The organism is Malikia spinosa, assembly GCF_002980625.1.
GTDB classification, from domain to species: domain Bacteria; phylum Pseudomonadota; class Gammaproteobacteria; order Burkholderiales; family Burkholderiaceae_C; genus Malikia; species Malikia spinosa.
The window spans coordinates 1-57,671 of sequence record NZ_PVLR01000001.1; the positions used below are offsets into that span (position 1 = coordinate 1).

Below are 57,671 nucleotides of genomic sequence, written 5' to 3' on the forward strand. Positions count from 1 at the left end.
TCAGGAATGAGTTCTGCCATGATGATGTGGTTGGAAAGATCAGGTGGCGGACTTCGGGTCCCAGGCGGTGGCGGTGTCCTTGCCAGCGACCGAATAGAGCGCGCCGGGCGCGTTGCGAGTCTGCTGGAACTGTTCGAGCGACTCGCCGCGCATGGCGGCATAGATGTGCAGGTTGGACACGCCGACCACGGCACCGAGCTTTTCGAGCATGAAGAAGCTCACGCCGTAGTGGATCAGGCCGCGCCAGTCGCGCCGCCCCAGCAGATCACGCTCCTCGTCGCTCAGGCCCGCACCGGCCATTGCGCTGGCCTCGTCGGCGAGGAAGCGTTGCCGACTGGCCGGCACAATCAGGTCGTGCAGGAAGCGGTTGAGCCGGAACGCCTTGACGCTGCGACCGAAGTCGAACGGATAGGTGCCCTGCAGCCGCTCGGCGCCGGCCAGCTGCACCGCCATCGCCTGGCGGTGGCGCTCGACCTCGCCGGCGATCACCGGTCCGGCCTGGTTCTCGTACACCGCTGCCGCAATGCCGCACATCGAGGGCAGGTAATAGGCCTGGTGCAGCTTCCTGACCTGCGCCGACAGCGCGCCGCGCATGGTCAGCCACATCATGACCTCGGCGCCTTCGGCGCCGCCGAGCTCGACCAGCTCGGCATGCGTGAGCGCGGCCAGGCGCTCGGGGTCCTGCTCGAACAGCTCGAGGAACTGCATGTCCCAAGGCACGTTGTTGAAGCCGGCGCGCTCGCCATGGACCTGGTGCGACAGTCCGCCGGTCGCGACGACGACGACGCGCAGGTCCTCCGGGTAGCTCTCGACCGCGCGCCGCAGCGCCTGGCCCAGCTTGTAGAACCGGCGCGCGCTCGGCAGCGGGAACTGCAGCACCCCCATCTGCAGCGGCACGATGCGCATTGGCCAGCCCTCGCCATGCTCGGCCAGCACCGACAGCGGCGAGAAGCAGCCATGGTCGAGCGGCTTGCCCTGGAAGAAGGACAGGTCGAACTCTTCCATCATCAGCGACTGGCCGATATGCGCGGCCAGCCCCGGATGGCCCATGATGGCGGGCAGGTCGCGCTGGCCACCGCCCTCGTCAGCGACCTCATAGCGCTCGCCGATGCCGAGCGCGAACGCCGAGTAATGGTCGAAGAAGAACGAGGTCACATGGTCGTTGTAGGTCACGATCACGACATCCGGCTTGACATCGGCCAGCCATTGCTTGACCGGCGCGAAGGCCTCGAAGATCGGGGTCCAGACCGGGTCGTCCTGCTTGTCGCGGTCGAAGGCGAAGCCGATGGTGGGGGTGTGCGAGACGGCAACGCCGCCAATGATGCTGGCCATGCTGAGGGTGCTCCTGTGTGATGGGTCGGGATTACTTGGTGGAATGCTTGGTGATCAGGCTACGCGCCGCATTGAGCAACTGCTTGCCGTCATGTCCCTTGCCATCCATGTCCTTGACCCAGGTGTCGGTGACGGTCTGGCCGGCGGCCTGGAAGCGCTGCAGCTCGGCCTTCGGGATCACGTTGAAATGGTTGGCCGCTGCCGCCTTCTTGCCCTCGGCATCGGCGGCCAGGAAGGTCTTGCCGATCTGGCCCGACAAGGCCTGGCCGCTGTTCCTGTCGATCACCTTGCGCAGGTCCTCGGGCAGGCCCTCGTAGCGCGCCTTGTTCATCGCGAACATGAAGACCGAGGTGTAGATCGCGGGTTCGGCCGGATCGGTCTCGGAATGGAACTTGACCATTTCCTGCAGCTTGACCGAGGGTACGACCTCGTAGGGCATCAGCGCGCCGTCGATCACGCCCTTGGCTAGCGCCTCGCTGGTTGCCGGCACCGGCATCGCGACCGGGGTCGCGCCGAGCGCGGACAGCAGCTTGTTGCTCAGGCGGGTCGGCGCGCGCAGCTTGAGGCCCTTGACGTCGTCGAGGCTCTTGATCGGTTTCTTGATCACGTGGAACACGCCGTCGCCATGCACATGCAGTGCCAGCGGCTTCATGTCCTTGAACTCGCCCAGCGCGTACTGCTGGGTGTAGTCCCAGACCGCCTTGCTGGTGGCCTCGGGGTCCTGCATCATAAACGGCAGCTCGAACACCTCGAGCAGCGGGAACATGCCGGCGGTATAGCCCTGCAGCGTCCAGATCACGTCGACCACGCCGTTGCGCACCTGGCTGACCAGCTGGGCCGGCGTGCCGCCGAGCTGCATCGACGGGTAAATCTGGCATTTCATGCGCTGGTTCGACTCCTTCTGGATGCGCTCGCACCAGGGCTGGATGAACATGGTGTTGGCGTACGAGTTCGACGGCAGGAAATGGTGCACCTTGAGAGTGACTTCCTGAGCCTGGGCAGCGCTGCCCAGGCTCAGGGCGGCCAGGGTCGTTACGAGGGTTTTGGTGAGAGTGCGCATGGTGTTGTCTCCTTGTGATGGGGGTTGCAGGCGCTGATTCTCGAAACCTCGACCCGGCCTGAGAAGATGGCAGGAACGCAAGCGCGATAACATTTGCTTATCTCCATCGTCCTGATCCGGGTCCCACCTCATGAAGCTGTCCGCCCTGCAAGCCCTTGTCGCCGCCATCGAATCGGGCAGCTTGCGCAGTGCGGCCAGACGCCTGGGTCTGTCGCAGCCGGCGCTGACCAAGACGATCCGTGAACTCGAGCGCGAGCTGGCCGCACCGCTGCTCGAGCGCACGTCGAAAGGGGTGTTGCCCACCGCCCAGGGCAAGGTGCTGTACGACCGGGCCTTGAAGGCGAACAAGGAGCTCAGCACTGCCGTTGATGAAATCCGCCAGCTCGATGGCACCATGCTCGGGGAGCTCAGCGTCGGGGCCGTTCCGGTCGCCGTCATGCTGCTGCTGCCGGAGACCTTGCGCACCTTTTCCCGCCAGTTTCCCGACATCAAGTTGCGCCTGAGCGAGGAGCTGTTTTTCGCGCAAATGCAGAAGCTGCGCTCGGGCCAGGTGGATGTGGCGATCTGCGGCATCCCGGACGGCCTGGCCTCGGGCGAGTTCCAGATCGAAACCCTGATCGAGACCGAGATGGTGGTGGTAGTCCGCAAGGGCAGCCCGCGCCAGCAGGCGCGCCGGCTGCAGGAGTTGGCCGATGCGCCATGGGTCTACACCGGCTCGACCCATGACGCGGGTTACGCGAAACTCCTGTTCGAGCGCCATGGCATGGACGGGCCGCCTTCGCGCACCATCGTCAACTCGACCTTGGCGCTGCTGTCGCTGGTGACGGCGGGGGACTATGTGGCCCTGATGCCGCGCCAGATCGCCGTCCATCCGATGGCGGCCAGCTTCTTCGCCATCGTGCCGCTGGCCGAGGAGGGCTATCGCCTCCAGGTGGCGGCGCTGATCCGCCGTGAATCCGCAGTCGCGCCCGTGGTCCGGCATTTTCTGGCCCATCTGCACCGGGCCGCCCATCACGTCAACCACCGGCCGGACTGGGACGAGTCCAGCTCGCTGTCTTGCTAGGACGGGCGGCTTCGTGACGAGGTCGGGCGGGTCTGAAAACGAAAAACCCTGCAGACCGTGAGATCTGTAGGGTTTCATGTTTGGTGCCCAGGAGAGGACTCGAACCTCCACGGAGTTACCCGCTAGTACCTGAAACTAGTGCGTCTACCAATTCCGCCACCTGGGCTTTCAGGGTTTTGTTTCTTGAGATATGCCCAAAGTCTAGCAAATGAGTGCTAAAGTCTTTGGTGCCCAGGAGAGGACTCGAACCTCCACGGAGTTACCCGCTAGTACCTGAAACTAGTGCGTCTACCAATTCCGCCACCTGGGCATCTCAGGAAGCCGCTAGTATAGCGCGGAATATTGCGAGTACAAAAGCCGAGTGAAAGAAAAACCTATTTTATTGACTGAATTCGAAGGCCAGGTCAACGGCCACCGCGACGGCCACGGTTTCGTGGTGCGTGACGATGGACAACCCGATGTCTACCTGCCGCCCAACGAGATGCGTGCCGTCCTTCACCGCGACCGGGTCAAGGTCCAGGTGGTGCGGCAGGACCGCCGCGGCCGACCCGAGGGCCGCGTGACCGAGATCGTCGGGCGTTCCAGCGCCCCGATCATCGGGCGCCTGCTGCAGGAGTCCGGTGTCTGGCTGGTCGCGCCCGAGGACAAGCGCTACGGCCAGGATGTGCTGATCCCGAAGGGCGCCATGGGCCAGGCCCAGCCGGGCCAGGTGGTGGTGGTCGAGCTGACCGAGCCGCCCGCGCTCTACGGCCAGCCGGTCGGCCGCATCAAGGAGGTGCTCGGCGAGATCGACGACCCCGGCATGGAGATCGAGGTCGCGGTGCGCAAGTACGGCGTGCCGCACGAGTTCTCGGATGCCGCGCTGGCACAGGCGCGTGCCTTGCCCGACAAGGTGCGTGCGGCCGACAAGAAGCACCGGATCGACCTGACCGACGTGCCGCTGGTGACGATCGACGGCGAGGATGCGCGCGACTTCGATGACGCGGTCTACTGCGAACCGGCCAAGGTCGGACGCGGCAAGGGCTGGCGCCTGCTGGTCGCGATCGCCGATGTCAGCCACTATGTCGAGACCGGCGAGGCGATCGACATCGACGCCTACGAGCGCGCCACCAGCGTCTACTTCCCGCGCCGCGTGATCCCGATGCTGCCCGAGAAGCTCTCGAACGGCCTGTGCTCGCTGAACCCGGAGGTCGAGCGCCTATGCATGGTCTGCGACATGCTGATCAACGCCCAGGGCGACATCCACGCCTACCAGTTCTATCCGGCGGTGATGTTCAGCCACGGTCGCCTGACCTATACCGAGGTCGCAGCCATCCTGCAGAACACGCGCGGCCATGAGGCGCAGCAGCGCGAGGCGCTGGTACCGCATCTGCTCAACCTGCACGATGTCTACCGGGGCCTGCTGGAAGCACGCAAGCGCCGTGGCGCAGTCGATTTCGAGACCACCGAGACCCAGATCGTCTGCAACGAGGTCGGCCAGATCGAGAAGATCGTCCCGCGCACGCGCAACGACGCGCACCGCCTGATCGAGGAGGCCATGCTGGCGGCCAACGTCTGCTCGGCCGAGTTCATCCAGCACGGCAAGCACCCGGGCCTGTTCCGCGTCCACGAGGGGCCGACCCCGCTCAAGATCGACATCCTGCGCCAGTACCTCAAGGCGCTGGCCTTGCCCTACAGCGTCAGCGACGAGCCGACCCCGCTCGAGTTCCAGCAGATCGCCACGGCGACCGGTGACCGGCCCGATGCGCTGCAGATCCACCAGATGCTGCTGCGCTCGATGTCGCAGGCGATCTACTCGCCCAACAACGAGGGCCATTTCGGCCTGGCCTTCGAGGCCTATACCCATTTCACCAGTCCGATCCGGCGCTATCCCGACTTGCTGGTGCACCGCGTGATCAAGTGCATCCTGGGCGAGCGCAAGTATTCGCTGCCCAATCTGCCGACGCCGGGCGAGGCCCAGCTCAAGCTGGCCAAGCGGCTGGCCGACCGGGTCAAGCCGCCGGCTCCGGGTGACAAGCCGGTGCGGGCCAAGAAGCCGAATGCCGAGCTGCTGGCCTGGCAGGCCGCCGGCCTGCATTGCAGTGCCAACGAGCGCCGCGCCGACGAGGCCAGCCGCGATGTCGAGGCCTGGCTCAAGTGCAAGTACATGCGCGAGCATCTGGGCGAGGAGTTCAGCGGCAAGGTCAGTGCGGCCACCAGCTTCGGCCTGTTCGTCACGCTCGACAGCATGTATGTCGAGGGCCTGGTGCACATCACCGAGCTCGGCGGCGAGTACTACCGCTTCGACGAGGCACGCCAGGAACTGCGCGGCGAGCGTACCGGCATGCGCTATGCGCTTGGCACGCCGGTGCGGGTGCAGGTCAGTCGGGTCGATCTCGACGGCCGGCGCATCGACTTTCGCTTGGTGCGCGAAGGCGAGGAGCTGGTAGCGCGTGCGCTGCGCGACAAGAAGGGCGGCTCCGCAGCAGTTGCCGGCGAGGGTGGCTCGACCCGGGCCGCGCGCAAGCGCAAGCCCAAGGCGGGCGAAGCCGGTCCATCGGCTCAGCCGGGTCCGTCGGGCATCTGGTCGGGCGGCAAGCCCGCTGGCAAGCCTGCCGGTCGCGGTGCCGGTTCGTCGGCGGGCAAGTCGCGCAAGGGCAAGCGTTGAGATGCAGATACTCGTCTTTCTGCTCGACAACCTGTTCTTCGTGCTGGTCTTTGCTTCGCTGCTGCGGGCCTGGATGAACCAGTCCCGGCTGCGCATGACCGAGCAGCCCGGGCGTTTCGTGATGGCGCTCAGCGACTGGCTGGTCAAGCCGCTGCGCCGCGCCTTGCCGAATGGCTTGCGCCAGGCCCGCCTGGACTGGGCCAGCCTGGCGGCGGCCGCGCTGCTGGCGCTGTGTCATGCCTTGCTGCTGCACCTGCTGTCGCTGATCCTGCTGCCCAGCTTCGATTGGCTGTCCTGGGTCTGGACGGTGCCCGCGCAGGCCTTGCTGTTCCTGCTGCGCACGGTGCTGCAGGGCTTGCTGGCCATGACACTGGTCTACGCGCTGATGAGCTGGATCCAGCCTTTCTCGCCGATCGGTGGCGTGCTGGCGCGCCTGCTCGCGCCCTTGCTGCAGCCGCTGCGCCGGCGCCTGCCCCTGGTCGGCGGGGTCGACCTGTCGGCGCTGGTGCTGATCCTGCTGCTGCAGGTGCTGCTGCTGGCGCTGGGCTGACCTGGCTTGGCCTGGGCTGACCTGACCTGACCTGGCCTGGCCCTTGGACGCAGGCCGCTATCCATGGTGGCCTTGGCGTCCTTGAATTTTTGGCCGGTGCCTGCGCCAAGGCTCAGCCCGGCCAGGGCGTGAGGCCGGCGAGCAGGTCGCCGGCGCGCAGGCCGCGTCCGCTTGGCCAGCGGTCGGCCAGTGCGCCATGTTGGTGTACCGCCCGGCAGGCCGCCTGTAGTGCCATTTCCAGTCCGTCGCTCAAGCTGCCGTTCAGCCCGCTGTCCGGGCTGGGCTGCGGCATGGCAGCCGGCATTTGGCCCTGCCTGCCGGGCCTGGCGGTCTGCGCCCAGTAGGCGCCGACCATGCCGGCCAGCACATCGCCGGTGCCGGCGGTCGCGAGCAGGGCGTTGCCCGTAGTGTTGATCAGCGGGATCTGCCCCGGCGCGGCGATCACGCTGCCCGAACCCTTGAGCACGACCACGGATTGGAATTGCTGCGCCAGCTCGCGTGCGGCTTGCAGCCGGTCGGCCTGGACCTGCGCGCTGTCGCAGCCCAGCAGCCTGGCCGCCTCGAGCGGATGCGGTGTCAGGATGCTGTGCTGGCCGCGTGCCAGCCGGCGGCTCAGCTGTGCGCGCCAGTCGGCCTGCTGCGCCAGCGCATTGAGCGCGTCGGCATCGAGCACCAGGCGCGGTGAATGTTCGAGCAGGGCTGACAGCACCGCGCGCACCGACTGGCCGCCACCACAGCCGCAGACGGTGATGGCCTGGCGCGCCAGCTCGCCCTCGGCGCTGGCTTGCGCCGGGCGAAACATCAGCTCGGGCCAGAGCAGGTCGAGCGCGGGCGTGGCCGGTCCGGCGCCGAGCAGGCCCAGATAGACCCGGCCCGCGCCGGCTTGCAGGCCGGCGCGCGCCGCCAGCAGTGCCGCGCCGCTCATGCCGTTGCCATCGACCGAGACATCCTGGCCGCCGAGCACCAGCAAGTCGCCGTGGCTGCCCTTGTGTGCGCCATGGCGCTGCTGACGCGTCGGGCCCGGCTCGGTGTCAGGCGCGTTGAGCCAGGCATCGGGCGGCAGCTGATCGGCGGCGACGCCGAGCCGGTCGAGCCAGACCTGGCCGGCCGCGTCCCGGCCGTCGGCGGTGAACAGTCCGGGCTTGAGCGTCAGCAGCGACAGGGTGTGGCGCGGCCCGGCAGGGCGGGCCGCGAAGGGATTGAGCCAGGCGCCGCTGTCGCACGCCAGACCGCTGGGCAGGTCCACGCACAGCACGGTCGCGCGGGTCTGCTGCAGGGTTTGCATCCAGTCGGCCATCGGGCCCGGACCGAGGCCGCGGCCGCCCAGGCCCAGCAGCGCATCGATGCCGAGGTCGAAGTCCTCGGGTGGCCGGTCGGAAAACTCCAGGCCGGCCGCTCGCGCCTGTTGCAGTGCGTAGCGGGCGTCGTCAGGCAGGCGGCTTTCGTTGCCCTGCCAGCTGACCGTCAGGCGGGTCTGTGGCAGTTGCGTGCGCAGCAGGGCAGCTGCCAGCAGGCCGTCGCCGCCGTTGTTGCTGGGTCCGCAGGCGAGCCAGACATGGCGTGCATGCGGCTGCAGCGCCCGCGCCAGGGCGGCAATCGAGCCCGCGGCCCGCTGCATCAGCTGGTGTGGCGGCAGGTGCGCGAGCGCGGCCTGTTCGATCGCGCGGCTGGCGGCGCTGCCGTGCAGCGGGAGCTTGGGTCGGCACGACCCGGGGTCTAGGCGCAGCAGCATGAGGTTTTGAAGGTGTTACAATCGCTGGGTTTTGCAAATTGTGGCGCATGTGGCGTCACATAAAGCAGAGCTCAACCGCAAACAGGTCCGACCAGGTGTCGTTGGCGTCACGCCGCGATGATGGACCTGATTTAAGCCCCAACCTCAGGAAATTTAACCATGTCTATCTCCATGCGCGAAATGCTGGAAGCCGGTGTCCATTTCGGTCACCAAACCCGCTTCTGGAACCCCAAGATGGCTCCGTTCATCTTCGGTCACCGCAACAAGATCCACATCATCAACCTGGAAAAGACCCTCCCGCTGTTCGAGGAGGCTGCCAAGTTCGTGCGCCAGCTGACCGCCAATGGCGGCACCGTGCTGATGGTCGGTACCAAGCGCACCTCGCGCGACATCGTGTCCCTCGAAGCTGACCGCGCCGGCGTGCCTTACGTCGAGCAGCGCTGGCTCGGCGGCATGCTGACCAACTTCAAGACCGTCAAGACCTCGATCAAGCGCCTGAAGGACATGCAAGCTCAGAAAGAAGCCGGTCTGGAAAGCATGTCCAAGAAGGAACAGCTGACCTTCACCCGCGAGATCGAGAAGCTCGAGAAGGACATCGGCGGCATCCAGGACATGCCCGCTCTGCCGGACGCCATCTTCATCGTCGACGTCGGCTACCACAAGATCGCCGTGTCCGAAGCCAAGAAGCTGGGCATCCCGATGATCGGCATCGTCGACACCAACCACTCGCCCGAAGGCATCGACTACGTGATCCCGGGTAACGACGACTCGGCCAAGGCTGTCGCCCTGTACGCTCGCGGCATCGCCGACGCGATCCTGGAAGGCCGTGCCAACGCCGGCGCCGACCTGGTCAAGACCGCTCAAGCCGATGCTGGCGACGAGTTCGTCGAAGTGCAAAACGCTGCCTGAAGCTGAGCACCCAAGTCGAAAAAGGGGCTCGAGAGCCCCTTTTTTGCAAGCAAATTTTCATCTGACAGTGCAACACTGGGTCCCACACTGGACTCGAACGGAGAAATAAGATGGCTGCAATCACCGCTAGCATGGTCGCCGAACTGCGCGCCAAGACCGACGCCCCGATGATGGAGTGCAAGAAGGCCCTGACCGAAGCCGAAGGCAATATGGACAAGGCCGAAGAGATCCTGCGCGTCAAGCTGGGCAACAAGGCCGGCAAGGCCGCCAGCCGCGTCACCGCCGAAGGCGTGATCTCCAGCTTCATCGACGGCACCACTGGCGCCCTGGTCGAGATCAACTGCGAAACCGACTTCGTCTCCAAGAACGACCTGTTCCTGGCCTTCTGCAACCAGGTCGCCGAGCTGGTCGTCAAGCACAACCCGGCTGACGTCGCCGCCATCGGTGAACTGCCGCTGACCCTGGAAAGCTTCGGCCCGACCGTGGAAGAAGTCCGCAAGGGCCTGATCGGCAAGATCGGCGAGAACATGGCGATCCGTCGCTTCAAGCGCTACGCCGACGGTGGCCAGCTGGCCGCCTACCTGCACGGCGTTCGCATCGGCGTGATGGTCGAGTTCGACGGCGAGCTGACCGCTGCCAAGGACACCGCGATGCACATCGCCGCCATGAAGCCGGTCTCGCTGTCGAGCGCCGACGTGCCGGCCGAGCTGGTCGCCAAGGAGCGCTCGGTCGCCGAAGCCAAGGCTGCCGAATCCGGCAAGCCGGCCGAGATCGCCGCCAAGATGATCGAAGGTTCGATCCAGAAGTACCTGAAGGAAGTCTCGCTGCTGGACCAGGTCTTCGTCAAGGCCGCCGACGGCAAGCAGACCGTGGCTGCCTACCTGAAGTCCGCCAACACCAGCGTCAAGGGCTTCACGATGTTCGTCGTCGGCGAAGGCATCGAGAAGAAGGTCGACGACTTCGCCGCTGAAGTCGCCGCACAGGTCGCAGCCGCCACCCAGGGCGCCTGATACTGATCTGACCCGGTTTTCGGGGCGCTGTCGGCGAGATGCCGGCGCGACCCGAGCCGGGAAAATGCACGGCCGGCCCTTCGCGGGGTCGGCCGTTGTCGCAATGAAGCCCTAAAATCCACCGGATATCAACGAGACCCATGCTTATGCCTGCTTACAAGCGTATCCTGCTGAAACTTTCCGGCGAAGCCCTGATGGGCGATGACGCCTTTGGCATCAACCGCGCGACCATCGTGCGCATCGTCGAGGAGGTCGCTGAGGTCACCCGGCTTGGCGTGGAGGTGGCGGTTGTGATTGGCGGCGGCAACATCTTCCGCGGCGTGGCGGGCGGCTCGGTCGGCATGGACCGCGCCACGGCTGACTACATGGGCATGCTGGCGACGGTCATGAACTCGCTCGCGCTCGGCGACGCGTTCGAGAAGGCCGGCGTCAAGGCGCGCGTGATGTCCGCGATCGCGATCGACCAGGTGGTCGAGCCCTATGTCCGTCCCAAGGCCTTGCAGTACCTCGAAGAGGGCAAGGTGGTGGTGTTCGCTGCCGGTACCGGCAACCCCTTCTTCACCACCGATACCGCCGCGGCCCTGCGCGGTGCCGAGATCGGTGCCGAGATCGTGCTCAAGGCAACCAAGGTCGACGGCATCTACACCGCCGATCCCAAGAAGGACCCGGCCGCCACGCTGTACACGAGCATCAGCTTCGACGAGGCGATCACGCGCCAGCTCGAGGTCATGGATGCGACTGCCTTCGCGCTCTGCCGCGACCAGAAGCTGCCGATCAAGGTCTTCAGCATCTTCAAGCCGGGCGCGCTGCACCGCGTCGTCATGGGTGCCGACGAAGGCACGCTGGTCCACGTCTGATCTAGCAACACAGTAGCAAGAGGTTCAAGATGGCATTGTCTGAAATCAAGAAAAACGCCGAACACAAGATGAACGCTTCGCTCGAAGCGCTCAAGAACAATCTGGCCAAGGTCCGCACCGGCCGCGCCAACCCGCAGCTGCTTGACACCATCCAGGTCGAGTACTGGGGCTCGATGGTGCCGATGTCGCAGGTCGCCAACCTGACCCTGCTCGACGCGCGCACCATTGGCGTCGCGCCGTGGGAAAAGGGCATGGGCGCCAAGATCGAGAAGGCGATCCGCGAGTCCGACCTGGGCCTGAATCCGGCCTCGCAGGGCGACCTGATCCGGGTGCCGATTCCGGCCATGACCGAGGAGCGCCGCAAGGAGATGACCAAGGTCGTGCGTGGCGAGGGCGAGCATGCCAAGGTCGCCGTGCGCAACTTGCGCCGCGACGCCAACGAGGCGGTCAAGAAGCTGGTCAAGGACAAGCTGGCCTCCGAGGACGACGAGCGCCGCAGCACCGAAGAGATCCAGAAGCTGACCGACCGCATGATCGCCGAAGTCGACAAGGTCATCGCGTCCAAGGAACAGGACCTGATGGCCTTCTGAGGCCGTTTCAGGCATATCGACCCAGACTCTCCTGCATGTTCAAGCCAAAAGCCGTCAAGTCTCCCGCCGCCATGCCCCGGCATGTCGCCATCGTCATGGACGGCAACGGCCGTTGGGCCAAGAAGCGCTTCCTGCCCAGGTTGGCCGGGCATCGGCAAGGCTACGAGTCGCTGCGTCGCATGGTCGACCTGTGCCTGCAGCGCGGCATCGAGGTGCTGACGGTGTTTGCCTTCTCGTCCGAGAACTGGAAGCGTCCGGTCGAGGAGGTCTCGGGCCTGATGGATCTGCTGGTCAAGGGCCTGATGCGCGAGGTGCCCAAGCTCGGCGAGCAGGGCGTGCGCATGGAGTTTCCGGGCGAGCGCCAGGGCCTGTCCGAGCTGGTCCGCTCCAGCCTGGAGCAGGCGCGCGCGCAGACTGCGTGCAACGACCGGTTGGTGCTCAACATCTGCTTCAACTATGGCGGACGCTGGGACATCGTGCAGGCCGCGCAGCAGCTGGCCTTGCGCGGCGAAGCCATCACCGAGGCTTCGCTCGCGGCGGCGCTGTCGATGGCCCAGGTGCCGGACCCCGATCTGGTGATCCGCACCGGCGGCGAGCAGCGCATCAGCAACTTCATGCTCTGGCAGTCGGCCTATTCCGAATTCTATTTTTCCGACAAGCTCTGGCCGGATTTCGATGCGGCCGAGTTCGACCGCGCGCTGGCCTGCTACGCCGGCCGCGAGCGCCGCTTCGGTCTGATCTCGGAGCAGCTTGCTGCTTCATCCGACGCGGCCTGATCCCATGCTCAAGCAAAGAATCATCACCGCCTTGCTGATGCTGGCGGTCCTGCTGCCGGCTCTTTTTCATTCCGATCCCCGGCCTTTCTGCCTGCTCACGCTGCTGCTGATCGTCGCGGGCGGCTGGGAATGGGGTCGGCTCAACGGTCTGGCCTTTGGCGCCGCGCTGGCCTGTGGTCTTGGACTTGGAGCCTTGCTCGGGCTGGCCTGGTGGCAGTTCGATCTGGCGCAAGCGCAGCCGCTGCTGTGGCAGGTCACGGGCATTTTCTGGCTGGTCGCCGCACCGCTGCTGCTGCGCGCCGGTGTCGCCGGCTGGCCCCGCATTGCGCCGGCATTGCGCCTGTGCATCGGACTGACCCTGATCGGGCTGGCCTGGTGGGCGATGGCGCAGGCGCGGGTCCAGGGCGTCGCGCTGCTGCTGTCGATCATGGCGCTGGTCTGGACCGCTGACATCGCGGCCTATTTCGGCGGCAAGGCCTTTGGCCGGCGCAAGCTCGCGCCGAGCATCAGCCCCGGCAAGAGCTGGGCTGGCGTCTACAGCGGCGCCATTGGCGTGCTGCTGCTGGCCGCTTGCTGGACCTGGGCCGAGCAGCGCTATGGCACGCCAGGCGCCAGCCTCTACGGCCGGCTCTGGGCCATGGGGCCGCTGGCCATGCTCGGCGCCCTGTTGCTGCTGACCGCGATGAGCGTCTGCGGCGACCTGATCGAGTCGCTGGTCAAGCGCAGCGCGGGCGTCAAGGACTCGAGCCAGCTGCTGCCGGGCCATGGCGGCGTGCTCGACCGGGTCGACGCGCTGCTGCCGGTGCTGCCGCTGGGCATGATGCTGGCCACCCTCTAATACCTCCGGAAACCGTCCATGCACCTTACTTCCACGCCGATGCGCCAGCGCCTGACGGTGCTCGGTTCCACCGGCTCCATCGGCAAGAACACCTTGGACGTGGCCGCGCGCCATCCGGAGCGTTTCGAGGTCTATGCGCTCAGCGCCTCGACCCAGGTCGAGCTGCTGCTGGCGCAATGCGCCCAGTTCAAGCCGCGCTATGCCGTCATGGCCTCGCCCGCGCATGCGGCGCTGCTGCGCCAGCGCCTCGCGGCCGAGGGCCTGGCCACCGAGGTGCTGTCGGGCCCGGCAGCCCTGTCCGAGATCAGCTCGCTGCCCGAGGTCGATGCCGTGATGGCGGCGATTGTCGGCGCGGCCGGTCTCGAACCCTGCCTGGCCGCTGCGCGCGCCGGCAAGAAGCTGCTGCTGGCCAACAAGGAAGCGCTGGTCGTTGGCGGCGAATTCTTCATGCAGGCGGTGCGCGAGGGCGGCGCCACGCTGCTGCCGATCGACAGCGAGCATTCGGCGATCTTCCAGTCACTGCCCGAGGATGCCTCGACCTGGGACTTGCGGGTCGAGAAGATCATCCTGACCGCCTCGGGCGGACCGTTTCGCAGCCGCGACCCGCTGACGTTGGCCAAGGTCACGCCCGACGAGGCCTGCGCCCACCCGAACTGGGTCATGGGCCGCAAGATCTCGGTCGATTCGGCGACCATGATGAACAAGGCGCTCGAGGTGATCGAGGCGCGCTACCTGTTCGGCCTGCCGCCCGAGCGCATCGAGGTCGTGATCCACCCGCAGAGCGTGCTGCACTCGATGGTGCAGTACCGCGACCGTTCGGTCGTGGCCCAGCTGGGCACGCCGGACATGCGGGTGCCGATCGCCTACGGCCTGAGCTGGCCGCAGCGCATCGAATCGGGCGCCGAGGCGCTGGATTTCGCGCGCATGAGCGCGCTGACCTTCGAGCCGGCCGATCCGGCCCGCTTTCCCGGCCTGTTCCTGGCCTGGGAGGCCTTGCGCGCCGTGCCGGGCACGACGGCGGTGCTCAATGCCGCCAACGAGATCGCGGTGGCGGCCTTCCTGGAGGGCCGGCTGCGCTTCGACCAGATCCATCAGGTCAACCGCGCCACGCTCGAGCATTACCAGCCCGCAGCGCCGCATGGCCTCGATGACCTGCTCGCGATCGACGCCCGGGCCCGTGCCTTGGCGGCCGAGCGCGTGGCGCATTGCCACTGAGCCCCGGTCATGCTGACCCTGCTCGCCTTTGTTGCTGCCCTGGCGCTGCTGATCGCCGTCCACGAATGGGGTCACTACCGGATGGCACTGGCTTGCGGTGTCAAGGTGCTGCGCTTTTCGATCGGTTTCGGCCCGGTCCTGCTGCGCTGGCAGGGGCGTAGCGGCACCGAGTTCACGCTCTGCCTGCTGCCGCTGGGCGGCTATGTGCGCATGCTCGACGAGCGCGAGGCCGAGGTGTCGCCTCAGGAGCGCCATCTGGCCTTCAATACCCAGCCGCTGCGCGCGCGCGCGGCCATCGTCGCGGCCGGTCCGCTGGCCAACCTGGTGCTTGCCGTCTTGCTGTATGCGGCGGTGTCCTGGATCGGCCAGCCGCAGGCCCGTGCCGTGCTGTCCGAGCCGGCGGTCGGCACGCTGGCGGCGCAGGCCGGCCTGCGCAGCGGCCAGTGGGTGCAGCGCCTGAGCGCCGACGGCGAGCCGGAGCAGGAGGTCGAGTCCTTCGATCAGTTGCGCTGGGTCTTGACCGAGGCCGCGCTGTCGGGCCAGGACCTGACGCTGTGGGCCGGCTCGGCGCCGGAGTCGGCTGCGGACGAATACCGCCTGCCGCTGTCGATGCTGGGGCCGGTCGAGTCAGCCGATGTCGAGCTGTTCGCCCGCATCGGCATCGTCGCGCCCTGGTCGGCACCGGTGCTGGGCGAGCTGCTCGAGCAGGGGGTGGCTGCGCGTGCCGGCTTGCAGGCCGGCGACCGGGTGCTCAGCGTGGACGGCCTGGTCGTGCGCGATGCGCAGCAGTTGCGCCAGCTCATCAGGACCGGCCTGGACCGCCAGGGCAATGGCCTGGCGCAGACCTGGGTGCTCGAGCGCCGGGGCAACCGGCTGGAATTGACCGTGCGGCCCGAGCCGCAGGGCGAGGGCCCGCAACGGGTCGGGCGCATCGGCGCCTTCGTCGGCACGCCGCCCGAGACGGTGACCCTGCAGGAGGATTTCCTCGGCGGCCTGCTGCAGGGCCTGCGTCGCACCGGCGAGGTCGCCAGCCTGACCCTGGGCATGATGGGTCGCATGGTGGTGGGCCTGGCCTCGCTCGACAACTTGAGCGGTCCGATCTCGATTGCCGAATATGCCGGCAAGTCGGCCAGCCTGGGCGGCGTGGCCTACCTGTCCTTCCTGGCCCTGATCAGCGTCAGCTTGGGCGTGCTCAACCTGCTGCCGCTGCCGGTCCTTGACGGCGGTCACCTGTTGTATTATCTGATCGAGGGCGTGACCGGCCGCCCCATCCCCGAACAATGGCTGGAACGGCTGCAGCGCGCCGGAATGGCCCTGTTGCTGGCGCTCATGAGCGTGGCCGTTTTCAATGACATCGCCCGACTGTTGGGCTGAAATCCTGTTTCCATGAAGAACTCCCTTTTCCGCATGCGCTCGGTTGCCATGGGCGCGATCGTTTCCTCCTTGGTCGCCGCCTTGCCGGCCTGGGCCGTTGCGCCGTTCCAGCTGCGCGACATCCGCCTCGAGGGCCTGCAGCGGGTCGAGCCCGGCACCGTGTTTGCCTCGCTGCCGTTTCGCGTCGGCGACCAGTACAGCGACGACAAGGGCACGGCCGCGATCCGCGCCCTGTTCGGCCTGGGCCTGTTCTCGGACGTGCGGCTGCAGGTCAATGGTGACGAGCTGGTCGTGATCGTCGAGGAGCGTCCGACCGTGGCCGAGGTCGGCTTCACCGGCGTCAAGGAGTTCGACGCCGAGGTGCTCAAGAAGGCGCTGCGCGACATCGGCCTGGCCGATGGTCGCCCGTTCGACCGTGCGCTGGCCGACCGCGCCGAGCAGGAGCTCAAGCGCCAGTACCTGACCCGCAGCCTCTACGGCGCGCAGGTCACGGCGACCGCCACGCCGATCGAGCGCAACCGCGTCAACGTCAACTTCAACGTGGTCGAGGGCGACATCGCCAAGATCAAGGAAATCCGCATCGTCGGCAACCAGGCCTTCAGCGACAGTACGCTGCGCGGCCTGTTCGACCTCGATACCGGCGGCTGGCTGAGCTGGTACACCAAGAGCGACCGCTACTCGCGCACCAAGCTCAACGCCGACCTCGAGACACTGCGCAGCTACTACCTGTCGCGCGGCTACCTCGAGTTCCGCATCGATTCGACCCAGGTCGCGATCGCGCCCGACAAGGACGCGATGTCGATCACGGTCAACGTGACCGAGGGTCAGCGCTACGTGGTCTCGAGCATCCAGCTCGAGGGCGACTACCTCGGCAAGGAAGCTGAGTTCAAGTCCCTGGTCGCGATCAAGGCCGGCCAGCCCTACAACGCCGAGGACGTGGCGCAGACCACCAAGGCCTTCACCGAGTATTTCGGCGGCTTTGGCTACGCCTTTGCCCGCGTCGAGGCCAAGCCGCAGATCGATCGCGTCAGCAACCGTGTCGCGCTGGTGCTCAGCGCCCAGCCGTCGCGCCGCGCCTATGTGCGCCGCATCAGCGTCGAGGGCAACAACCGCACCCGCGACGAGGTGATCCGGCGCGAGTTCCGCCAGCTCGAGTCGGCCTGGTACGACAGCGACCGCATCAAGCTCTCGCGCGACCGCGTCGACCGCCTGGGCTTCTTCACCCAGGTCGCGGTCGATACGGTCGAGGTGCCGGACGCGCCGGATCAGGTCGACTTGGTGGTCAGCGTGATGGAAAAGCCGACCGGCAACCTGACGCTGGGCGCCGGTTTCTCGCAGGCCGAGAAGCTCTCCTTGATCGCGGGCATCCAGCAGGAAAACCTGTTCGGTTCGGGCAACTACCTGGGCCTGAACGTCAACACCAGCAAGTACAACCGCCAGCTGTCGCTGACCACGACCGACCCGTACTTCACGCCCGAGGGCATCTCGCGCACTGTTGACCTGTACTACCGCACCAGCCAGCCGCTCGACACGCAGGAAGGCAACTACAAGCTGACCACGCCGGGTGTGGCGGTGCGCTTTGGCGTGCCGTTCTCCGAGACCGACACGGTCTACTTCGGCGCCGGCATCGAGCAGACCAAGATCGATCCGGGCAACGGCATGCCGCTGGCCTACAACGACTACATCGCCAACTTCGGCGACTCGCCGACCTCGGTGCCGCTGACGGTGGGCTGGGGCCGTGACACGCGCGACAGCGCGCTGGTGCCGAGCACCGGCCGTCTGCAGCGCGTCAACGGCGAGCTCGGCATCGCGGGCGACACCCGCTACGCCAAGGCCAACTACCAGTTCCAGCAGTACATCCCGCTGAACAAGAAGTTCACGCTGGCCTTCAATGCCGAGGCCGGCTGGGGCGAGGGCCTGTCGGGCAAGCCGTTCCCGCTGTTCAAGAACTTCTATGGTGGCGGCCTGGGTTCGGTGCGCGGCTTCGAGCAGGGCACGCTGGGCGGCAAGTCGTCGATCGTCGGTGGCACCACCATGGCCAATATCGGCGGCACCCGCAAGATGGTGCTCAACACCGAGGTGATCGCGCCGTTCCCGGGGGCCGGCAACGACCGCACGCTGCGCCTGTACGGCTTCTTCGACATCGGCAACATCTACGCCGAGGGCGAGAAAGTCGATTTCGCCAACCTGCGCGCCTCGACCGGCGTCGGCATCAGCTGGATTTCGCCCATCGGCCCGCTTAGAATCGCCTATGCCCGTCCGGTGCGCAAGCAGGACGACGACAAGACCCAGAGCATCCAATTCCAGATCGGGACTTCTTTCTGATGACATCGTTCAAGCGCGTTTTTTCGCGTCACGCCATTGCGGCGCTGGCGCTCGGCTGTACCACTCTGGCCTCGGCGGCCGAGCTGCGCATAGGCTTCGTCAACACCGATCGCATCTTCAAGGAAGCGGCGACGGCCAAGGCCGCGCAGTCCAAGCTCGAGCAGGAATTCTCGCGCCGCGAGCGTGAGGTCGAAGGCCTGGGCACCCAGCTCAAGAGCGCCTCCGAGAAGCTCGAGAAGGACGCTCCGACCCTGTCCGACAGCCAGCGTGGCGCGCGCCAGCGTCAGCTGGTCGAGCTCGACCGCGAGTTCCAGCGCAAGCGGCGCGAATTCCAGGAAGACCTGGCGCAGCGCAAGAACGAGGAGCTGCAGCTCGTGCTCGAGCGCGCCAACCGCGTCATCAAGCAGGTTGCCGAAAGCGAGAAGTACGACCTGATCATGCAGGAAGCGGTCTACGTCAATCCCAAGCTCGACATCACTGACAAGGTGCTGAGCGGGCTCAACAACGCCAAGTGATGGCCAGGCCGTGAGCGCCACGCTGGCCGAAATCTGCGCCGCCCTGGGCGGCGTTTTACATGGTGAGCCGGGCTTGTCGATCGACCGCCTGGCCTCGCTAGAGACCGCCGAGGCGGACTCGCTGTCCTTCGTCGCGCAGGCGCGCTATGCGTCGCAGATCGCAAGCACGCGTGCCGGCGCGCTGATCGTGCCGCCCGCGCTGCTGGAGCCGGCGCGCGCGCGCGGCGCTTGCATCGAGACGCCGGACGCCTACCTCTATTTCGCGCGCCTGACGCAATGGTGGAAGGCCAGGCGTGAGGCGGCCGAACAGGCCGATGCCGGCCCTGCGATTCACCCGAGCGCGCTGATTGATCCCACGGCGCGGTTGGGCGAAGGCGTGACGGTCGGGGCTTTTGCCGTGATCGAGGCCGGCGTGGTGGTGGAGCAGGGCGCGCGCATCGGCGCGCATTGCGTGCTCGAGCGCCGCGCCCAGGTCGGCGCGCGCACCCGTCTGAGCCCGCGCGTGACGCTGGGCCATGACTGCCGCATCGGTGCCGATGGCATCGTGCATGGTGGGGTCGTGATCGGCGCTGACGGTTTCGGCTTCGCGTTGCACCAGGGCGAGTGGATCAAGATCGAGCAGCTCGGTGCGGTGCGCATCGGCGACCGGGTCGAGATCGGCGCCAACAGCTGCATCGACCGCGGCGCGCTCGAGGACACCGTGCTCGAGGACGGCGTCAAGCTCGACAACCTGATCCAGATCGGGCACAACGTGCAGGTGGGCCGCAACACGGCCATGGCGGGTTGCGCTGGCGTTGCCGGCAGCGCCAGGATCGGTGCCAACTGCACGGTCGGCGGCGGCGCCGTCGTGCTCGGTCATCTGACGCTGGCGGACGGCGTGCATATCTCGGCCGCCTCGGTCGTGATGCGCTCGATCCATCAGCCCGGCCAGTACAGCGGCGTGTTCCCGATCGACGACAACCGCTCCTGGGAAAAGAACGCGGCCACGCTCAGGCAACTCCACAGCCTGCGCGACCGCATCAAAGCATTGGAAAAGACATCATGATGGACATCCACCAGATCCTCAAGCAACTCCCGCATCGCTATCCCTTCCTGCTCGTTGACCGCGTGCTCGAGATAGAAAAGGGCAAGTCCATCAAGGCGCTCAAGAACGTCAGCGTCAACGAGCCGCAGTTCACCGGCCATTTCCCGCACCGTCCGGTGTTTCCGGGCGTGCTGCAGCTCGAAGCCCTGGCCCAGGCCGCCGCGCTGCTGGCCTTCGACACCCTGGGCACCTCGCCCGACGACAACACGGTCTACTACTTCGCCGGCATCGATGGCGCGCGCTTCAAGCGTCCGGTCGAGCCGGGCGACCAGCTGATCCTCGAGGTCTCGCTCGAGCGCATGAAGGCCGGCATGTTCAAGTTCAAGGCCGTCAGCCGCGTCGATGGCGTGATCGCCTGCGAGGCCGATCTGATGTGCGCCATGCGCAAGATCGCCTGAACCGGGTGCACGCGTGAGCAACATCCACCCCAGCGCTGTGGTCGACCCGGCAGCCGAGCTCGACAGCTCGGTCACGGTCGGCCCCTACACGGTGATCGGTCCGCATGTCCGGATAGACGCCGGCACATCAATAGGTCCGCATTGCGTGATCGAGGGTCACACGACCATTGGTCGCGACAACCGGATTTTCCAGTTCACCTCGCTGGGCGCGATCAACCAGGACAAGAAGTACGCGGGCGAGCCCTGCGAACTGCTCATCGGTGACCGCAACACCATCCGCGAGTTCAGCACCTACCATATCGGCACGGTGCAAGGCGGTGGCGTGACCCGTCTGGGTAACGACAACTGGATGATGGCCTACACCCACCTGGCGCATGACTGCCTGGTGGGCAACCACACCATCTTCGCCAACAACGCGCAGATCGCGGGCCATGTGGTGGTCGGTGACTGGGTGATCCTGGGCGCCTACACCTGCGTGCACCAGTTCGTGCGCATCGGCGCCCACGGCATGACCGGCATGGGCACGGTGCTGCTGGCCGACCAGCCGCCGTTCGTGATGAGCGAAGGGCATCCGGCCGCCGCGCGCTCGATGAATTTCGAGGGCCTGCGCCGACGCGGCTTCAGCGCCGCACGCATTGCCGCCGTCAAGGCCATGCACAAGGCGCTGTATCGCGACAACCTGACGCTGGAGCAGGCCAAGGAGCGCATGACCGAGTTGCCGCAGCGCTTCGAGGGCTGCGAGGCCGATGTGCAGCTGATGCAGGTCTTCCTCGGTGGTCTGTCGGCGCAGCGCGGAATCGTGCGCTGATGGCGGCGGATCTGAGTGCTGCCACCGTCGCCCTGGTGGCCGGTGAAGCGTCCGGTGACCTGCTCGCAGCCCAGCTGCTGCGCGGGCTGCAGGCGCGCTGGCCGGGCCTGCAGGCGGTCGGCATCGGCGGGCCGCAGCTGGAAGCAGCCGGTTTCACCGCCTGGTGGCCGAGCGAGAAGCTGGCCGTGCGCGGCTATGTCGAGGTGCTGCGCCACTACCGCGAAATCGTCGGCATCCGCCGCCAGCTAAAAAACAGGCTGCTGGCCGACCAGCCGCGCTTGTTCATCGGCGTCGATGCGCCCGACTTCAACCTCGACCTGGAAGGCGATCTGCGCGCCGCGGGCGTCAAGACGGTGCATTTCGTCGCGCCCGCGGTCTGGGCCTGGCGGCCTGAGCGGGTCGAGCAGATCCGCCGCTGCGTCGACCATGTGCTGTGCATCTTCCCGTTCGAGCCCGAGCTGCTGGCGCGCCACGGCATTGCCGCCACCTATGTCGGCCATCCGCTGGCGCCGCTGATTGCGCTCGAGCCGGATCAGGCCAAGGCGCGCCTCGAGCTGGGCCTGGCGCCGGATGCGCGCGTGGTCGCGCTGCTGCCGGGCAGCCGCAGTGCCGAGATCGAGCATCTGCTGCCGCGTTTCCTGCAGGCCGCGCGCCTGATGCTGCGCGAGCAGCCCGGGCTGCGCTTCGTGCTGCCGGCGGTGCCGGCGCAGTTCGCGCGCATCGAACAGCTGGCCGCGCGCGCGGGCCTGGGCGCGGCGCTGCAGCTCACGCGCGGCGGCTCGCATGCGGCGCTGGCCGCCTGTGACGTCACGCTGATCGCCAGCGGCACTGCGACGCTGGAGGCCGCGCTGTTCAAGCGTCCGATGGTGATCGCCTACCACATGAACTGGTTGTCCTGGAAGCTGCATCAGCGCAAGATGCTGCAGCCCTGGGTCGGCCTGCCCAATATCCTGGCCGGCGAGTTCCTGGTGCCCGAACTGCTGCAGCAGGCCGCCACGCCGGCCGCGCTGGCACGCGAGACACTGGCCTGGCTCGCCGATGACCAGGCGACGCAGGCCAGGCGCGAGGCGCTGCGCCAGCGCTTTGTCAGCCTGCACCGCGAGCTCAGCCGCGACACGGTTCGACTGGCCAGCGATGCGATCGAGCAAGTCCTTGCCGCTTGAGCAGGTCGCCTTCGACTGGGAGACGCCCGCGCTGGTCGCCGGCGTGGACGAGGCCGGCCGTGGCCCGCTGGCCGGGCCGGTGGTCGCTGCGGCCGTGATCCTGGACGAGCGCCAGCCGATCGCCGGGCTGGCCGACTCCAAGAAGCTCAGCGCGGCGCGGCGCGAGGCGCTCTACGACGAGATCCGGGCCAAGGCGCTGTGCTGCTGCGTGGCGCAGGCCAGCGTCGAGGAGATCGACCGCCTCAACATCCTGCAGGCGACCCTGCTGGCAATGCAGCGTGCGGTCGCCGGCCTGCGCCTCAAGCCCGGCCTGGTGCTGGTCGACGGCAACCGGCTGCCGCTGCTCGAGATGCGGGCCGAGGCCATCGTCAAGGGCGACGCCAAGGTGGCAGCGATCTCGGCCGCCTCCATCCTGGCCAAGGTCACGCGCGACCGCGGCCTGGAGCTGCTCGACCAGCACTATCCGCAGTACGGCTTCGCCCGCCACAAGGGCTACGGCACCGCCGAGCACCTGCAGGCGCTGCGCCTGCATGGTCCCTGTCCCGAGCATCGCCGCAGCTTTGCCCCCGTGGCCCAGGCCGAGCGCAGTCCGCTCGGCATCAATCCCTTTCACGCCGTGGCGATTGCCACGCTGATCACATGAACCCCGAGATCATCAGCTCGCGCGACAACGCGTGGGTCAAGAAGTTGCGTGCGCTGGCACAGGATGGCGCGGCCTACCGCAAGCTGGGCCAGGTCTGGCTCGAGGGCGATCATCTGTGTCGCGCCTTGCTCGCGCGCGGCCTGCAGCCGCAGGCGGTGGTGCTGGCTCAGTCGGCGCAGGTCCAGGTGGCGCAATGGGGACTTGATCCGTCGGTGCGGCGCGTGGTGCTGGCTGACGGCCTGATGGCGCAGATCAGCTCGCTCGAGTCGCCGGCCGCGATGGGCTTCGTCCATGCGCTGCCCGCGGCCACGCCGCTCGAGCCGCAGCTGCCCAGTGTCGTGCTCGACCGGCTGCAGGACCCGGGCAATGTCGGCTCGATCCTGCGCAGCGCCGCGGCGATGGGCTTCAAGCAGGTGCTGGCGCTCAAGGGCACGGCGGCGCTGTGGTCGCCCAAGGTGCTGCGCGCCGGCATGGGGGCGCATTTTGCGCTGCAGCTGCGCGAGGGCCTGTCCGAGGCGGACCTTGAGGCGCTGCGGGTGCCGCTGCTGGCGACCAGCCCGCATCGGGGCGAATTCCTGCACCGCGCCGAGCTGCCCTGGCCCTGCGCCTGGCTGCTCGGCCATGAAGGGCAGGGCGTCAGTGATGCACTGCTGGCGCGCGCCGCCATGACGCTGCGCATCGTGCAGCCCGGCGGCGAGGAGTCGCTCAACGCGGCGGCAGCGGCGGCGGTCTGCCTGCACGCCAGCGCGGCCCGCATCGCCTGAGGGCGGCGGCTGGCAGCTGACAGCCAGCTGTCATGATGATCTGCTAAGACTTTTCCTGGCCTGGTTCAATCCATGGCCCCGGGGTATAATCGTCAGGTTTACCCTAACCTCGCGCACCTATCGGCAAGTCCTTGCCGGCCTCCCTGGAAAAGACGTCGTTGCACTCCCCGGGCATAGGTGCGTCCAAACTGGAGAATCCCGTGTTTACCGTCCCAGCAAAAGCCATCCTCGCGCTCGCAGACGGCACGGTCTTTATAGGCGCCTCCATCGGCGCCACCGGCCAGACCGTCGGTGAAGTGGTGTTCAACACCTCGATCACCGGCTATCAGGAAATCCTCACCGACCCCAGCTACCGCCAGCAGATCGTGACCCTCACGTATCCGCATATCGGCAACTACGGTGTCAACGAGGAAGACGTGGAGGCCAATGCCGTCCACGCCGCCGGCCTGATCATCAAAGACCTGCCCCTGCTCTCGTCCAATTTCCGCCAGACGCTGACCCTGGGCGACTACCTCAAGCGTGAAGGTACGGTGGCGATTGCCGACATCGATACCCGCAAGCTGACCCGCATCCTGCGCGAGAAGGGTGCCCAGAACGGCGCCATCATCGGTCTCGAAGCCGGTGTCGAGGTGACCGACGCGCTCAAGGCCCAGGCCGTGGCCGCGGCCCAGGCCGCCCCCAACATGAAGGGCCAGGACCTGGCCCAGGTCGTGACCACGCCGCAGCCCTATGTCTGGACCCAGACCGAGTGGAAGCTCGCGCGTGAAGACGGCACCCCGGGCTACGGCGAGCAGACCGCACCCCGTTTCCATGTGGTGGCCTATGACTTCGGCGTCAAGCTCAACATCCTGCGCATGCTGGCCTCGCGCGGCTGCAAGGTGACCGTGGTGCCGGCCAAGACGCCGGCAGCCGAAGTGCTCAAGCACAATCCGGACGGCATCTTCCTGTCCAACGGCCCGGGCGACCCGCAGCCCTGCGACTACGCGATTGCTGCCACGCAAGAGCTGATCGAGACCGGCATCCCGCTGTTCGGCATCTGCCTGGGACACCAGATCATGGCGCTGGCCTCGGGTGCCAAGACCTTCAAGATGGTCAACAGCCACCATGGCGCCAACCATCCGGTCAAGGACCTCGACACCGGTCGCGTCAGCATCACGAGCCAGAACCACGGTTTCGCCGTGGAAATGGATTCGCTGCCGGCCAACCTGCGCCCGACCCACATCAGCCTGTTTGACGGCACGCTGCAGGGCCTGGAGCGCACCGACCGCCCGGCCTTCTGCTTCCAGGGTCACCCGGAAGCCTCGCCCGGTCCGCACGACATCGCCTACCTGTTCGACCGCTTCACGGCACTGATGGAGCAACACAAAAATGCCTAAGCGCACAGACATCAAGAGCATCCTCATCATCGGCGCCGGTCCCATCGTGATCGGCCAGGCCTGCGAGTTCGACTATTCGGGCGTGCAGGCCTGCAAGGCGCTGCGCGAGGAGGGCTACAAGGTCATCCTGATCAACAGCAACCCGGCGACGATCATGACCGACCCGGCCACGGCCGACGTCACCTACATCGAGCCGATCACCTGGCAGACGGTCGAGAAGATCATCGCCAAGGAGCGTCCCGACGCGATCCTGCCGACCATGGGTGGCCAGACTGCGCTGAACTGCGCGCTCGACCTGTGGCATAACGGCGTGCTTGACAAGTACGAGGTCGAGCTGATCGGCGCCACGCCCGAGGCGATCGACAAGGCCGAGGACCGCCTGAAGTTCAAGGACGCGATGACCAAGATCGGCTTGGGCTCGGCGCGCTCCGGCATCGCTCACTCGATGGAAGAGGCCTGGGAAGTCCAGCGCAGTGTCGGCTTCCCGACCGTGATCCGCCCGAGCTTCACGCTCGGCGGCACCGGCGGCGGCATCGCCTACAACCCGGAAGAGTTCGAGATCATCTGCAAGCGCGGTCTGGAGGCTTCGCCGACCACCGAGCTGCTGATCGAGGAATCGCTGGTGGGCTGGAAAGAGTACGAGATGGAAGTGGTGCGCGACAAGGCGGACAACTGCATCATCGTCTGCTCGATCGAGAACCTGGACCCGATGGGCGTGCACACCGGCGACTCGATCACCGTGGCACCGGCGCAGACGCTGACCGACAAGGAATACCAGATCATGCGCAACGCCTCCTTGGCGGTGCTGCGCGAGATCGGTGTCGATACCGGTGGCTCCAACGTGCAGTTCTCGGTCAACCCGGCCGACGGCCGCATGATCGTGATCGAGATGAACCCGCGCGTCTCGCGTTCCTCGGCACTGGCATCGAAGGCCACCGGCTTCCCGATCGCCAAGGTCGCGGCCAAGCTGGCGGTCGGCTACACGCTCGACGAGCTCAAGAACGACATCACCGGCGGCGCGACCCCGGCCTCGTTCGAGCCCTCGATCGACTATGTCGTGACCAAGATCCCGCGCTTCGCGTTCGAGAAGTTCCCGACCGCCGACAACCGCCTGACGACCCAGATGAAGTCGGTCGGCGAAGTCATGGCCATGGGTCGCACCTTCCAGGAATCGTTCCAGAAGGCGCTGCGCGGGCTGGAAGTCGGCGTCGACGGCATGAACGAGAAGACCCAGGACCGCGAAGTCCTCGAGCGCGAGCTCGGCACGCCGGGTCCGGACCGGATCTGGTATGTGGGTGACGCCTTCGCGGCCGGCTGGTCGCTCGATGAGGTGTTCAACCTGACCAAGATCGACAAGTGGTTCCTGGTCCAGATCGAGGAGATCATCAAGATCGAGCTGCAGCTCGACCAGATCACCGCCGACAAGGGTGACGCCGCCCTGGCCTCGCTGAGCGCCGACACGCTGCGTACCCTGAAGAAGAAGGGTTTCAGCGACCGCCGCCTGGCCAAGCTGCTGAAAACCAGCGAGAAGGCCGTGCGCGACCAGCGTCGCAGCCTCAACGTGCGCCCGGTCTACAAGCGCGTCGACACCTGCGCCGCCGAGTTCGCGACCAACACCGCCTACATGTACTCGACCTACGAGGAAGAGTGCGAGGCGGCGCCGACCGACAAGAAGAAGATCATGGTGCTGGGTGGTGGTCCGAACCGGATCGGCCAGGGCATCGAGTTCGACTACTGCTGCGTCCACGCCGCCCTCGCCATGCGCGAAGACGGCTATGAGACCATCATGGTCAACTGCAACCCCGAGACCGTCTCGACCGACTACGACACCTCGGACCGCCTGTACTTCGAGCCGCTGACGCTGGAAGACGTGCTCGAGATCGTCGACAAGGAAAAGCCGGCCGGCGTGATCGTCCAGTACGGCGGCCAGACCCCGTTGAAGCTCGCGCTCGGCCTGGAAGCCGAAGGCGTGCCGATCATCGGCACCAGCCCCGACATGATCGATGCGGCCGAAGACCGCGAGCGCTTCCAGAAGCTGCTGCACGAGCTGGGCCTGCGCCAGCCGCCCAACGCCACCGCTCGCACCGAGCCCGAGGCGCTGGAAAAGGCCGCGGCACTGGGTTACCCGCTGGTGGTGCGCCCGAGCTATGTGCTGGGCGGCCGTGCGATGGAAATCGTGCACGAGCAGCGCGACCTCGAGCGCTACATGCGCGAGGCGGTCAAGGTCAGCAACGACAGCCCGGTGCTGCTCGACCGCTACCTGAACGACGCGATCGAGTGCGATGTCGACTGCCTGCGCGACCATGAGGGCCAGACCCTGATCGGCGGCGTGATGGAGCACATCGAGCAAGCCGGCGTGCACTCGGGCGACTCCGCCTGCTCGCTGCCGCCCTACAGCCTGTGCGCCGAGACCGTGGCCGAGATCAAGCGCCAGAGCGCCGCGATGGCGGCCTCGCTCAACGTGGTCGGCCTGATGAACGTGCAGTTCGCAGTCCAGAAGCAGAACGGCCTGGACGTGATCTACGTGCTGGAAGTCAACCCGCGTGCCTCGCGTACCGTGCCCTTCGTCTCGAAGGCGACCGGCATCCAGCTGGCCAAGGTGGCCGCGCGCTGCATGGCCGGCCAGACGCTGGCTGCTCAAGGCATCACCAAGGAAGTGACTCCGCCTTACTTCAGCGTCAAGGAAGCCGTGTTCCCGTTCGTGAAGTTCCCGGGCGTCGACACCATCCTCGGCCCCGAGATGAAGTCGACCGGCGAAGTCATGGGCGTGGGCAAGACCTTTGGCGAAGCCTTCGTCAAGAGCCAGCTCGGTGCCGGCACCAAGCTGCCGCGCGCCAGCGACGGCGTCAAGAAGGTCTTCCTGTCGGTCAAGCAGAACGACAAGGCACGCGCGGTCGGCATCGCCCGCGGCCTGGTCGAGCTCGGCTTCGAGGTCGTCGCGACCCGTGGCACCGCGGCCTCGATCAATGCCGAAGGCATCGCCTGCGGCGTGGTCAACAAGGTGGCCGAAGGCCGTCCCAACATCGTCGACATGATCAAGAACGGCGAGATCGCCATGGTCATCAACACGGTCGAGGAGCGCCGTAACGCGATCGTGGACTCGCGCTACATCCGCACCACCGCGCTGCTGAACCGTGTCACCACCTTCACGACCATTGCCGGCGCTGAAGCGGCGGTCGAGGGCATGAAGTACCTCGACAACCTGGCGGTCTACTCGGTGCAGGAACTGCACGCGCAACTGACGGCCTGATCCGGCGTCAGCCCCTCTGAGAAACCCCCCAGCCTGGAAACGGGCTGGGGGGTTTTTTCATGACTGCTCGCGGGATGTATCGGTTGCGGCAACAGGGAATTCGTATTGAAGAGGTAACTCCAGTTGCTAGGGTTTACCGCATGACGTCATCAATCTCCTCGTTGACAGAATTTGTCGCTCGCTAGAACCCGTTTCCTCCTGCCTGGTGAGAGTGATCCAAGGCACTCCGGCGCAGTCCGGAACCTGAGTCGAGCGGCTCATCCTTCCAACGCATACACCTCATGACCCATGACCCGATCGAATCCCTGCTCGACCAGATGACGCTCCAGGAGCAGGTCGCCCTGCTGTCGGGCGCCGATTTCTGGACCACGGTTCCCGTTCCGCGCCTGAACGTCCCCGCCGTCAAGGTCAGCGATGGCCCCAACGGCGCGCGTGGCGGCATCTTCAAGGACGGCCCCAGCACCGCCTGCTTCCCGGTCGGGATTGCGCTGGCCGCGACCTGGAATCCTGACTTGGTGCAGCAAGCCGGCGCTGCCCTGGGCCAGGAAGCCCTGCTCAAGGGCGCGCGCGTGCTGCTGGCGCCGACCGTCAACCTGCAGCGCACGGTGTTCAACGGCCGCAACTTCGAGTGCCATTCCGAGGACCCCTGGTTGTCGTCCGAGTTGGCCGTGGCCTATGTACGCGGGGTGCAGAGCCAGGGCGTGGCCGCCACCATCAAGCATTTTGTCGGCAACGAGAGCGAATACCAGCGCATGACCATGAGCTCGGACATCCCCGAGCGCGCCTTGCGCGAGCTCTATCTGCTGCCCTTCGAGCGCGCGGTCAAGGAAGCCGGGGTCTGGGCCGTGATGACCTCCTACAACCGCCTGGACGGCACTTTTGCCGCCGATCACCGCCGTCTGGTGACCCAGGTGCTGCGCGAGGAGTGGGGCTTCGACGGCCTGGTCATGACCGACTGGTTTGCCGGCCACGACACGGTCCAGAGCGTGCAGGCCGGCACCGACCTGGAAATGCCCGGTCCTGCGCGCGAACGCGGCGACAAGCTGGTCCAGGCGGTCAACGAGGGTCGGTTGTCGGCCCAGGCGGTGCGCGATTGCGCCCGCCGCGTGCTGCGGCTGATGCAGCGCGTCGGCAGCTTTCAGGATCCGGTCATACCGGCCGAGCGTGCCGATGACCTGCCCGCGCACCGGGCCCTGATCCGCGAGCTCGGCGCACAAGGCTGCGTGCTGCTGAAGAACGAATGCCGCACCTTGCCGCTGGAGAAAACGCCCGGCGCCCGCGTCGCCCTGATCGGGCAAGCGGCGCGGGTGCCGCAGATCATGGGCGGAGGCAGTGCCACCGTGAACGCCCATTACCGGATCGCGCCGATCGACGCGTTGCGCGCACAGTGGCCGCAAGCCAGCTTCACCCATTCGGTCGGGGCCGACATCCACCGCTGGGTGCCGGTGCTGCACGCGCCCGTGACCTTCGAGTATTTCGATTCGCCCGATCTCGCCGGCCCGGTGGTGCAGGTCCAGCAGGTCGACAGCACCGAGCAGATGTGGACCGAGCATAGGCCCGAGGGAGTGACCGGTCAGCATTTCTCGGCCCGTGCCAGGCTGGACTATGTGGCGCAGCAGTCCGGCTGCTACCAGTTCTCGCTGATCAGCGCCGGACGCAGTCGCGCCTTCATCAACGGCCAGCTCGCGGTCGATGCCTGGAGTGGCTGGAGCCGCGGCGAAACCTATTTCACCTTTGGCTGCGACGAGGTCGTGCACGCGCGCGACCTGCAGGCCGGGCAGCGCTGCCAGATCACGATCGAATACAGCAGCGCCACCCCCGAGCCGATTCCGCTGCGCGCCCTGCGCTTTGGCGCGCATCGGGTCCTGGGCGAGCCGGATATCGCCGCGGCGGTGCAGGCCGCAAGCGATGCCGATCTGGCCGTGGTGTTTGCCGGCTTGAATGCCGAATGGGACAACGAAGGGCTGGACCGCAACAGCTTGGAGTTGCCGCAGCGTCAGAACGATCTGATTGCCCGCGTTGCCGCCGCCAATCCGCGCACCGTGGTGGTGTTGCAGACCGGCTCGCCGGTGACACTGCCTTGGCTGGACGCCGTGCCCGCCGTGCTGCAGGCCTGGTATCCCGGCCAGGAATGCGGCAACTCGATCGCCGACGTCCTGCTTGGCGCTGCCGAGCCCGGTGGCCGCCTGACCCAGACCTGGCCGCTGCGCGAGTCAGACAGCGTGGCATTCGGCCAGCCCCTCAATTACCCGGGACAGGACGGCCATGTGCGTTACGACGAGGGGCTGTTCATCGGCTACCGCCATTACCAGCAGCGCGGCCTGCAGACCCTGTTCCCGTTTGGCCATGGCCTGTCCTACACCGAGTTCGAGTACGGCCCGCTGCGCGGCCTGCCCAGCCGGTTCAAGGCCGGCGATTCGATCACCGTCGAAGTACCGGTGCGCAATACCGGTCGTCGCGCCGGCCAGGCCGTGGTGCAGCTGTATGTGCAGGACGAAGCCTGCAGCGTGGCGCGCCCGCCGCGCGAACTCAAGGGCTTTGCCAAGCTCCAGCTCGAAGCCGGCGAATCGTGCCTGGTGCGCCTGACGCTGACTATGCGCGCCTTTGCCTTCTTCGACGACCGCCGCGCCGCCTGGGTCGCCGAGGCCGGTCGCTTCCAGTTGCAAGCCGGGGTGTCGGTGGATCAGATCATGGCTGCGGCCACGGTCGAGCTTGAGGAGGACTGGATCGAGCCTGCTTGAGGCATAATTCTGTCCATTGCACCGCCGACCGGCAACGATCGGCGGTTTCTCTTTGTCTGGAGCAAAAACAATATGGCCACCTTTCCCGTCACCAAGCGCGGCGCCGAGAAGCTCAAGGCGGAGCTGCAGCGCCTCAAGAGCGTCGAGCGTCCTGCCGTCATCACCGCGATTGCCGAGGCGCGTGCCCAGGGCGACCTGAGCGAGAACGCCGACTACGATGCCGCCAAGGAGCGCCAGGGCTTCATCGAAGGCCGCATCGCCGAGATCGAGGGCAAGCTGTCAGCGGCCCAGGTCATCGATCCGTCCGAGGTCGATGCGGGTGGTCGCGTGGTGTTCGGCGCCACCGTCGAGCTCGAGGACGAGGCCAGCGGCGACGCCGTGACCTACCAGATCGTTGGCGAGGACGAGGCCGACATCAAGCTGGGCCTGATCAACATCTCGAGCCCGATCGCGCGCGCACTGATCGGCAAGGAAGAGGGCGACACGGCCCAGGTCCAGGCCCCGGGCGGCGTCAAGCGCTTCGAGATCGTCGCGGTCCGCTACGCCTGATTCCGGCCACCATGCGTCGGCAATGGCCCTTGCTGCTGGCCGCCCTCTGGTGGGGCGGCTTGACTGCCTTGAGTTTCGTCGCCGTGCCGCTGGCCTTTGCCCATTTCGGCAACCCGGCCCTGGCCGGACCCTATGCGGCCCGGCTGTTCCAGATCCAGTCCTGGGCCAGCCTGTGCGCAGCGCTTGGCCTGCTGCTGTGGGCGCGCGCGCAGACCGCACGCTCGGTCGTGCCGGCCGGCACTGCTGGAACAGGCCTGCTGGCGTCGCTGTTGCCCTGGCTGCTGCTGGCGGCGCTGGCGGCCCTGGTGCAGGAGTTCGGCGTCGCCCAGCGCATCGTGACTGCGCGCAGCAGCGGCGGCGACCTCAGGCTCTGGCATGGTGCAGGCACCGTCTTGGTGCTGCTGCAATGGGGGTGCGCCTTGCGCGTGCTGACCCGGCTGGCTGGCCGCCCTTGAGCCTGGCCTCCAGGCCTGGACTGTGGCCTGCAGACTGCTGCATCGCAACCGCGCGAAGTCAATAAAGTAAGGCCGCCAGCTCAGAAGAGCTGGCGGCCTTTTCAATCGCTAACGCTGATTAGGACTCAGCGGATCACGGCGATCGCGTCGCGCTTGCCACCCTTGTAGGTGTAGAGCGTCAGCGCGCCGTTCTTGATGTCGCCCTTTTCGTCGAAGCTGATCGGGCCCATGACGCCGCCGAAGGCCTTGGTCTTGGCCAGTTCAGGCAGGTACTTGGACGGCTGGGCCGAGCCGGCGCGCACCATCGCATCGACCATCACGTTGACAGCGTCGTAGACATAGGGCGCGTAGAGCTTGACGTCGTCGTTGAAGCGCTTCTGGAAGCGTACGCCGAAGTCGGCAGCGGCCTTTTTCTGGTCGCCCTCGACACCACCGGCTTCGGCGCAGACCACCTGGCCGTCGGCCATCGCGTCGCCCGCGAGCTTGGGCAGCTCGGCGGTGCAGATGCCGTCGCCGCCCATGAACTTGGCATTGATGCCGAGCGACTTCATCTGCTTGAGCATCGGGCCGCCGACCGAGTCCATGCCGCCGAAGAACACGACATCGGGCTTCTTGCCCTTGAGCGTGGTCAGGATCGCCATGAAGTCGGTGGCCTTGTCCGAGGTGAACTCGCGGCCGACGATGGTGGCACCAGCGGCCTTGACCGCCTTCTCGAACTCGTTGGCCACGCCCTGGCCGTAGGCGGTGCGGTCGTCGATCACGGCGACGCTCTTGCCCTTGAGCTGGTTGACCGCGTAGCGGCCCAGCGTGCCGCCCAGGTGGACGTCATCGGCCACGACGCGGAAAGCGGTCTTGTAGCCCTGGCGGGTGTATTTCGGGTTGGTCGAGGAGGGCGAGATCTGCGGGATGCCGGCGTCGCTGTAGATCTTGGAGGCCGGAATCGTGGTGCCCGAGTTCAGGTGGCCGATCACGCCATTGACCTTGGAGTCGACCAGCTTTTGCGCGGCGGCCGTGGCCTGCTTGGGATCGGCGGCATCGTCCTCGGCCACCAGCTCGAACTTGACGGCCTTGCCGCCGATCTTGACGCCCTTGGCGTTGAGCTCCTCGATCGCCAGACGGGCGCCGTTCTCGTTGTCCTTGCCCAGGTGGGCAATGGCGCCGCTGGTCGGGCCGACGTGGCCGATCTTGACCACTTCCTGGGCGCTGACCGAGCCGAAGGCGGCGGCCATGGCAGCGAGAACGGTGAGTTTCATCTTCATTTGCATCGCGACTCCTGTTGAAGCTAAAGGGGGTACTGAATGGGTCCAGATCAGGTCGATACCTTACATGCAATTTCCGGGCCCGCGCGCCTGCCAGGTTCGGGGTTTACCCTGAAACTGTGCCTGCAGCGTTCGCACCGCCCATGAAAAACGGCACCCGGATCGCTGGAACCGGGTGCCGTCAGTCCGCTGGCCTCGCCTGGGGGCCGGCTCGGAGCGGAAGAATCAGGCCGCGAGCGCGCGCTCGGCCGATTCGAGCGTGTTGACCATCAGCATCGTGATCGTCATCGGGCCGACACCGCCCGGCACCGGGGTGATGTAGCTGGCCACTTGCCGCACGCCGTCGAAATCGACGTCGCCGCAGAGCTTGCCGGCCTCGTCGCGGTTCATGCCGACGTCGAGCACGACGGCGCCGGGCTTGACCATGTCGGCCGTCAGCACATTGCGCTTGCCGACCGCGGCGACGATCACGTCGGCCTGCAGCGTCATGGCCTTGAGGTCGGGCGTCGCGCTGTGGCAGATCGTCACGGTGGCGTTCTGCTGCAGCAGCATCAGCGCCATCGGCTTGCCGACGATGTTGCTGCGTCCGATCACGACCGCGTGCTTGCCCTTGAGGGAGTAGCCGATGCTCTCGAGCATCTTCATGCAGCCGTAGGGCGTGCAGGGCCAGAAGCCGGCCATGCCGGTCATCAGCGCGCCGGCGCTGGCGATGTGAAAGCCGTCGACATCCTTGGCCGGGCTGATGGCCTCGATCACCTTCTGCGCGTCCATGTGCGCCGGCAGCGGCAGCTGGACCAGGATGCCGTGGATGCTGGGGTCGTTGTTGAGCGCTTCGACGCGGGCCAGCAGCTCGGACTCAGTCATGCTGGCCTCGTATTTTTCGAGCACCGAATGCATGCCGGTGTCCTCGCAGGCCTTGACCTTGTTGCGCACATAGACCTGGCTGGCCGGGTTCTCACCGACCAGGATCACGGCCAGGCCGGGGGTCAGGCCCTGGGCCTTGAGCGCGCTGACGCGCTCGGCGACCTGGGTGCGCAGCTGGCGCGAAAGGGCATTGCCGTCTATCAGTTGTGCAGTCATTCTTGGGCGGACTTTCAGTTCTTGGCAGGGGCCTGGCCGAGCGCGATCTTGAGCAGATCGGCCACGGTCGCGGCGTTGAGCTTTTCCATGATGTTGGCGCGGTGCGCCTCGACCGTCTTGATGCTGATGCCGAGGTCGTCGGCGATCTGCTTGTTGAGCCGGCCGGCCACGATGCGCTCGAGCACCTGGGCCTCGCGCGAAGTCAGCTTGGCGATCAGCGCCTCGCGGTTGGCCACTACCTGTTGCGCCGCGAACGATTCACGCGCCCGGTCCAGCATGCGCTCGACCAGCGGCAGCAGATGCTCCTCGTTGAAGGGCTTCTGGATGAAGTCCAGCGCGCCTTTCTTCATGGTCTCGACCGCCATCGGCACGTCGCCGTGGCCGGTGATGAAGACGATCGGCAGCGGCGACAGGCGCTCGATCAGGCGGTCCTGCAGTTCCATGCCGCTCATGCCGTCCATCCGGATGTCGGCGATCAGGCAGGCAACCTCGCGCGGATCGAAGCGGCTCAGGAAGGATTCCGCCGACTCGAAGCAGCGGACGCGGTAGTCCTTGCCTTCTAGCAGCCATTGCAGCGAATCGCGTACTGCCTCATCATCGTCCACGACATAGACCGTGCCCTTTTTAGGGATCAAACTCATCTTATTCTTTCGCTATCAGGCCGGCGGGGGGAGCCGGCGTTGTCGTTTCAGCATCGCTTCGAGGGGGCTCGGTGACCGGGATCCAGAAGCTGAACTCGCAGCCCACGATACCATCGGGATTGTAGAGGTTTCGCGCCTGCAGCCGGCCGTGATGGGCCTCCACGATCGAGCGGCACAGCTTGAGGCCGATTCCCATGCCCTCGGCCTTGGTGCTGTAGAAGGCCTCGTAGATGCGCTCGAGCATTTCGGGCGGCACGCCCTGGCCGGTATCCTGCACGCAGAATTCGACCACGGCTTGCTGCTCGACCTGGCGCTGGCTCACGCGCAGCTCGACATGGCGCATGACCGGAGGCCGCTGCGCCTGCTGGATCGATTCCCCGCCGTTCTTTATCAGGTTGATCAGCACCTGCTCGATCAGGATCGGGTCGACCATCAGCGCCGGCATTCTGGCGGCCAGATAGCAGTTGAGCCGGATCTGGTGCCGCCGCAATTCGATCTCGGCCAGCTCGGTCGCGTTGCCCACCATCTGCGCCACATCGGACAGCGTCACATTGGGTTCGCTGCGCTTGACGAAGGCACGGATGCGCTGAATGATCTGGCCGGCCCGCTGCGCCTGCTTGATGGTCTTCTCGAGCGCGCCGAGCAGTTCTTCCTCGTTGATCTGCTGGCGCTTGAGGCGCGAGATGATGCCGCTGCAGTAGTTGTTGATCGCGGTCAGCGGCTGGTTGAGTTCATGCGCGACGCTCGACGCCATCTCGCCCATCGTGATCAGGCGGCTGGCGGTCTGGGCGCGCTCGGCCTGCTGCGCGCCGAGCTCCTCGGCATGACGGCGCGCGGTGATGTCGCTGGCGATCACCATCTGCGCCATCCGTCCGTCGACCCAGGTCAGGTAGCGCGTGCGCACTTCCAGCCATTTCTCGAGCTCGGGCAGCCAGATTTCGGCGCTGCCGCCGTTGTTGCCGTTGCCGCCGAAGGCCGGCGCCTCATCGCCGGGTTCAGGCTCGGCCTCGGCCACTGCGGCTTCCTGCTGCGCCTGGGCCGAGCGGGGCGCGATGCAGGCCAGGTCCAGCAGCTGGCGGTGCCCGTCGCCGCGCTGCCCGAGCCAGTTGCGGTACATCTTGTTGGCAAACAGCAGCTCGACGCTGCCGAGCGGGGCGACCGAGATCGCCGTGTCCAGGCTGTCGAGCACGGTGGCAAAGCGTTCGTAGGAGGCGCTGAGCTCCTCGCGCACCCGCTTGGGTTCGGTGATGTCGGTGATCGAGGTCATCCAGCCGGTCTGGTGGCCGTCGGGCGCGATCAGCGGCGAGATATACATGCGCGCGTTGAACAGACTGCCATCTTTGCGGCGCAAGCGCATCTCGAAGCCGCTGGGCGAATAGCGCCCGTGCAGCTCCTCGTAGAGGATCTTCCAGAGTGTCTCGTGGTCTTCTTCCGGCCAGTAGCGGTAGGGCGGCCCGGTGTTGACCAGGTCCTCCTCGGTCCAGCCCGTCATGCGGCAGAACGCCGGGTTGACATAGGTGATGCGGCCCTCGAGGTCGAGCGCACGCATGCCGGTCAGCATCGAGTTCTCCATCGCGCGCCGGAAATTGGTCTCGGTCAGCAGCGCCTGCTGCGCCTGTATCCGCCGCCGCGAATGGCGCCAGTTGGCCAGCAGCATCCAGACTGTCAGCAGGCTCAAGGCGCCCAGGGTCCAGAACAGCGCGCGACCGGGGCCGTCCTGCGAGGTGCGATAGGCCTGGGCCTGCAGCGTCAGCCGGCCGTCCTGGGGTGACAGCGTGACGCGGTAGGCGGGGGGCTCCATCGCCCAGGGCAGGCGGTGCAGCATGGCGCGCTTGCTGTCTTGCTTGACGCCCGCGAGCCGTTCGCCCTGTTCATCGACCAGCGCTACCGCATAACGCGCCAGCGTCGCTTTCGGTACCGCCTGGCGTAGCAATTCCTCGTAGGAGAACTCGGCCAGCACCATGCCCTGGAACAGGTCGCGCCTGGCCAGCGGTAGGGCCAGCAGCAGCGCCGGGCCTTCCTGGCGGCCGAAGTTGGCGTGCAGGAAGACCGGGGTCAGTTGCCGGCGCGCCTGCTCGAAAGCGGCCAGGCGGGCCGGGTGGCTCAGGCGGTTGCGTGCCTCGTGGTCGGGGGTCTCGGGCGCGTCCGGCGCCAGCCGGGACGCAATCACCTCGCCTTGCGCACCGATCCAGCTCAGCGTGGACAGCTCGGGGTATTGGCTGATCAGGATCTCGCCCTGGAATTCGAATTCGAAGGCACCGCTCTTGCGCTGCGACAGATCCTGGGCCACGGCCAGCAATTGCTGCTTGCGGTCCTGCAGTCGCTGGCGCAGCTGCAGTTGCGCGTATTCGACATCGCGCATCACCGCTTCGCGCTCGCGCTCGTACTCCTCGAGCTGGAAATAGATCATCGCGGCCGCGATCGCCGCCAGGAAGACGATCACCGAGACGGCGGGTCCGAACGTGGCGATGCGGTCCTGGCGCAGCGGCGGCAGGCTGCGCCACCAGCGCCGCCAGCTGGCCAGCAGACTGGGAGCTGAAGTGGTGGGGTTGTTGGCAATTGACATCTGGCCCGAGTCTAAGCGAGGCTGTCAGAAGGGATCGAGCGGCCGCCTGAATTTTTCACAATACAAAATCGACATGCATGACTTGAAAATACAAGGAAAGAATGTGAAAATCTGAAACAACCAAAATTCAAACCCCTTTCCCAACCAAGGAGACACCATGTCAGACAGCCAGCAGTTGCCCCAAGGCGGCGCACGCCAGGATATCGATAGTCAGGAAACCCGCGAATGGATGGACGCGCTCAAGGCGGTCATCGGCCAGGAAGGCGCCGATCGCGCCCATTTCCTGATCGAGCAGCTGCTTGAAGAAGCCCGCGCCAGCGGCATCGACCTGCCGTTCTCGGCCAACACGGCCTATGTCAACACCATTCCGCCCGAGCAGGAAGCGCGTTGCCCCGGCAACATCGAGATCGAGGAGCGCCTGCGCTCCTTCATGCGCTGGAACGCGATGGCGATGGTGGTCAAGGCCAACCGCCACAATCCGGAAGACGGCGGCGACCTGGGCGGCCATATCGGCTCCTTCGCCTCGCTGGCCAGCATGTTCGGCGCCGGCTTCAACCATTTCTGGCATGCCGAGAGCGAGAACCACGGCGGCGACTGCCTCTACATCCAGGGCCATGTCTCGCCTGGCGTCTACGCGCGTGCCTACCTCGAAGGCCGCCTGACCGAAGAGCAGCTGCTGAACTTCCGCCAGGAAGTCGACGGCAAGGGTCTGTCGAGCTACCCGCACCCCAAGCTGATGCCCGAGTTCTGGCAGTTCCCGACCGTCTCGATGGGTCTGGGCCCGCTGATGGCGATCTACCAGGCCCGCTTCCTGAAGTACCTGCACGCGCGCGGCATCGCCAACACCGAAAACCGCAAGGTCTGGGTCTTCTGCGGCGACGGCGAGATGGACGAGCCGGAATCGCTCGGCGCGATCGGCCTGGCCGCCCGCGAAGGCCTGGACAACCTGATCTTCGTCATCAACTGCAACCTGCAGCGCCTCGACGGCCCGGTGCGCGGCAACGGCAAGATCATCCAGGAACTCGAGAGCGAGTTCCGCGGCTCCGGCTGGAACGTCATCAAGCTGCTGTGGGGCAGCGAATGGGATTCGCTGCTGGCACGCGACAAGGACGGCGCGCTGCGCAAGTTGATGATGGACACCCTCGACGGTGACTACCAGAGCTTCAAGGCCTTCGACGGCGCCTATGTGCGCAAGAACTTCTTCGGCCGCGATCCGCGCACGCTCGAGATGGTCTCGCACCTGAGCGACGACGACATCTGGGCCCTGCGCCGTGGCGGCCATGATCCGCAGAAGGTGTTCGCTGCCTTCGACCGCGCCGTCAAGCACCAGGGTCAGCCGACCGTGCTGCTGGTCAAGACCGTCAAGGGCTACGGCATGGGCAAGGCCGGCGAGGCCAAGAACACGGTCCACCAGACCAAGAAGCTGACCGACGACGACATCCGCTACATGCGCGATCGTTTCAACATCCCGATTCCGGACAGCGAGCTGGCGCAGATCCCGTTCTACAAGCCGGCCGATGACACCCCGGAAATGCAGTACCTGCACGAGCGCCGCAAGGCACTCGGCGGCTACCTGCCGCACCGCCGCACCAAGGCCGACGAGAGCTTCACCGTGCCGGCGCTGGAGAACTTCAAGGCTGTGCTCGAGCCGACCGCCGAAGGCCGCGAGATCTCGACCACCCAGGCCTATGTCCGCTTCCTGACCCAGCTGCTGCGCGACCAGGCCATCGGCCCGCGCGTGGTGCCGATCCTGGTTGACGAGGCGCGCACCTTCGGCATGGAAGGCCTGTTCCGCCAGATCGGCATCTACAACCCGCTGGGCCAGCAGTACACCCCGGTCGACCGCGACCAGGTCATGTACTACAAGGAAGACAAGGCCGGCCAGATCCTGCAGGAAGGCATCAACGAAGCCGGCGGCATGAGCAGCTGGATCGCGGCCGCCACCTCGTACAGCACGTCGAACCGGATCATGATCCCGTTCTACGTCTACTACTCGATGTTCGGCTTCCAGCGCATCGGTGACCTGGCCTGGGCGGCCGGCGACATGCAGGCGCGCGGCTTCCTGCTCGGCGGCACCTCGGGTCGCACCACGCTCAACGGCGAAGGCCTGCAGCACGAGGACGGTCACAGCCATATCCTGGCCGGCACGATCCCGAACTGCGTCTCCTACGACCCGACCTTCGCGCACGAAGTCGGCGTGATCCTGCATCACGGCATGAAGCGCATGGTCGAGCGCCAGGAGAACGTGTTCTTCTACCTGACCCTGCTCAACGAGAACTACGCGATGCCGGGCCTGACCGCCGGCACCGAAGAGCAGATCATCAAGGGCATGTACCTGTGCAAGCCGGGCGCTGAAGGCGAGCAGCGCGTGCAGCTGCTGGGCTCGGGCACCATCCTGCGCGAGTCGATCGCGGCGCAGGAACTGCTGGCCGCCGACTGGGGCGTGCAGGCTGACGTCTGGAGCTGCCCGTCGTTCAACGAACTGGCCCGCGACGGCCAGAACGCCGAGCGCTTCAACCTGCTGCACCCGCTCGAGACCCCGCAGGTCCCGTTCGTGGCGCAACAGCTGGCCGCTCATGCCGGTCCGGTGATCGCCTCGACCGACTACATGAAGAACTACGCCGAGCAGATCCGCCCCTTCATGCCGCAGGGTCGCAGCTTCAAGGTGCTGGGCACCGACGGTTTCGGCCGCAGCGACTTCCGCAGCAAGCTGCGCGAGCATTTCGAGATCAACCGTCACTTCATCGTGATCGCGGCGCTCAAGTCGCTGGCTGACGAAGGCAAGCTGCCGCTGGCCAAGGTCGCCGAGGCGATTGCCAAGTACGGCATCGACGCCGACAAGGCCAACCCGCTCTACGCTTAAATCCGTGACCTGACGGGACGGGGCGGCTGCCCTGTCCCCAACTGATATCAGAGAGACACAACATGGCAATCATTGAAATCAAGGTCCCGGACATCGGCGACTTCGACGAAGTGGCGGTGATCGAGCTGCTGGTCAAGCCCGGCGACAGCGTCCAGGCCGAACAGAGCCTGATCACGGTCGAGAGCGACAAGGCCTCGATGGAAATCCCGTCCTCGGCCGCTGGCGTGGTCAAGGAACTCAAGGTCGCGCTGGGCGACAAGGTCAAGCAGGGCTCGGTCGTGCTGCTGCTCGAAGTGGCCGGCGAAGCCGCCGTGGCCGCTCCGGCTGCCGCTGCTGCACCGGCTGCAGCCCCGGCTCCCGCCGCAGCCGCTCCAGTCGCCGCTGCGCCTGTCGCGGCCGTGGCTGCCGGTCCGGTCGAGGTGCGCGTGCCCGACATCGGCGACTTCAAGGATGTCGCCGTGATCGAGATCCTGGTCAAGCCTGGCGACAGCGTCAAGCTCGAGCAGAGCCTGGTCACGGTCGAGTCCGACAAGGCCTCGATGGAGATCCCGTCCAGCCACGCCGGCGTGCTCAAGGAGCTCAAGGTCAAGGTCGGCGACACCGTCAACATCGGTGACTTGCTGGCGATCCTCGAAGGCGCCGCTGGCGCTGCTGCCCCCGCTGCTGCTGCTGTTGCTCCGGTCGCCGCTTCGGTGGCCGCACCGGTTGCCGCCGCTGCTCCTGCGGTGACTCCGATCGCTGCTGCTGCAGCCGTGGCCGCCGCCCCGGCGCACAACCCCACCGCCACCCCGGCGCTGGGCCTGCCGCACGCCTCGCCCTCGGTGCGCAAGTTCGCGCGCGAACTCGGCGTGCCGCTGGAAGAGGTCAAGGGCAGCGGTGCCAAGGGCCGCATCACCGAGCACGACATCCAGGCCTTCACCAAGGCCGTGATGGCTGGCAGCGCCCAGACCAAGGCCATCGCTGCCGCGGCGCCCAAGGCGGCTGCGGGTGGTGGTGGTTCCGAGCTGGGCCTGATCCCCTGGCCCAAGGTCGACTTCGCCAAGTTCGGTCCGATCGAGCGCAAGGAGATGGGCCGCATCAAGAAGATCAGCGGCGCCAACCTGCTGCGCAACGCCGTCATGATTCCGGCCGTCACCAACTTCGATGACGCCGACATCACCGACCTCGAAGCCTTCCGCGTTTCCACTAACAAGGAAAACGAGAAGTCGGGCCTCAAGGTCACGATGCTGGCCTTCCTGATCAAGGCCTGCGTCGCTGCGCTGAAGAAGTTCCCCGAGTTCAACTCGAGCCTGGACGGCGACGCGCTGATCTACAAGCAGTATTTCCACATCGGTTTTGCTGCCGACACCCCGAACGGTCTGGTGGTTCCGGTCATCAAGGACGCCGACAAGAAGGGCGTGCTGCAGATCAGCCAGGAAATGGGCGAACTGGCCAAGAAGGCGCGCGACGGCAAGCTGGGTCCGGCCGACATGAGCGGTGCCTGCTTCACGATCTCGAGCCTGGGCGGCATCGGGGGTCGTTACTTCACGCCGATCATCAACGCGCCTGAAGTCGCGATCCTGGGCGTCTGCAAGAGCGAGATCACGCCGAAGTGGGACGGCAAGGCCTTCCAGCCGCGCCTGATGCTGCCGCTCTCCTTGACCTGGGACCACCGCGTGATCGACGGCGCTGCTGCCGCTCGCTTCAACGCCTTCCTGGGCCAGATCCTGGCGGACTTCCGCCGCGTGCTGCTCTGATGCGACACAGGGCAGGGCGGCGGATGACCGCGCCCTGCCCGCTACCGATTAGGAACAAGAAATGGCACTGATTGATATCCAAGTCCCGGACATCGGCGACTTCGACGAAGTGGCGGTGATCGAGCTGCTGGTCAAGCCCGGCGACCGCATCAAGGCCGAGCAAAGCCTGATCACCGTCGAGTCCGACAAGGCCTCGATGGAGATTCCCGCGTCGCACGCCGGCGTGGTCAAGGAACTCAAGGTCGCGCTGGGCGACAAGGTCAAGCAGGGCACCGTCGTGCTGGTGCTCGAAGCCGAAGGCGCTGCTGCAGCGCCGGCTGCGGCACCGGCCGCTCCTGCTGCCGCAGCTGCTACGGTTGCAGCCCCCGCCGCTGCGGTCGCAGCCCCGGCTGCTGCCAGCTTTGGCGGCAGCGCCGACCTCGAGTGCGACCTGCTGGTGCTGGGCGCCGGCCCGGGCGGCTACTCGGCCGCCTTCCGCGCCGCCGACCTGGGCCTGAAGGTCGTGATCGTCGAGCGCTACGCGACGCTCGGCGGCGTCTGCCTCAACGTCGGCTGCATCCCGTCCAAGGCACTGCTGCATGTGGCGGCCGTGATGGACGAGGTCTCGCACCTGGGCGCGCTTGGCGTCGATTTCGGCGCCCCGACCGTCAACGTCGACATGCTGCGTGGTCACAAGGAAAAGGTCATCGCCAAGCTGACCGGCGGCCTCGCAGCCATGGCCAAGATGCGCAAGGTCACGATCGTGCGCGGCTACGGTGCCTTCGTCGGCGCCAACCATGTCGAGGTCGAAGAGACCAGCGGCACCGCGCAGGACAAGACCGGCTCCAAGAAGGTCGTTGCCTTCAAGCGCTGCATCATCGCCGCTGGCAGCCAGGCCGTGCGCCTGCCCTTCATGCCGCAGGACCCGCGCGTGGTCGACTCGACCGGTGCGCTGGCGCTGCAGGGCGTGCCGAAGAAGATGCTGATCGTCGGCGGCGGCATCATCGGCCTCGAGATGGGCACCGTCTACTCGACGCTGGGCGCGCGCCTGGACGTGGTCGAGATGATGGACGGCCTGATGCAGGGCGCCGACCGCGACCTGGTCAAGATCTGGCAGAAGATGAATGCCAAGCGCTTCGACAACATCATGTTGAAGACCAAGACGGTCGGTGCCGAAGCCACCCCAGAAGGCATCAAGGTGCAGTTCGAGGGTCTGGACGGCACCAAGAGCGAAGGCACTTACGACCTGGTGCTGCAGGCGGTGGGCCGCACGCCCAACGGCAAGACGATCGCGGCCGACAAGGCTGGCGTCGCCGTCACCGACCGCGGCTTCATCAACGTCGACATCCAGATGCGCACCAACGTGCCGCATATCTTCGCGATCGGCGACATCGTCGGCCAGCCGATGCTGGCGCACAAGGCGGTGCACGAGGCCCATGTGGCGGCTGAAGTGATCGCCGGTGAACTGCAGGGCAACAAGGAACTGGCATCCGCCGCCTTCAACGCCCGCGTGATCCCGTCGGTGGCCTACACCGATCCCGAAGTGGCATGGGTCGGTCTGACCGAAGACCAGGCCAAGGCGCAGGGCATCAAGGTCAAGAAGGGCCTGTTCCCCTGGACCGCCTCGGGCCGCGCGATTGCCAACGGTCGCGACGAAGGCGTGACCAAGCTGCTGTTCGACGACAGCCCGGAAGCGCATGGCCACGGCAAGATCCTGGGCGGCGGCATGGTCGGTACCCACGCCGGCGACATGATCGGCGAGATCGCGCTCGCCATCGAGATGGGCGCGGATGCGGTCGACATCGGCAAGACCATCCACCCGCACCCGACGCTGGGCGAAAGCATCGGCATGGCGGCGGAAGTCGCGCACGGCTCCTGCACCGACTTGCCGCCTAGCAAGAAATGATGCGCTGAAGCGCGAGAGCGCTGCGCCGCTTCAGCCATACAGCCGCAGCCCGGGCTACCGCGCTGCGGCTTTCTTCATTGGTGGATGAGCGTGCCCAGACCTCGTTGGCTCATGAAGGATTTGCACTTGCTTCTGTTTTTAGAGTATAAGCAGGGAAGATCCAGCCAGCTATAATGCAAGGCTAGTCAAAATTCCCATCCCAGAAGCAAGCCATGAACCAGTACAGCCTGTTTGACGAACGCAAGGCCGCGCAGGCTGCGGCGTACCTGCTGTTTCGGGCTGGCGGCCAGTTGCCCATCCTCAAGTTGATGAAGCTCCTTTACCTGGCCGAACGCGAGTCGTTCAAGCGCTACGGTGATTCCATCACTGGAGATCGCCTGGTCTCGATGCCGCATGGTCCGGTTCTTTCTAGAACATACGACCTCAGCGGAGGTTGCGAGTCTTCGAGAGAAGGCGGCTGGGACACCTGGGTGGGTGACCGTTCTGGTTACGATGTGGCGCTCAAGGATGCCAGCATGATCCGCTCGCCCGAGCAAGATCTGCTCGTCTTGAGCGACAGCGATCTCGAGTGCCTAGCAGAGACTTGGAAGCAGTTCGGTCATTGGGACAAGTACCGGTTGCGAGACTATACCCATACCGATGCTTGCCCGGAGTGGGTTGACCCCTTGGGCGGCAGTCACGACATCCCCTATGCGCGTCTGCTCAAGGCAGTAGGTCACAGCCCAGCGCAAGTCGAGGCCTTGTCCCGTCGGTTGCACGAGCAACGTTACATTAATCAAGCATTCGTCTGAGCGTGCAGGGCTGGCGTTGTGCCAAGGGGGAGTCGCTGCTGATTCCCTCGGGACCGGGCGAAAAACGGCACTTGTTCGCCATCTTGCTCGATCCCGTTCCGGTCGAAGGCTATGGATCGAAGCCGCTGGTTCTGCTGGCTTCGGTCGTGAGCATCAAGCCTGGCCTCGTCGTCGATGAGAGCTGCTTGCTCAAGCCTGGAGACCACCCCTTCATACGCCATGACAGCTTCGTCGATTACCGCTTCACCCGTCTGGAGCAGGCAGAGCATGTCGAGGCGAGGGTGTCTGAAGGGATTTTTGATGTCAAGGAACCATGTTCTCCCGAGTTGATCCAGCGCATCTTCGAGGGAGCCCTTAAGTCAACACGCATCTCGAGGGAGTACAAGATGATTCTGAGGAAGCTGGTGTAACTGGCCTGGTGCTTCCCGGCCAGCAGACGCTGGCATGGTGGCCGTAGTGGCGCACGATTCGCGCTTGCTGATTTTTATAGTGCTGGCAAGCCGCCTCGGTGCTTGCCAGCCCAGCTCAAGACCGGTGCATCAGCGCACCAGCAACACCGGCACCTTGCAGTGTGCCAGCACCTGGGTCGCCACCGACCCCAGCACCAGGTTGCCCAGCGCGCCATGGCCATGCGAGCCCATCAGCACCAGATCGAAGCTGCCGTCGGTGGCGGCCTTGGCAATCAGCTCGCCGGCCGGCCCGACCTGGTGCTTGACTTCGGGTCTGATGCCGTTGCTTGCCAGGTAGGCCAGCACCGGCCCGTCGACCTTGGCCGCTTCCTCCTCGTAGTAGCCATTGGCCACATCATGGCCAACCGCGGCCCGGGCCCGCGGCGGCAGGGCAGCCACCGCGGTAAAGACCATGAACTGATTGTGCGGTCCGAACAACTCGGGGTGCGTCGTCAGGTAGGCCAGCATTTTCTGGGTGAACAGGCTGCCGTCAACGGCAAGCAGGATCTTCATGACAGTGCTCCGGTAAGGTGGACAGGGGGTGCTGGATCAGCCGGGCCATCAGGTGTTGGGAGCGGTCTTGGCGCTCCAGATCATGGTGATGGCCAGTATGCCGAGCACCACAGCCAGCGACACGGCCACCGGGATCTTGAAGATGTCGATCAGCAGCATCTTGCTGCCGATGAACACCAGGATCACTGCCAGGCCATAGTTCAGCAGATGGAAGCGGCTGGCGGCGGCTTGCAGCAGGAAGAACATGGCGCGCAGACCCAGGATGGCGAACACGTTGCTGGTCAGCAGCACGATGAACGGGTCCTTGGTGATGGCAAAGATGGCCGGGATCGAGTCAACCGCAAAGATCACGTCGGTCAGGCCGACCAGGGCCACCACCATCAGCAGCGGGGTGGCGATCTTCTTGCCGTTCTCGACAGTCCAGAACTTCTCGCCTTCATAGTGCTGGCTGACCGGCAGCAGCTTGAGCGCCGGGTTGTCCTCCAGGTCGGACTCCTTGCCAGCGGCCCACCACATCTTGATGCCGGTCAGGATCAGGAAGGCGCCGAACAGGTACAGGATCCAGTGGAACTGGGCCAGCAACCAGCCGCCGACCAGGATCATCACGGTGCGCAGCACGATGGCACCGATGATGCCGATCATCAGCACCCGCTTCTGGAATGCCGGGGGGACGGCAAAGTAGCTGAAGATCAGCAGGAACACGAAGATGTTGTCGACTGCCAGGCTTTTCTCGATCAGATAGCCGGTCAGGAACTCGAGGGACTTCTCGTTGGCCAGCGCGACAGAGCCAGTGCTGTCCTTTACCGCCCACCAGAGCAGACTGTTGAACAGGAAGCTCAGGACCACCCAGACCAGCGACCACTTGAGCGCCTCTCGCACGCCCACGACATGGGCGCCCTGCTTGCTCAGGACCACAAAATCGACGAACAGAGAGGCCAGTACGAAGCCGGCAAACGCCATCCATAGCCAGAGGGGAGCGATGGTTTCCACGGAAGAAGTCCTTGCAGCAAAGGTGTTGAACAACACCCGCAAGGTCTTGCAACCGCCGGCTCATGAGCCGGGAGGGACAGATCCGGCGCCCCGCTGGTGAGCGGGCCACGTATTGACGGAAGCTGTCACCAGCGCATCCGTTTCAGCCGGATTGGCTGGCTTGCTACTCCCCTCGAGGGAACTTGCATTGTCAGCCTGATGCCGGGAGCGTGGAAAGCTGACGAACCTTCAGGAAAAGACGGAGGATCACGTCACAGGTCCTGGCAAGCGGGGCATGTCTTTTTTCGCCGCACATGGGGCCGGCAAGAAAAAACCGCCTGCGGGCTGGCCCGAGGCGGTTGTTTCGGCGGTGCGGCCAGATGCCGACGGCGGCTTTCAGCGCGGCAAGGGCAGGGGAATGCTGCCCGCGCCAGCGTCGACCCGACGCGCGCCGTTGAAGCGCTTGACCCAGTAGCTCTGGCGCATGTCCTCGACCCGCACCTGCGCACCGCTGCGCGGGGCATGGATGAACTTGTTGTCGCCGATGTAGATGCCGACATGGCTGAACGCCGAGCGCATGGTGTTGAAGAACACCAGATCGCCCGGCTTGAGCTCGTCCTGGCTGATGGTCTGGGTCGCGCGCGCCTGTTCGGCAGCGCGGCGCGGCAGCACCATGCCCAGGGTCTGCTCGTAGATTGCGCGCACGAAGCCGCTGCAGTCCACGCCGTCCTCAAGATCGTTGCCACCGTACTTGTAGCGCACGCCAAGGAAGCCCATGGCGTTGACGACCAGCTCGGAGGCGACCGAGCTCATGTTCTGGCGCACGCCTTCAAGGCGTGACATCAGCCCTTTGCTGGCCACCAGCTCGCCCACGGGGTCGGCCTGGCTGGCGGGCTCGGCAGCGGCAAGGCCGCAGACCGAGGCGAGAGCGATGGCAATGATCAATGAACGCATTCCTTCATTCTAACTGGTGGACATGACAGCATGGTTAAATTGCGCCTCGTAACAAACCCGTGATAACCCGGAGAAAAACCTATGTTGTTGGACGCTGAAGAAAGTCAATTGCTGTTGGTCGATTACCAGCCGCGCATGCTCAAGGCGCTGCACCAGGGCGAGGAGGCGCTGGCGCGCGCCGTGCTGCTGGCCGAGGTCGCGCAGATCCTGGGCGTGCCGGCCTGGGGTACCGAACAGAACCCCGAGGGTCTGGGTGCCATGACGCCCGAGCTGCAGCCGCTGCTGCAAGCGACCTTTCCCAAGATGGCTTTCGATGCCACCCAGTCCGACCTGGTGCAGGCGCTGCGCCCGCCGGCGCGGCCCCAGCGCACCGGTGGCAACGCCCGCAGCCTGCCCAAGCACCTGCAAAAACCGCAGCAACCGGAGGCGCCGGGTCGCAACGTCATCGTGCTGGCCGGCTGCGAGGCCCATATCTGCCTGTTGCAGACCGCGCTCGGCCTGCTCGAGCAGGAGTTCGATGTCTGGGTCGTGACCGATGCCTGTGCCTCGCGCCGCGAACGCGACCGCGATGCCGCCTTCGACCGCCTGGCCGGCAACGGAATCGAACTCGTCACGAGCGAGATGGTCATCTACGAATGGCTGGCTGACGCCGACCACCCCGATTTCCGCACCATCTTGCAGCGGGTCAAGTAAGCCCGGCTGGCCCGGCTGGGGCCAGCCGGGCCGGTTCCGTTCGCTTCAGGACTGATCGGGCGGAGTCAGCTTGTCAGCCCACTGCAAGCAGGAGATTCATAATTATGAATCTATTATTTTTCATTCCGCACCGCGGAAACTGCTGGAGACTGACATGCCTGCTTCCCAAAACTATGAAGCGTTCTTCCGCCGCTCGATCGATGATCGAGATGCCTTCTGGGCCGAGCAGGCGCAGGGGGTCGACTGGCACCAGCCCTACGACCGCGTTTGCAACTACGACCGTCCGCCGTTTGCGCGCTGGTTCGAGGGCGGCCAGACCAACCTCTGCCACAACGCGGTCGACCGCCATCTGAAGGATCGCGCCGAGCAGAACGCGCTGATCTTCGTCTCGACCGAGACCAACGTCGAGAAGGCCTACAGTTTCCGCGAGCTGCACGAGGAAGTGCAGCGCTTCGCCGCCATCTACCAGGCGCTCGGGGTGAAAAAGGGCGACCGCGTGCTGATCTACATGCCGATGATCGCCGAGGCCTGCTTCGCGATGCTGGCGGCGGTGCGCCTGGGTGCGGTCCACACCGTGGTGTTCGGCGGTTTTGCCAGCCATGCGCTGGCGAGCCGGATCGACGACGCCACGCCGACCGTGATCGTGAGTGCCGACGCCGGCATGCGCGGCGGCAAGGTCGTGCCCTACAAGCACCTGCTCGACGAGGCAATCGAGCTGGCCGCGCACAAGCCCGCCAGCGTCGTGATGGTGAACCGCGGCCTGGCCGATCTGGCGCCGGTGGCCGGTCGCGATGTCGACTACGCCACGCTGCGTGCCCAGTACCTGGACACCCCGGTGCCTTGCGAGTGGGTCGATTCCACCCACCCGAGCTACATCCTCTACACCTCGGGCACCACCGGCAAGCCCAAGGGCGTGCAGCGCGACACCGGCGGCTATTGCGTGGCGCTGGCCGCCTCGATGAAGCATATCTACCAGGGCGAGCCGGGCGAGACCTTCTTCTCGACCTCGGACATCGGCTGGGTGGTCGGTCACAGCTACATCATCTACGGCCCGCTGATCAACGGCATGGCCACCATCATGTACGAAGGCCTGCCGACCCGGCCCGACGCCGGCATCTGGTGGAGCCTGGTCGAGAAATACAAGGTCAGCGTGATGTTCAGCGCCCCGACCGCTGCCCGTGTGCTGAAGAAACAGGACCCGGCCTATCTGACGAAGTACGACCTGTCCAGCCTCAAGGCCTTGTTCCTGGCCGGCGAGCCGCTCGACGAGCCGACCGCGACCTGGATGGCCGACGCGATCAAGAAGCCGATCATCGACAACTACTGGCAGACCGAAACCGGCTGGCCGATCATGGCGATCTGCAACGGCGTCGAGCCGGCACCGACCCGCTTCGGTTCGCCCGGCAAGGCGGTCTACGGCTTCGACGTGCGCCTGATCGACGAGGTCACCGGCGAGGAAATCACCGAGCCTGGCAAGAAGGGCGTGATCGCGGCCGAGGGCCCGCTGCCGCCGGGCTGCCTGCAGACGATCTGGGGTGACGACGCGCGCTACGTCAAGACCTACTGGAGCAGCATCCATGGCCGCACCATGTACAGCACCTTCGACTGGGGCGTCAAGGATGCCGACGGCTACTTCTTCATCCTGGGCCGCACCGACGACGTGATCAACGTCGCCGGCCACCGCCTGGGCACGCGCGAGATCGAGGAGAGCATCTCCAGCCACGCCAACGTGGCCGAGGTCGCGGTGGTCGGCATGGCCGACCAGCTCAAGGGCCAGGTCGCGGTCGCCTTCGTGGTGCTCAAGGACGCCTCGCGCGCGGTCGATGCCGCCTCGGCACGCGAGCAGGAACTCGAGATCATGAAGACGGTCGACGAGCAACTCGGCGCGGTCGCGCGTCCGGCCATGGTGCGCTTCGTCGGCACGCTGCCCAAGACCCGCTCGGGCAAGCTGCTGCGCCGCGCGATCCAGGCCGTCTGCGAAGGCCGCGACCCCGGCGACCTGACCACGATGGACGATCCGGCGGCACTGCAGCAGATCAAGGACCAGTTGGCCTGATCCGGCGGCTGCTTCCTGCGGGCTGTCTACCCCGTATAAACCACGACTGCTGGAGCCGGCCTGGGGCCGGCATTCATGCTATCTTCATGCGCTGGGCGTATCGAGCGAGTTACGTCCATCGACGAACAGTGGCACAATCCGGGGTTGCTTCAGTTCCTTCCAGTCACTGTCGCATCCGCCAACCGGTCCAGCCGTGTCGCGGAAGGTTTTTTTACCAGCTAATGTTTCCCCGAGGGAAACGGAGGTCAGCGAATCCATGAGCCAGACGAACGACGTCTACACCGCCTACAGCGGTAACTCTTATCTCTTCGGCGGCAACGCGCCCTATGTCGAAGAGATGTACGAAAACTATCTGGCCGATCCGACCAGCGTGCCCGAGAACTGGCGCGAGTACTTCGATGCCCTGCAGCATGTGCCTGCCGTCGACGGCAGCGATGCCCGCGATGTGCCGCACCTGCCGGTCATCAATGCCTTCGCCGAGCGCGCCAAGAGCGGTGTGACCCAGACCGTGGTCGCCAGCGTCGACGCCGAAATGGGCCGCAAGCGCACCTCCGTGCAGCAGCTGATTGCCGCCTACCGCAACGTCGGCCAGCGTTTCGCTGACCTCGACCCGCTCAAGCGCACCGAGCGCCCCAGCATCCCTGAGCTCGATCCGGCCTTCTACGGCCTCAACAGTGCCGACCAGGAAACCGTCTTCGATGTCAGCAACACCTTCTTCGGCAAGGACAAGATGTCGCTGCGCGAGCTGCTCAATGCGCTGCGCGAGACCTACTGCAGCTCGATCGGCATCGAGTTCATGCACACGACCGACCAGACGCAAAAGCGCTGGTGGCAGCAAAAGCTCGAGACCGTGCGCGCCAAGCCGGCTTTCAATGCCGACAAGAAGCGCCATATCCTGGACCGCCTGACCGCGGCCGAAGGCCTTGAGCGCTACCTGCATACCAAGTATGTCGGCCAGAAGCGCTTCTCGCTCGAAGGCGGCGAGAGCTTCATCGCCTCGATGGACGAGCTGATCCAGCAAGCCGGCGCCAAGGGCGTGCAGGAAATCGTGATCGGCATGGCCCACCGCGGCCGCCTGAACGTGCTGGTCAACACCCTGGGCAAGATGCCCAAGGACCTGTTCGCCGAATTCGATCACACCGCACCGGAAGACCTGCCGGCCGGTGACGTCAAGTACCACCAGGGCTTCAGCTCGGACATCAGCACCATCGGTGGCCCGGTCCACCTGAGCCTGGCCTTCAACCCGTCCCACCTCGAGATCGTCAACCCGGTGGTCGAAGGCTCGGTGCGCGCGCGCATGGACCGTCGCGGCGACAAGGTCGGCGCCCAGGTGCTGCCGGTGCTGGTGCACGGCGACTCCGCCTTCGGCGGCCAGGGCGTGAACCAGGAAACGCTGGCGCTGTCCGAGACCCGTGGCTACACCACGGGCGGCACCGTCCACATCATCATCAACAACCAGATCGGCTTCACGACCTCGGACCCGCGCGACCTGCGCTCGACCCTGTACTGCACCGACATCGTCAAGATGATCGAGGCGCCGGTGCTGCACGTCAACGGTGACGATCCGGAAGCCGTGGTGCTGGCAACCCAGCTCGCGCTCGAGTACCGCCTGGAGTTCCGCAAGGATGTCGTGATCGACATCATCTGCTTCCGCAAGCTCGGCCACAACGAGCAAGACACCCCGGCGCTGACCCAGCCGCTGATGTACAAGAAGATCGCAGCCCACCCCGGCACGCGTCGCCTGTACGCCGACAAGCTGGCCGCCCAGGGTCTGGGTGACTCGCTGGGCGACGACATGGTCAAGGCCTATCGCGCCGCGATGGACGAAGGCCGCCACACCGTCAACCCGGTCATCAGCAACTTCAAGAGCAAGTACGCGGTCGACTGGAGCCCGTTCCTGGGCAAGAAGTGGACCGATGCCGCCGACACCGCGATCCCGCTGACCGAGTGGAAGCGTCTGGCCGAAAAGCTGACCACGATTCCCGCCAGCGTCAACCCGCACCAGCTGGTCAAGAAGGTCTATGACGACCGCGCTGCCATGGGCCGGGGCGAGGTCAACGTCGACTGGGGCATGGGCGAGCACATGGCTTTCGCCTCGCTGGTGGCTTCCGGCTACCCGGTCCGCCTGTCGGGCGAGGACTGCGGCCGCGGCACCTTCACCCACCGTCACGCCGTGATCCATGATCAGAAGCGCGAGAAGTGGGACGAGGGCACCTACGTGCCGCTGCAAAACGTCGCCGACAACCAGGCGCCGTTCGTCGTGATCGACTCGATCCTGTCGGAAGAGGCGGTGCTGGGCTTCGAGTACGGCTACGCCGGCTCCGAGCCCAACACGCTGACGATCTGGGAAGCCCAGTTCGGCGACTTCGCCAACGGCGCCCAGGTCGTGATCGACCAGTTCATCGCTTCGGGCGAAGTCAAGTGGGGTCGTGCCAACGGCCTGGTCATGATGCTGCCGCACGGCTACGAAGGCCAGGGCCCCGAGCACAGCTCGGCCCGCCTCGAGCGCTTCATGCAGCTGGCGGCCGACACCAACATGCAGATCGTGCAGCCGACCACGGCCAGCCAGATCTTCCATGTGCTGCGTCGCCAGATGGTGCGCAACCTGCGCAAGCCGCTGGTGCTGTTCACCCCGAAGTCGCTGCTGCGCAACAAGGACGCGACCTCGCCGCTGACCGAGTTCACCAAGGGCAGCTTCCAGACCGTGATCCCGGAGCAGAACGCCGAGGTGGTCAAGAACGCCGCCAAGGTCAAGCGCGTGATCGCCTGCTCTGGCAAGGTCTACTACGACCTGGTCAAGAAGCGCACCGAGAAGGGCTCTGACGACGTGGCCATCATCCGCGTCGAGCAGCTCTATCCCTTCCCGCACAAGGCCTTCGCTGCCGAGCTCAAGAAGTACCCGAACGCGAGCGATCTGGTGTGGTGCCAGGACGAGCCGCAAAACCAGGGTGCCTGGTTCTTCGTGCAGCACTACATCCACGAGAACATGCTGGCCGGCCAGAAGCTGGGTTATTCCGGCCGTGCCGCCTCGGCTTCGCCGGCCGTGGGCTACTCGCACCTGCACCAGGACCAGCAGAAGGCCCTGATCGAAGGCGCATTCGCCAAGCTCAAGGGCTTCGTGCTGACCAAGTGAACCAGTGGGGCGCCCCCGGAGGGCGCCCCTTCGCATACCTGACAAGAGGAAGAATACAAAATGGCTATCATCGAAGTCAAAGTCCCGCAACTGTCCGAGTCCGTGGCCGAAGCCACCATGCTGCAGTGGAAGAAGAAGCCGGGCGAGGCCGTCGCGGCTGACGAGATCCTGATCGAGATCGAGACCGACAAGGTCGTGCTCGAAGTGCCGGCCCCGTCGGCTGGCGTGCTGGTCGAGCTGGTCGTCGGCGACGGCGGCACCGTGGTTTCCGACCAGGTCATCGCCCGCATCGACACCGACGGCAAGGCCGCTGCCGCTGCCCCGGCTGCTGCCGTGGCCGCCGCTCCCGCAGCCGCTGCCGCCCCGGCTGCTGCTGCCGCTGCTCCGGCTTCCGCCTCGATGGCCGGCGTCGCGATGCCGGCTGCTGCCAAGCTGATGGCTGACGCCGGCATGGCTGCCGGTTCGGTTGCCGGTACCGGCAAGGACGGCCGCGTCACCAAGGGTGATGTGCTGGCTGCCGCCGCCGCTCCGAAGGCCGCACCGGCTCCGGCTGCTGCGCCCAAGGCCGCACTGCAGCAGGTCGCTGCTGCGCCCATCTCGCTGGGCGAGCGTCCCGAGCAGCGCGTGCCGATGACCCGTCTGCGTGCCCGCGTCGCCGAGCGTCTGCTGCAGTCGCAGTCGACCAACGCCATCCTGACCACCTTCAACGAAGTCAACATGGCTCCGGTGATGGCGATGCGCTCCAAGTTCCAGGACAGCTTCACCAAGGAGCATGGCTGCAAGCTGGGCTTCATGAGCTTCTTCGTCAAGGCTGCCGTGCACGCCCTGAAGAAGTTCCCGGTCCTGAACGCTTCGGTCGACGGCAACGACATCGTCTACCACGGCTACTTCGACATCGGTATCGCGGTCGGTTCGCCGCGCGGCCTGGTGGTGCCGATCCTGCGCAACGCCGACCAGATGAGCTTTGCCGACATCGAGAAGAAGATCGCCGAGTTCGGCAAGAAGGCCGCTGAAGGCAAGCTGGGCATCGAAGAGATGACCGGCGGTACCTTCTCGATCTCCAACGGTGGCACCTTCGGCTCGATGATGTCGACCCCGATCATCAACCCGCCGCAGTCGGCCATCCTGGGCGTGCACGCGACCAAGGACCGCGCCGTGGTCGAGAACGGCCAGATCGTGATCCGTCCGATCAACTACCTCGCAATGTCCTACGACCACCGCATCATCGACGGCCGCGAAGCCGTGCTGGGCCTGGTCGCCATGAAGGACGCGCTGGAAGATCCGGCCCGCCTGCTGTTCAACATCTGAACCAGCTGAACTGAAGCGACGATGCCGCGCCCGGCGTGGCGTCTCCCTTCACTGAACCATCAAGAGCCCACCCATCAGGTCCGACCTCCGGTCTGCCCCTTGGTGGGCTTTTTGCCAAGCCGCCTAGATTTAACGGCAGCCGCCCGCAGCGGCGCGCGCTGCCAGATTCAAAGAGAACATCATGAGCAAGCAATTCGACGTCATCGTCATCGGCGCCGGCCCCGGCGGCTACATCGCAGCCATCCGTGCCGCCCAGCTCGGCTTCCAGGTCGCCTGCATCGACGAGTGGACCAACGCCGCCGGCGGCGCCGCTCCGGGTGGCACCTGCACCAACGTCGGCTGCATCCCGTCCAAGGCCCTGCTGCAGTCGTCCGAGCATTTCGACCACGCCAACCACCATTTCGCCGAGCACGGCATCAGCACCGGCGCCGTCAAGATGGACGTGGCCAAGATGATCGCGCGCAAGGACAACGTCGTGAAGCAGAACAACGACGGCATCCTGTACCTGTTCAAGAAGAACAAGGTCAGCTTCTTCCACGGCCGCGGCTCGTTCGTCAAGGCGGTCGAGGGCGGCTACGAGATCAAGGTCGCCGGCAAGGCCGAAGAGACCCTGGTGGGTAAGCAGGTCATCGTCGCGACCGGCTCCAATGCCCGCTCGCTGCCCAGCGTCCCGTTCGATGAAGTCAACGTGCTGTCCAACGACGGCGCGCTGCGCGTCGGCGCGGTGCCCAAGAAGCTGGCCGTGATCGGCTCGGGCGTGATCGGCCTCGAGATGGGTTCGGTCTGGCGCCGCCTGGGCGCTGACGTCACCATCCTCGAAGGTCTGCCGACCTTCCTGGGCGCGGTTGACGAGCAGATCGCCAAGGAAGCCAAGAAGGCCTTCGACAAGCAGGGCCTGAAGATCGAACTCGGCGTCAAGGTCGGCGAGATCAAGTCGCTCAAGAAGGGCGTCTCGATTGCCTACACCAACGCCAAGGGCGAGGAAGTCAAGCTCGACGCCGACAAGCTGATCGTCTCGATCGGCCGCGTGCCCAACACCAATGGCCTGAACGTCGAAGCCGTCGGCCTGCAGCTCGACGAGCGCGGCGCGATCCTGGTCGATGGCGACTGCAAGACTAACCTGCCGGGCGTCTGGGCGGTCGGCGACGTGGTGCGCGGCCCGATGCTGGCGCACAAGGCCGAGGAAGAGGGCGTTGCCGTGGCCGAGCGCATCGCCGGCCAGCACGGTCATGTCAACTTCAACACCATCCCCTGGGTCATCTACACCAGCCCCGAGATCGCCTGGGTCGGCCGCACCGAGCAGCAGCTGAAAGCCGACGGCGTCAAGTACAAGGCCGGCAGCTTCCCGTTCCTGGCCAACGGCCGCGCACGTGCGCTCGGCGACACCACCGGCATGGTTAAGTTCCTGGCTGACGCCGCGACCGACGAGATCCTGGGCGTGCACATCGTGGGGCCCATGGCTTCCGAGCTGATCGCCGAGGCCGTGGTCGCGATGGAGTTCCGCGCCAGTGCCGAGGACATCGCCCGCATCTGTCACGCGCACCCCTCGCTGTCGGAAGCGACCAAGGAAGCCGCGCTGGCAGTCGACAAGCGCACCCTCAACTTCTAAGCGGCACTGCAGGTTGATGAACGACAACAACGCATCCGAGTCGGGCTTCGGCCCGGTGCGCCTGGCCTATGAGGCCGAGCTGGTGGCGCGTGGCTACCAGAGCGATCCGGCGCAATTGCGCGCCGTCGAGGCGCTCGAGCGCTGCGCGTCCGAGTGGGCGCATTTCAAGCAGCGCCGCTCGAACGCGCTCAAGAAGTTCATCAACCGCCTGCCGATCCCGAAGGGCGTCTACATGTTCGGCGGGGTGGGGCGCGGCAAAAGCTTCCTGATGGACTGCTTCTACAACGCCGTCCCCCTCAGGCGCAAGACGCGGCTGCACTTCCATGAGTTCATGCGCGAGGTGCACCGCGAGCTGGCCGACCTGCAGGGCACGGTCAACCCGCTCGATGCGCTGGGCCTGCGCATGTCCAAGCGCTACCGGCTGATCTGCTTCGACGAGTTCCACGTCGCCGACGTCACCGACGCGATGATCCTGTATCGGCTGCTCGAAGCGATGCGCAAGTACGGCATCGGCATGGTCACGACCAGCAACTTCCATCCCGACGGCCTGTATCCGAACGGTCTGCACCGCGACCGCATCCTGCCCGCGATCGAGCTGCTCAAGCAAGACCACCAGGTCATCAACGTCGACAACGGCACCGACTACCGGCGCCGCACCTTGGAGCATGTCAAGCTCTACCACTGCCCGCTCGGGGTCGAGGCCGACGCCCAGATGAAGCTGGCCTTCGACGAGCTGGCCGAGGCGCATGACGAGGACCCGGTGCTGCATATCGAGGCGCGCGAGATCCGCGCGCTGCGCCGCGCCGGCGGCGTGGTCTGGTTCGACTTCAAGGAACTGTGCGGCGGGCCGCGCTCGCAGAGCGACTACCTCGAGATCGCCAGCCAGTTCCACACCGTGCTGCTGAGCAACGTGCCCTACATGCCGATCAACATGGCTTCGGCTGCGCGGCGCTTCACCTGGCTGGTCGACGTGCTGTATGACCGCCGCGTCAAGTTCGTGCTGTCGGCCGCGGTGCCGGCCGAGGCGCTCTACACCGAAGGCCCGCTGTCGCACGAGTTCCCGCGCACGGTCTCGCGCTTGAACGAGATGCAGTCCAAGGAATACCTGGACATGGAATACCGCGAGGTCGATACCTCGCTGA

General features: G+C 65.9%; 46 protein-coding genes and 2 tRNA genes (1 of these 48 running past the window's edge). 35 read left to right on the plus strand and 13 right to left on the minus strand.

Features of this window, described 5'->3' with window-relative positions; all coding sequences use genetic code 11:
• Positions 1-39: 39 nt before the first annotated feature.
• Together C6P61_RS00005 and C6P61_RS00010 are read right to left on the minus strand one after the other, a co-directional pair.
• Positions 40-1,332 (minus strand): gallate dioxygenase, encoded by a 1,293-nt coding sequence (locus C6P61_RS00005; protein WP_105727872.1) that lies wholly within the window; start codon positions 1,330-1,332, stop codon positions 40-42.
• A gap of 31 nt (positions 1,333-1,363) precedes the next feature.
• Positions 1,364-2,392, minus strand: coding sequence for a TRAP transporter substrate-binding protein (locus C6P61_RS00010; RefSeq protein ID WP_105727873.1), 1,029 nt, complete (start codon positions 2,390-2,392; stop codon positions 1,364-1,366).
• 130 nt (positions 2,393-2,522) lie between these two features.
• Between C6P61_RS00010 and C6P61_RS00015 the strand changes: the two genes are divergently transcribed.
• Positions 2,523-3,455 (plus strand): LysR family transcriptional regulator, encoded by a 933-nt coding sequence (locus C6P61_RS00015; protein ID WP_105727874.1) that lies wholly within the window; start codon positions 2,523-2,525, stop codon positions 3,453-3,455.
• 81 nt (positions 3,456-3,536) lie between these two features.
• Here the strand turns inward: C6P61_RS00015 and C6P61_RS00020 are convergent.
• Both C6P61_RS00020 and C6P61_RS00025 read right to left on the minus strand, forming a co-directional pair.
• Positions 3,537-3,621 (minus strand) — tRNA-Leu (locus C6P61_RS00020).
• A gap of 59 nt (positions 3,622-3,680) precedes the next feature.
• Positions 3,681-3,765: transfer RNA gene (locus tag C6P61_RS00025), tRNA-Leu, on the minus strand.
• Positions 3,766-3,831: 66 nt separating this feature from the next.
• Between C6P61_RS00025 and rnr the strand changes: the two genes are divergently transcribed.
• Both rnr and C6P61_RS00035 read left to right on the plus strand, forming a co-directional pair.
• Positions 3,832-6,102: a ribonuclease R gene (rnr, locus tag C6P61_RS00030; protein WP_244908694.1), complete on the plus strand. Its 2,271-nt coding sequence runs from the start codon at positions 3,832-3,834 to the stop codon at positions 6,100-6,102.
• A gap of 1 nt (position 6,103) precedes the next feature.
• A complete protein-coding gene (locus tag C6P61_RS00035; protein WP_105727876.1) occupies positions 6,104-6,652 on the plus strand; it encodes a YggT family protein in 549 nt (182 codons plus the stop codon).
• A 112-nt stretch (positions 6,653-6,764) separates the two neighbouring features.
• On the opposite strand, the gene C6P61_RS00040 is transcribed toward C6P61_RS00035, so the two are convergent.
• Positions 6,765-8,384: an NAD(P)H-hydrate dehydratase gene (locus C6P61_RS00040; protein ID WP_105727877.1), complete on the minus strand. Its 1,620-nt coding sequence runs from the start codon at positions 8,382-8,384 to the stop codon at positions 6,765-6,767.
• A gap of 159 nt (positions 8,385-8,543) precedes the next feature.
• On the opposite strand from C6P61_RS00040, the gene rpsB reads away from it, so the two are divergent.
• The 21 genes from rpsB (at position 8,544) to C6P61_RS00145 (ending at position 32,024) form a co-directional block, all read left to right on the plus strand.
• On the plus strand, positions 8,544-9,293 hold the full coding sequence (gene rpsB, locus C6P61_RS00045; RefSeq protein WP_105727878.1) for a 30S ribosomal protein S2: 750 nt from the start codon (positions 8,544-8,546) through the stop codon (positions 9,291-9,293).
• Positions 9,294-9,403: 110 nt separating this feature from the next.
• A complete protein-coding gene (gene tsf, locus C6P61_RS00050) occupies positions 9,404-10,303 on the plus strand; it encodes a translation elongation factor Ts (RefSeq protein WP_105727879.1) in 900 nt (299 codons plus the stop codon).
• Positions 10,304-10,449: 146 nt separating this feature from the next.
• Positions 10,450-11,160, plus strand: a complete 711-nt coding sequence (gene pyrH, locus C6P61_RS00055) for a UMP kinase (protein WP_105727880.1) — start codon at positions 10,450-10,452, stop codon at positions 11,158-11,160.
• Positions 11,161-11,189: 29 nt separating this feature from the next.
• Entirely contained in the window at positions 11,190-11,750 is a 561-nt protein-coding gene (frr, locus tag C6P61_RS00060) for a ribosome recycling factor (protein ID WP_105727881.1), read from the plus strand.
• 35 nt (positions 11,751-11,785) lie between these two features.
• Positions 11,786-12,526, plus strand: coding sequence for a polyprenyl diphosphate synthase (gene uppS, locus C6P61_RS00065; RefSeq protein ID WP_105727882.1), 741 nt, complete (start codon positions 11,786-11,788; stop codon positions 12,524-12,526).
• A gap of 4 nt (positions 12,527-12,530) precedes the next feature.
• Positions 12,531-13,364: a phosphatidate cytidylyltransferase gene (locus C6P61_RS00070; RefSeq protein ID WP_105727883.1), complete on the plus strand. Its 834-nt coding sequence runs from the start codon at positions 12,531-12,533 to the stop codon at positions 13,362-13,364.
• A 39-nt stretch (positions 13,365-13,403) separates the two neighbouring features.
• Positions 13,404-14,579, plus strand: coding sequence for a 1-deoxy-D-xylulose-5-phosphate reductoisomerase (ispC, locus tag C6P61_RS00075; protein ID WP_105727884.1), 1,176 nt, complete (start codon positions 13,404-13,406; stop codon positions 14,577-14,579).
• A 9-nt stretch (positions 14,580-14,588) separates the two neighbouring features.
• Complete coding sequence (gene rseP / locus C6P61_RS00080; protein ID WP_105727885.1) at positions 14,589-15,953, plus strand: RIP metalloprotease RseP; 1,365 nt, start codon at positions 14,589-14,591, stop codon at positions 15,951-15,953.
• Positions 15,954-15,986: 33 nt separating this feature from the next.
• Positions 15,987-18,278: an outer membrane protein assembly factor BamA gene (bamA, locus tag C6P61_RS00085; RefSeq protein ID WP_244908695.1), complete on the plus strand. Its 2,292-nt coding sequence runs from the start codon at positions 15,987-15,989 to the stop codon at positions 18,276-18,278.
• Positions 18,278-18,793: an OmpH/Skp family outer membrane protein gene (locus C6P61_RS00090; RefSeq protein ID WP_105727887.1), complete on the plus strand. Its 516-nt coding sequence runs from the start codon at positions 18,278-18,280 to the stop codon at positions 18,791-18,793. The genes bamA and C6P61_RS00090 overlap by 1 nt, the downstream gene beginning before the upstream one ends.
• Before the next feature lie 10 nt (positions 18,794-18,803).
• Positions 18,804-19,838: a UDP-3-O-(3-hydroxymyristoyl)glucosamine N-acyltransferase gene (gene lpxD, locus C6P61_RS00095; protein ID WP_105727888.1), complete on the plus strand. Its 1,035-nt coding sequence runs from the start codon at positions 18,804-18,806 to the stop codon at positions 19,836-19,838.
• A complete protein-coding gene (fabZ, locus tag C6P61_RS00100; protein ID WP_105727889.1) occupies positions 19,835-20,275 on the plus strand; it encodes a 3-hydroxyacyl-ACP dehydratase FabZ in 441 nt (146 codons plus the stop codon). Before lpxD ends, fabZ begins: the two co-directional genes overlap by 4 nt.
• 13 nt (positions 20,276-20,288) lie before the next feature.
• Positions 20,289-21,083, plus strand: a complete 795-nt coding sequence (gene lpxA, locus C6P61_RS00105) for an acyl-ACP--UDP-N-acetylglucosamine O-acyltransferase (protein WP_105727890.1) — start codon at positions 20,289-20,291, stop codon at positions 21,081-21,083.
• Positions 21,083-22,246: a lipid-A-disaccharide synthase gene (lpxB, locus tag C6P61_RS00110; RefSeq protein WP_211296895.1), complete on the plus strand. Its 1,164-nt coding sequence runs from the start codon at positions 21,083-21,085 to the stop codon at positions 22,244-22,246. Before lpxA ends, lpxB begins: the two co-directional genes overlap by 1 nt.
• Complete coding sequence (rnhB, locus tag C6P61_RS00115) at positions 22,218-22,889, plus strand: ribonuclease HII (RefSeq protein ID WP_105727891.1); 672 nt, start codon at positions 22,218-22,220, stop codon at positions 22,887-22,889. Before lpxB ends, rnhB begins: the two co-directional genes overlap by 29 nt.
• Positions 22,886-23,653 carry a TrmH family RNA methyltransferase gene (locus C6P61_RS00120; protein WP_105727892.1) on the plus strand — a complete coding sequence of 256 codons (768 nt, stop codon included), beginning with the start codon at positions 22,886-22,888 and terminating at the stop codon, positions 23,651-23,653. Before rnhB ends, C6P61_RS00120 begins: the two co-directional genes overlap by 4 nt.
• Before the next feature lie 200 nt (positions 23,654-23,853).
• Positions 23,854-25,029, plus strand: a complete 1,176-nt coding sequence (carA, locus tag C6P61_RS00125) for a glutamine-hydrolyzing carbamoyl-phosphate synthase small subunit (protein WP_105727893.1) — start codon at positions 23,854-23,856, stop codon at positions 25,027-25,029.
• Positions 25,022-28,279, plus strand: coding sequence for a carbamoyl-phosphate synthase large subunit (carB, locus tag C6P61_RS00130; protein WP_105727894.1), 3,258 nt, complete (start codon positions 25,022-25,024; stop codon positions 28,277-28,279). The genes carA and carB overlap by 8 nt, the downstream gene beginning before the upstream one ends.
• Before the next feature lie 281 nt (positions 28,280-28,560).
• The gene (locus tag C6P61_RS00135) at positions 28,561-31,020 is read left to right on the plus strand and encodes a glycoside hydrolase family 3 C-terminal domain-containing protein (RefSeq protein ID WP_105727895.1); all 2,460 of its coding nucleotides are present in this window, start codon (positions 28,561-28,563) and stop codon (positions 31,018-31,020) included.
• A gap of 72 nt (positions 31,021-31,092) precedes the next feature.
• Positions 31,093-31,569, plus strand: a complete 477-nt coding sequence (greA, locus tag C6P61_RS00140; protein ID WP_105727896.1) for a transcription elongation factor GreA — start codon at positions 31,093-31,095, stop codon at positions 31,567-31,569.
• A gap of 11 nt (positions 31,570-31,580) precedes the next feature.
• On the plus strand, positions 31,581-32,024 hold the full coding sequence (locus C6P61_RS00145; protein WP_105727897.1) for a DUF4149 domain-containing protein: 444 nt from the start codon (positions 31,581-31,583) through the stop codon (positions 32,022-32,024).
• A gap of 125 nt (positions 32,025-32,149) precedes the next feature.
• Here the strand turns inward: C6P61_RS00145 and C6P61_RS00150 are convergent, their stop codons facing one another.
• From C6P61_RS00150 to C6P61_RS00165, 4 genes are all read right to left on the minus strand, one after another.
• Positions 32,150-33,283, minus strand: coding sequence for a branched-chain amino acid ABC transporter substrate-binding protein (locus tag C6P61_RS00150; RefSeq protein ID WP_371416992.1), 1,134 nt, complete (start codon positions 33,281-33,283; stop codon positions 32,150-32,152).
• A 225-nt stretch (positions 33,284-33,508) separates the two neighbouring features.
• Entirely contained in the window at positions 33,509-34,363 is an 855-nt protein-coding gene (folD, locus tag C6P61_RS00155) for a bifunctional methylenetetrahydrofolate dehydrogenase/methenyltetrahydrofolate cyclohydrolase FolD (RefSeq protein ID WP_105727899.1), read from the minus strand.
• Positions 34,364-34,377: 14 nt separating this feature from the next.
• Positions 34,378-35,004, minus strand: coding sequence for a response regulator transcription factor (locus C6P61_RS00160; protein WP_105727900.1), 627 nt, complete (start codon positions 35,002-35,004; stop codon positions 34,378-34,380).
• A 1-nt stretch (position 35,005) separates the two neighbouring features.
• The gene (locus tag C6P61_RS00165; protein ID WP_105727901.1) at positions 35,006-37,570 is read right to left on the minus strand and encodes a PAS domain-containing sensor histidine kinase; all 2,565 of its coding nucleotides are present in this window, start codon (positions 37,568-37,570) and stop codon (positions 35,006-35,008) included.
• 157 nt (positions 37,571-37,727) lie between these two features.
• Between C6P61_RS00165 and aceE the strand changes: the two genes are divergently transcribed.
• The 5 genes from aceE (at position 37,728) to C6P61_RS00190 (ending at position 45,255) form a co-directional block, all read left to right on the plus strand.
• Complete coding sequence (aceE, locus tag C6P61_RS00170) at positions 37,728-40,433, plus strand: pyruvate dehydrogenase (acetyl-transferring), homodimeric type (protein WP_105727902.1); 2,706 nt, start codon at positions 37,728-37,730, stop codon at positions 40,431-40,433.
• Positions 40,434-40,495: 62 nt separating this feature from the next.
• Positions 40,496-42,169 carry a dihydrolipoyllysine-residue acetyltransferase gene (aceF, locus tag C6P61_RS00175; RefSeq protein ID WP_105727903.1) on the plus strand — a complete coding sequence of 558 codons (1,674 nt, stop codon included), beginning with the start codon at positions 40,496-40,498 and terminating at the stop codon, positions 42,167-42,169.
• A 61-nt stretch (positions 42,170-42,230) separates the two neighbouring features.
• Positions 42,231-44,054, plus strand: coding sequence for a dihydrolipoyl dehydrogenase (gene lpdA / locus C6P61_RS00180; RefSeq protein WP_105727904.1), 1,824 nt, complete (start codon positions 42,231-42,233; stop codon positions 44,052-44,054).
• A gap of 212 nt (positions 44,055-44,266) precedes the next feature.
• Positions 44,267-44,845 (plus strand): Panacea domain-containing protein, encoded by a 579-nt coding sequence (locus tag C6P61_RS00185; protein WP_105727905.1) that lies wholly within the window; start codon positions 44,267-44,269, stop codon positions 44,843-44,845.
• A 2-nt stretch (positions 44,846-44,847) separates the two neighbouring features.
• A complete protein-coding gene (locus C6P61_RS00190) occupies positions 44,848-45,255 on the plus strand; it encodes a hypothetical protein (protein ID WP_105727906.1) in 408 nt (135 codons plus the stop codon).
• Positions 45,256-45,384: 129 nt separating this feature from the next.
• Here C6P61_RS00190 and C6P61_RS00195 read toward each other — a convergent pair whose 3' ends face one another.
• From C6P61_RS00195 to C6P61_RS00205, 3 genes are all read right to left on the minus strand, one after another.
• On the minus strand, positions 45,385-45,807 hold the full coding sequence (locus tag C6P61_RS00195; RefSeq protein ID WP_105727907.1) for a universal stress protein: 423 nt from the start codon (positions 45,805-45,807) through the stop codon (positions 45,385-45,387).
• A gap of 48 nt (positions 45,808-45,855) precedes the next feature.
• On the minus strand, positions 45,856-46,797 hold the full coding sequence (locus tag C6P61_RS00200) for a TerC family protein (protein ID WP_105727908.1): 942 nt from the start codon (positions 46,795-46,797) through the stop codon (positions 45,856-45,858).
• Between the two features lie 375 nt (positions 46,798-47,172).
• On the minus strand, positions 47,173-47,730 hold the full coding sequence (locus tag C6P61_RS00205; RefSeq protein ID WP_105727909.1) for a C40 family peptidase: 558 nt from the start codon (positions 47,728-47,730) through the stop codon (positions 47,173-47,175).
• Positions 47,731-47,811: 81 nt separating this feature from the next.
• Between C6P61_RS00205 and C6P61_RS00210 the strand changes: the two genes are divergently transcribed.
• Together C6P61_RS00210 and C6P61_RS00215 are read left to right on the plus strand one after the other, a co-directional pair.
• On the plus strand, positions 47,812-48,423 hold the full coding sequence (locus C6P61_RS00210) for an isochorismatase family protein (RefSeq protein ID WP_105727910.1): 612 nt from the start codon (positions 47,812-47,814) through the stop codon (positions 48,421-48,423).
• A gap of 142 nt (positions 48,424-48,565) precedes the next feature.
• Entirely contained in the window at positions 48,566-50,479 is a 1,914-nt protein-coding gene (locus C6P61_RS00215) for a propionate--CoA ligase (protein WP_280524097.1), read from the plus strand.
• A gap of 84 nt (positions 50,480-50,563) precedes the next feature.
• Here C6P61_RS00215 and C6P61_RS17855 read toward each other — a convergent pair whose 3' ends face one another.
• Complete coding sequence (locus tag C6P61_RS17855; RefSeq protein WP_161125761.1) at positions 50,564-50,737, minus strand: hypothetical protein; 174 nt, start codon at positions 50,735-50,737, stop codon at positions 50,564-50,566.
• Here C6P61_RS17855 and C6P61_RS00220 point away from each other — a divergent pair.
• The 4 genes from C6P61_RS00220 to zapE form a co-directional block, all read left to right on the plus strand.
• Positions 50,736-53,612, plus strand: a complete 2,877-nt coding sequence (locus tag C6P61_RS00220) for a 2-oxoglutarate dehydrogenase E1 component (protein ID WP_105727912.1) — start codon at positions 50,736-50,738, stop codon at positions 53,610-53,612. The genes C6P61_RS17855 and C6P61_RS00220 overlap by 2 nt on opposite strands.
• A 60-nt stretch (positions 53,613-53,672) precedes the next feature.
• Positions 53,673-54,920: a 2-oxoglutarate dehydrogenase complex dihydrolipoyllysine-residue succinyltransferase gene (odhB, locus tag C6P61_RS00225; protein ID WP_105727913.1), complete on the plus strand. Its 1,248-nt coding sequence runs from the start codon at positions 53,673-53,675 to the stop codon at positions 54,918-54,920.
• Positions 54,921-55,101: 181 nt separating this feature from the next.
• Positions 55,102-56,529 carry a dihydrolipoyl dehydrogenase gene (lpdA, locus tag C6P61_RS00230; RefSeq protein ID WP_105727914.1) on the plus strand — a complete coding sequence of 476 codons (1,428 nt, stop codon included), beginning with the start codon at positions 55,102-55,104 and terminating at the stop codon, positions 56,527-56,529.
• Positions 56,530-56,545: 16 nt separating this feature from the next.
• On the plus strand, positions 56,546-57,671 hold the 5' portion of the coding sequence (zapE, locus tag C6P61_RS00235; protein WP_105727915.1) for a cell division protein ZapE. 5 nt of this gene lie beyond the right edge of the window; the window shows 1,126 of its 1,131 coding nt (coding positions 1-1,126); it begins with the start codon at positions 56,546-56,548; its stop codon lies off the right edge, out of view.

Bases quoted from the DNA above. Each gene is read 5' to 3' on its own strand.
- C6P61_RS00005 (WP_105727872.1), bottom strand. From the start codon at position 1,332: ATGGCCAGCATCATTGGCGGCGTTGCCGTCTCGCACACCCCCACCATC.
- C6P61_RS00010 (WP_105727873.1), bottom strand. From the start codon at position 2,392: ATGCGCACTCTCACCAAAACCCTCGTAACGACCCTGGCCGCCCTGAGC.
- C6P61_RS00015 (WP_105727874.1), top strand. From the start codon at position 2,523: ATGAAGCTGTCCGCCCTGCAAGCCCTTGTCGCCGCCATCGAATCGGGC.
- C6P61_RS00035 (WP_105727876.1), top strand. From the start codon at position 6,104: ATGCAGATACTCGTCTTTCTGCTCGACAACCTGTTCTTCGTGCTGGTC.
- C6P61_RS00040 (WP_105727877.1), bottom strand. From the start codon at position 8,384: ATGCTGCTGCGCCTAGACCCCGGGTCGTGCCGACCCAAGCTCCCGCTG.
- rpsB (WP_105727878.1), top strand. From the start codon at position 8,544: ATGTCTATCTCCATGCGCGAAATGCTGGAAGCCGGTGTCCATTTCGGT.
- tsf (WP_105727879.1), top strand. From the start codon at position 9,404: ATGGCTGCAATCACCGCTAGCATGGTCGCCGAACTGCGCGCCAAGACC.
- pyrH (WP_105727880.1), top strand. From the start codon at position 10,450: ATGCCTGCTTACAAGCGTATCCTGCTGAAACTTTCCGGCGAAGCCCTG.
- frr (WP_105727881.1), top strand. From the start codon at position 11,190: ATGGCATTGTCTGAAATCAAGAAAAACGCCGAACACAAGATGAACGCT.
- uppS (WP_105727882.1), top strand. From the start codon at position 11,786: ATGTTCAAGCCAAAAGCCGTCAAGTCTCCCGCCGCCATGCCCCGGCAT.
- C6P61_RS00070 (WP_105727883.1), top strand. From the start codon at position 12,531: ATGCTCAAGCAAAGAATCATCACCGCCTTGCTGATGCTGGCGGTCCTG.
- ispC (WP_105727884.1), top strand. From the start codon at position 13,404: ATGCGCCAGCGCCTGACGGTGCTCGGTTCCACCGGCTCCATCGGCAAG.
- rseP (WP_105727885.1), top strand. From the start codon at position 14,589: ATGCTGACCCTGCTCGCCTTTGTTGCTGCCCTGGCGCTGCTGATCGCC.
- bamA (WP_244908695.1), top strand. From the start codon at position 15,987: ATGCGCTCGGTTGCCATGGGCGCGATCGTTTCCTCCTTGGTCGCCGCC.
- C6P61_RS00090 (WP_105727887.1), top strand. From the start codon at position 18,278: ATGACATCGTTCAAGCGCGTTTTTTCGCGTCACGCCATTGCGGCGCTG.
- fabZ (WP_105727889.1), top strand. From the start codon at position 19,835: ATGATGGACATCCACCAGATCCTCAAGCAACTCCCGCATCGCTATCCC.
- lpxB (WP_211296895.1), top strand. From the start codon at position 21,083: ATGGCGGCGGATCTGAGTGCTGCCACCGTCGCCCTGGTGGCCGGTGAA.
- rnhB (WP_105727891.1), top strand. From the start codon at position 22,218: ATGCGATCGAGCAAGTCCTTGCCGCTTGAGCAGGTCGCCTTCGACTGG.
- C6P61_RS00120 (WP_105727892.1), top strand. From the start codon at position 22,886: ATGAACCCCGAGATCATCAGCTCGCGCGACAACGCGTGGGTCAAGAAG.
- carB (WP_105727894.1), top strand. From the start codon at position 25,022: ATGCCTAAGCGCACAGACATCAAGAGCATCCTCATCATCGGCGCCGGT.
- C6P61_RS00135 (WP_105727895.1), top strand. From the start codon at position 28,561: ATGACCCATGACCCGATCGAATCCCTGCTCGACCAGATGACGCTCCAG.
- greA (WP_105727896.1), top strand. From the start codon at position 31,093: ATGGCCACCTTTCCCGTCACCAAGCGCGGCGCCGAGAAGCTCAAGGCG.
- C6P61_RS00145 (WP_105727897.1), top strand. From the start codon at position 31,581: ATGCGTCGGCAATGGCCCTTGCTGCTGGCCGCCCTCTGGTGGGGCGGC.
- C6P61_RS00150 (WP_371416992.1), bottom strand. From the start codon at position 33,283: ATGAAGATGAAACTCACCGTTCTCGCTGCCATGGCCGCCGCCTTCGGC.
- folD (WP_105727899.1), bottom strand. From the start codon at position 34,363: ATGACTGCACAACTGATAGACGGCAATGCCCTTTCGCGCCAGCTGCGC.
- C6P61_RS00160 (WP_105727900.1), bottom strand. From the start codon at position 35,004: ATGAGTTTGATCCCTAAAAAGGGCACGGTCTATGTCGTGGACGATGAT.
- C6P61_RS00165 (WP_105727901.1), bottom strand. From the start codon at position 37,570: ATGTCAATTGCCAACAACCCCACCACTTCAGCTCCCAGTCTGCTGGCC.
- aceE (WP_105727902.1), top strand. From the start codon at position 37,728: ATGTCAGACAGCCAGCAGTTGCCCCAAGGCGGCGCACGCCAGGATATC.
- aceF (WP_105727903.1), top strand. From the start codon at position 40,496: ATGGCAATCATTGAAATCAAGGTCCCGGACATCGGCGACTTCGACGAA.
- lpdA (WP_105727904.1), top strand. From the start codon at position 42,231: ATGGCACTGATTGATATCCAAGTCCCGGACATCGGCGACTTCGACGAA.
- C6P61_RS00185 (WP_105727905.1), top strand. From the start codon at position 44,267: ATGAACCAGTACAGCCTGTTTGACGAACGCAAGGCCGCGCAGGCTGCG.
- C6P61_RS00195 (WP_105727907.1), bottom strand. From the start codon at position 45,807: ATGAAGATCCTGCTTGCCGTTGACGGCAGCCTGTTCACCCAGAAAATG.
- C6P61_RS00205 (WP_105727909.1), bottom strand. From the start codon at position 47,730: ATGCGTTCATTGATCATTGCCATCGCTCTCGCCTCGGTCTGCGGCCTT.
- C6P61_RS00210 (WP_105727910.1), top strand. From the start codon at position 47,812: ATGTTGTTGGACGCTGAAGAAAGTCAATTGCTGTTGGTCGATTACCAG.
- C6P61_RS00220 (WP_105727912.1), top strand. From the start codon at position 50,736: ATGAGCCAGACGAACGACGTCTACACCGCCTACAGCGGTAACTCTTAT.
- C6P61_RS17855 (WP_161125761.1), bottom strand. From the start codon at position 50,737: ATGGATTCGCTGACCTCCGTTTCCCTCGGGGAAACATTAGCTGGTAAA.
- odhB (WP_105727913.1), top strand. From the start codon at position 53,673: ATGGCTATCATCGAAGTCAAAGTCCCGCAACTGTCCGAGTCCGTGGCC.
- lpdA (WP_105727914.1), top strand. From the start codon at position 55,102: ATGAGCAAGCAATTCGACGTCATCGTCATCGGCGCCGGCCCCGGCGGC.